The sequence below is a fragment of the Asaia bogorensis genome (assembly GCF_900465345.1).
GTDB classification, from domain to species: Bacteria; Pseudomonadota; Alphaproteobacteria; order Acetobacterales; family Acetobacteraceae; genus Asaia; species Asaia bogorensis_A.
This window is the reverse complement of record NZ_UEGO01000010.1, coordinates 229,623-287,293: the sequence shown is the minus strand read 5'-3', so window position 1 is coordinate 287,293 and position 57,671 is coordinate 229,623. Positions and strand designations below refer to the sequence as shown.

Below are 57,671 nucleotides of genomic sequence, written 5' to 3'. Positions count from 1 at the left end.
CCGGGGCACGGCGCCCCGTCCAGGGCGGCACGTGCTAGAAGCAGCACGACACCCTGTACGTCTTCAGGCACGGCCCGGGCTATATCGAGCGCCTGCTGCCAGGTCTCTTCCTGCGCCTGCTCGAAGCTCGCCCCTGAGCGCACACTCGCAAGCAGCAGGCGGAACGCGCCGAGATCCAGCACATTGCGGTTGAGCCGCTCAATGCGGGCGCGCAGCTGGAAATCCTGATAGAGCGTGGCCAGCGGGCGATAGGCCGAATCCGTCTCGGCAATCACCGCCTCGACCAGACGCCAGAGCAGTTCCGGCGCAGCATCGATTTCCGGCGCGACTTCCTCGACCGGCGCTGCGGCCGAATAGGCGTCAAGCTGCGCGAGCAGATCGGGCGCAGGCGTACGCCGCTCACGCGGGCGGGGCGTCGCTTCCACCACAGGTTCAAGAATGAGGCTGTAATTATCCTCGGCGGGACGTGCTTCGAACGGGGTCAGAACCGGCCCTGTCGCATGGCTGGCCGTCTCGACCGTGCCGATCGTGACCATGAGCGGCCTGCGGCTCAGCGCGGGGCCGAGCGCCATGAACTGCCCGCGCGCCAGATCACGAAACCCCTCTGCCGTGCGGCGCTCCATCCCCAGGAGATCGGCCGCGCGAAGCATGTCGATATCAAGGAAGGTGCGGCCCATCAGGAAATTGGAGGCCTCGGCCGCCACGTTCTTGGCGAGCTTCGCCAGACGCTGCGTCGCGATCACCCCGGCCAGACCACGCTTTCGGCCACGACACATGAGGTTGGTCATTGCCCCAAGGGACAGGCGCCGCGCCTCATCGGAGGTGTCACCACTCGCGACAGGGGCAAAAAGCTGCGCCTCATCCACGACCACCAGCACCGGATACCAGTGCGCGCGCGGTGCCTCGAACATGCCGTTGAGGAACGACCCTGCCGCCCGAAGCTGCATTTCTGCCTCGACCGATTCCAGATTGAGCACCACCGATGCCCTGTGGGCACGCGCGCGCTCACCGGCAGCGCGGAGTGTGGCCTCTGTCTGTTCCGACGCATCAATCACGAGGTGGCCGTATTTATCGGCCAGTGTCACGAAATCACCCTCGGGATCGACGATAACCTGCTGGACAAGCGTTGCCGTCTGTTCAAGCAGACGACGCAGCAGATGCGACTTTCCCGAACCCGAATTGCCCTGCACCAGCAGGCGGGTTGCAAGAAGTTCTGTCAGGTCCAGCTGGACATCCGCGCCGTCGCGGCCACGACCCATGGTAATCGATACGCTCATGGGGGTCTCCCTAGCGCAACTCGCCTCCAAAGTCAGCCATTCGCCGAGGCATGAAGGAGGGTTTTCAAGACCCCCGAGGCACCACGAATTCGCACTGACCCGGGTTCGGGACTCAACGATCAAAGAAAGAGGATCTGACTCACGCTCTGCCACATCGCGCCCGTCATGTGCCGGCCGGAAGCAAGACCTCCATCAGCTATACTGGTCCTTGCCTGAAGTCTGTACCGTTCACGCGTAATTGGGCTGACAACGATCCAGAGCCTGCACCGCGACCTCGCCGAATTCGAGATCGCTCAGATTGATCGAGGCGTGAAAGACCTTGCCGAAATTCTCATTGGTCCCCCAGGCGGAATGATGCGCACCGCTTCCACGAGAAGCGACCATTTCGACCTGATCCTCTTTGTCCTCCGGCCACCTTACGAAGACCATTGCCGATTTTGACATGGCAGTCAGGATATCCTTGAAACCAAATTCCTCCTGGATACGCAGCCAGAACTCATAAGACTTCTGGTTTGACTCGTCCTTTGCTGGGCGAGAGAGTTCACTCGGAATCGGCGTAGGCAAATGCGCTCCGAAATCCTCGCTGCTATACAGCGCCTTTTTGAGATTGGCCCCGATCCATTCCGTCGTGACCTGTTTGCGAGGAATGAAAATCGACCAGCCGGAGCGGGAGAAATGACCTCCTCCCCAGCGTTCCATGCAGATCACCGCAACATATTTTCTGGTGCGGATGACCTGGACACGACGGGTGGGGATCTGCCAGGAAGGAATGACGGTGCTCATGCGATGTCTGCAATCCTGAAATCGATGGTTTTACTGCCCGCAAAGTCAGCCGCAACGCGGATCTTCGCGCGTTTCACGCGTAATTCGGCTGGCAACGATCCAGAGCCTGCACCGCGACCTCGCCGAATTCGAGATCGCTCAAATTGATCGAGGCGTGAAAGACCTTGCCGAAATTCTCATTGGTACCCCAGGCGGAAAAGCCACCGCCGCGACCACGCGTTGCGAGGATCCGCACCTGATCACCCTGGTCTTCGGGCCAATCGATATAGATGCCAGCCGATTTGGACATGGTCGTTAGGTTATCCTTGAAGCCGAAGTCCTGCTGGATACGCAACCAGAACCCACGAGATTTAGCGTTTGATTCTGGCTTCATCGTGTCAAAGGGTTCGTCCGGAATAGGTCGAGGCAAGTGAGCACCGAAATCTTCGCTGCTATACAGCGCCTTCTTGAGATTGGCGCCGATCCATTCCGTCGTGACCTGTTTGCGAGGGATGAACGTCGACCAGCCAGAGCGGGAGAAATAACTTCCTCCCCAACGCTCTGTGCAGATCACGGCCACATATTTTCTGGTGCGGATGACCTCAGCTCGACGGGTAGGAATCTGCCAAGAGGGAATGACGGTGCTCATGCGATGTCAGCAATCCTGAAATCAATGGTTTTGGAGCTTGTTTGAGGGTCAGCCGCAACGCAGATCTTCGCGCGTTTCACGCGTAATTCGGCTGGCAACGATCCAGAGCCTGCACCGCGACCTCGCCGAATTCGAGATCGCTCAAATTGATCGAGGCGTGAAAGACCTTGCCGAAATTCTCATTGGTACCCCAGGCGGAAAAGCCACCGCCGCGACCACGCGTTGCGACGATCCGCACCCGATCACCCTGGTCTTCGGGCCAGTCCATATAGATGCCGGCGGATTTGGACATGGCGGTCAGAATATCCTTGAAGCCGAATTCCTGCTGGATGCGCAACCAGAATTTATGCGACTTCCAGTCTGATTCGTCATATGCGGGCTTTGAGATTTCACTGGGGATCGGCCGAGGCAAGTAAGCCCCGAAATCCTCGCTGCTATACAGGGCCTTTTTAAGGTTCTCTCCGATCCAATTCGTCGTGGCCTGTTTGCGGGGAATGAAGGTGGACCAGCCGGAGCGAGAGAAGTGACTCCCGCTCCAACGTTCCTCGCAAATCACGGCTACATATTTTCTGGTGCGGATGACCTGGGCACGACGGGTGGGGATCTGCCAGGAAGGAATAACGGTGCTCATGCGATATCTGCAATCCTGAAATCGATGGTTTTACTGCCCGCAAAGTCAGCCGCAACGCGGATCTTCGCGCGTTTCACGCGTAATTCGGCTGGCAACGATCCAGAGCCTGCACCGCGACCTCGCCGAATTCGAGATCGCTCAAATTGATCGAGGCATGAAAGACCTTGCCGAAATTCTCATTGGTGGCCCAGGCGGAATGGCCCGCGCCCCTACCGCGAGAAGAAAGCATTTCGACCTGATCCTCTTTGTCCTCAGGCCAGTCTACAAAAACCATTGCCGATTTTGACATGGCACTCAGAAGGTCCTTGAAGCCGAACTCCTGCTGGATACGTAGCCAGAACTCATTAAATTGGGCTCCCGATTCCGGCTCCATGGAATCAAAGGGTTCATCCGGGATAGGCCTAGGTAAGCGAGCCCCGAAATCTTCACTGCTATACAGCGCCTTCTTGAGATTGGCCCCGATCCATTCCATCGTGACCTGTTTGCGGGGAATGAAGGTGGACCAGCCAGAGCGTGAGAAGTAACTTCCCCCCCAGCGTTCCATGCAGATTACGGCTACATATTTTCTGGTGCGGATGAGCCGGGCACGACGGGTGGGGATCTGCCAAGAAGGAATGACGGTGCTCATGCGATGTCCTGCTTCGGTGATTCGATATCCGCAATTCCAAAATCGATGGTTTTACCGCCCGTCGAGTCAGCCTCCACCCACCCCCTGGCAATCTTGAGAGTCTTTGGCGCTTAGCGAAGTATCAGAGCGTTCAGGTTATCATCGGATAGCATCACGGAAATTGCACGTGGTGAACGGGTCACATTATGGAGCGAGTCAGAAGACAATTCGTCCCATGCGATTACCGCCATTCTCGGACCAGAATGTGCGCAGACTCTATGGTCCCGCCTCCAGCCACGACAGTACCCCATCGCCTGCCGCCCGACCGGTGGCGAAACAGGCCTGAAGCAGATAGCCGCCCGTTGGCGCTTCCCAGTCCAGCATCTCTCCCGCCACGAACACGCCGGGCCGCGCCTTGAGCATCAGCGCCTGATTCACGGCATCGCGCCGCACACCGCCCGATGTGGAAATGGCCCGGTCGAGGGCATCCGTGCCGCTCAGCCCCAACGGACAGGATTTGATGAGCGCGGCCAGCCCGTCAGCGGCCCCTTCCCCCTGATTTTCAACGCAGGACCCTGCGGGTTGCACCCGATTTTCGAGCGCCTCGCGCAGCAGCCACCGGGCGGGTGCGGAAAGGCCAAGGCGACGCAGCCTGTTCGCCTGGCTCTCCCGCGCACGGAATTTGTCCAGACGCTGGGTGAGTGCGTCACGGGTCAGGCCGGGGCGGAAATCGATCCTGATGTCGAGCGGCACCCTCTCCGCCAGCGCGTCGCGCCATGCTGCCGACACGCGATAGACTGGTGCCCCTTCGATGCCGCGCTGCGTGATGGTCACATCACCCCGTGCCTGCACGCCCGCCCCACTGATGACGACCGAATGGAGCACCTCACCGTGGAAGCGCTCGTGAAAGGCCGCAGGACAGCATGTCTGAAAGCCGCAATTGGCTGGCTGGAGCGGGGCAACGCTCTCGGGGGGCAGGTACTCAACCCATCCGCCATCACTCCCCAGACGAGACCATGATGCACCACCCAGGGCCAGAACAACAGCGTCCGGGGAGGCACTGGCCACGCCTTCAGGCGTGGAAAATTGCAACCGTCCCTGTGCGTCCCATCCGGTCCAGCGGTGGCGCAAAGCAAGCCGCACGTTTTGCGCTGCCAGACGCCCGAGCCACGCCCGCAAGAGCGGTGAGGCCTTCATGGCATGAGGAAAAACGCGACCGCTGCTGCCCGTAAAACAGCTCTGCCCCAGCCCGTCGGCCCAATCGCGCAGCGCCTGCGGAGGAAAGCGCTCGATGAACGGCGCGAGCCATGCCTCTGCTGCACCATAGCGCGTCCGGAACACGGAAAGATCTTCGGCATGGGTGAGGTTCAGCCCGCTGCGCCCGGCCATCAGGAATTTACGGGCCGGGCTTGGCATATGGTCATAGACCACCACATCGTGCCCGGCCGCCGAAATCCGCTCGGCGGCGGCAAGTCCGGCCGGGCCCGCGCCAATTACGGCAATCGTTTTCCTGTTCGTCATCGGGGCGGTGTAATCCTCCTCACCAAATAGTGCCATAGACAGTCCGTTTTATCGCTTGAGGGATATCAGGGAACCGCCACATCATCCGGCGCGCTGCACTACAGATTGCGTGGCCGAACGAGGCCATGCCCGGACTGTTCCGGCATTTTTCCATCCGGGGCAGGACGACCCCAACGCCATTGTTGTGATCGCGAAAGATCACACCCAGGATAGCTCATGATTGCTCTTTCCACAGCAACTCTCCCGGCCCTCCCCTCCAGTGTCGAGACCTTCTCCTATGATCGCGACGCCCTGACAGCCGGGATCGTGCATCTGAGCGTGGGCAATTTCCACCGCGCTCATCAGCTTTGGTACATGGACAAGCTTCTGCACGAACCGGGCAACAGCCATTGGGCCTTCTGCGGCGTCGGGCTGATTGATGACGCCACCGAACGCCTCAAGCTGGAGGCCTTTCCGGCGCAGAACGACCTGTACACACTGACGCGCTATGCCCCTGACGGAAAGACCCGCCATCAGGTGATCGGCAGCATGATCGCCTATCTTTTCGCCCCGGCCGACCCTGAGGCCGTTCTGGCCCGCATTGCTGCTCCTACGACGCGCATCGTCTCCATGACCATCACGGAAGGCGGCTATAATCAGGATCACGCCACAGGTGCCTACCGTCTGGAAGCCCCTCTGACCCAGCGTGAACTGGCCGATCCGGCCCGACCGGAATCGGCTTTTGGCTTTATTGTCGAAGGGCTGCGCCGTCGCCGTGAGGCGGGCATTGCGCCCTTCACCGTGCTATCCTGCGATAACCTGCGCGATAATGGCGTGGTGACGCGCCGTTCCGTTCTGGCCCATGCCGAGGCGCTCGACCCCGATCTGGCGGCCTGGATCGCCCAGGAGGTGTCATTTCCGAGTTCGATGGTCGATCGCATCACGCCAGCCGTGCTCAAGGAAGACGCCGAGCGGGTCAATGCGGAATGTGGGGTGATTGACCAGCTGCCCGTGATCTCGGAAGAATTCGCGCAATGGGTCATTGAGGATCATTTCGTCAACGGGCGCCCCGAACTCGAAAAGGTCGGCGCGCAGCTCGTCCCTGACGTGCATCCCTACGAGCTGGCCAAGGTGCGTATGCTCAATGCCTCCCACTCCATGCTGGCCTATCCCGGCCAGCTTGCCGGGCTCGACACCGTGCGCGATGCGATCACCGATCCGGGCATCCATGCTCTTGTCGATCGCTTCATGACGCTGGACGTCATCCCGCATCTTACCGCGCCTGCCGGTATGTCCCTGCCCGATTATCGTGACCTGATCGTGGCCCGTTTCAGCAATCCGGCCGTGGGCGACAGGCTGGCCCGCATCACGGGTGATGGCGGCAGCAAACTGCCCGTCTTTCTTGCGCCGACATGGAACGTGCTGATTGAAAAAGGGGCTGACATACAGCGCATCGCCTTCGTGCTGGCCTGCTTCATTCGCTACCTGCACGGCCGTACCGATGCCGGCGCTCGCTTTGAGCCGTTCGAACCCGCCATGAGCGACACCCAGCGCGAGCGGGCCCTGTCATGGGAGAGCGTTTTCAGCATGACGGTGTTCGAGAGCTTCACCCTGAGCGAAGCGCATCGCAGCCTGATACGTGAAATGGCAGAGAGAATGGAACAGAAAGGAACCCCCGCCGTTCTCGCTGAACTTCTCGCAGCGACGGGTTCCGGCGACTGACCTGACAGGCCCCGGAAGCACGTTGCCCCTGCCCGAAAAGGCCTGTTCATGGCTCAGCGCGCTTCCGGTTCTTTCCATCCTCTCTCAATCCAGCCTGCCATTGCGCCGCGCAAAGCAGCCCGGTTCCGGTTCGGGTCGGCCCTGCCACCTGTCCCCCACCTTGCGAAGATGCGTCTCGCCCTGGGCGGCTTATGCTTCGCCCTGGCGTTCGGGGGGGCCATTACAGGGGCAAAAGCGGCTCCGCTCGACTCATTGAGTGGCGCCACCAACTGGCTGAACTCTGCGCCGCTCACGGCGCAGGCGCTTAAGGGCAAGGTGGTTCTGGTCGATTTCTGGACCTATTCCTGCATCAACTGCCTGCGCGAAATGCCTTATGTCGAGGCCTGGGCCAATAAATACAAACCCTACGGGCTTGTCGTGATTGGCGTCCATGCGCCCGAATTTGCCTTCGAGAAAAACCTCGAAAACATCGAGAAAGCGGTCGCGCGCTTCCACATCACCTTCCCGGTAGCCGTCGATAACGACCGCGCCATCTGGAACGGCTTCAACAACGAATACTGGCCTGCCGCCTATTTCGTTGAAGGAGATGGCAAGATACAGGCCCATCATTTCGGAGAAGGTGATTACGACCGCTCCGAACATCAGATTCAGGCCATGCTGCGTGATAATGGCGCGAAGAACGTGCCAGATGACCTCGTTCATCCTGTGGGAACGGGCGAGCAATCCGAAGCCGATCTCTCTGCTATCGGCTCCCCCGAAACCTATATTGGCTATGAGCGCGCCAGTCATTTCATCTCGACCGGGGGCGCCGTTCAGGACTCACCCAATGACTATGTCATTGAAAACAGCCCCGCCCTCAACGAATGGGGCCTGAGCGGGAACTGGACGATCGGGCCTGAAGCCGCCCGCCTTAACAAGACGGGTGGTTCAATTACCTTTCGCTTCCATGCGCGCGACCTGCACCTTGTGCTTGGTCCAGCGAAAGACGACAAACCCGTCAGGTTTCGTGTCACCCTCGATGGCCAGCCCCCGGGTGCCATGCACGGAACAGATTGCGATGCCGACGGCATGGGAACGGTGAGCGGCCAGCGTCTCTATCAGCTCATTCGCCAGGGTGAGAACAACGTGGGCGACCATCTGTTTCGCATCGAGTTTCTGTCACCCGGTGTCGAGGCATTCTCCTTCACCTTCGGCTGACCTGCAAAAAACGCCCCGCGCTTCGGCCGGGGCGTTTTCGATGGTTCTGCCTTGAGCGAGCTCCACTCAGAAGCTGGTGGAGACCGTTCCTGTCATGGTGAAGCGCGCAGCCGTCATGAAGGAATTGCCATAGCCGGTATAGGGCGCGAGGCTGCCACTATAGACCGTGCTCGGATCCTTCGCGCTATAGATCGCACCCATAGCCCCCGTTCGCACAATCGAGCCCGTCACATTGGCGAAGTTCAGCTTGATGGTCGGCGACTGGACGATGCCGATTGGCTTGAAGCGATAGCCCAGTGAAATCGTGTTCGTAACGAAGCCGGGCATGCGTTGATCGCCTGCGACACTGACCGATTGCGGGCCCGTATAATGCAGGCTCGCATTGCCGAAAAACCCGGCATATTTGTAGGTCAGACCGAAATTCGCGAGCACACGCGGCGCCATGATGGCCTGCGTGCCCTTCGAGTTCAGCATGACATTTGTATAGGGGTCGAACACATTGCTGTCCTGAACAGCATGGAGATATTCGACCGAGGCATAGGGGCTGAATCCATGAATCGGGCGGCCCGAGATCATGAAATCGAAACCACGCATATGCTGGTTACCGATCGAGAACGGCTTGAACTGGTTCATGCCCAGATACTGATTCACGATACGGTTGGTGACGTTGTAGTTGAAGAATGACGCATCAACGATGATGTGCTGATCATGATAGCGATAACCCAGCTCTTCCTTGATGGAATACTGGTTCTTCGGGATCGGTACGCTGGTATAGAGCCATCCCAGATCCACGGCGCTCGGCTGACGGTAATCCCCTTCTGCATTCAGGTAGATCTGGCTATGCTCGTCGATGGTATAGCCGACAGAAAGCTGCGGCAAAGGGGCGGTCCGATTGTTGGACATGCGCCCGTACAGATCCTTGTTCCAGGTATTGGACATGACGAATTTGAATCCGGCCTGGATATCAAGCTTGTCATTCAGATATTTGGCATGATCCTCGACAAACAGGCTGTGGATTTCCGTCCCAGCATTTTGCTGATCGCCCGCGTCGATCCGATAGGCTGCCCAGTTGGGGCTGGGGGCAGCACCGTTATCCTGGGTGTAGCTGGTTGGGTAGGATTGCTGGGTGTAGTTGTTTTCGTACCAGTAGCCGACAGACACATGGTTGTGGCGATCCACATCGATACCAAGCTTTGCGGTCGCCCCACGGCGCTCAGTCGCTCCCTGCAGGAAGTAGCTGGTCACGTTGCGGGTGGTACCATCAGCCTGTGTTACCGTGCCACCTGGTGACGCATCCCAGCCCCGTCCAAGGTTATAATAAGGCTGAAGATCGAAGGCGATGCGGCGAGTCAGGACAATATGGATCGGAGCAGAAAGATAGACCTGATTCCAGTAATCGGTATTGTTTTTCCAGTAGTTGATATTGTTCGAATTTGCCGAGCGGCCGTAGCCTTCACCCGTATGCTTGTATTTATAGAATTCCTGCTGGGTCGGATAATTGTCGATCGTGAAGTCTTCCCAGTTCCACGAGACAAAGGCCTTGGCAAACGAGCCATTCTTCCACTGCTTGTTCAGGCCGAAATCAACATGACGACGGTCATTGATACCCGCCCCCATCCAGCTGCGTGTGTGGGTGTTTGAAAACGAGACATAGCCGCGCACGCCGCTATGGCCGATTTCGCCGGTTTCCAACCGGATGAATTCGCGCGACAGATTGTTCGTGCCATAGGAAAAATCGACCAGACCGCCAAACTTCCTGTCAGGCGTATGGGTGGTCTCGTTCATCGTTCCGCTGGCCGCCGACATGACGGGCAACGCGGTCTCGGAACTGCCGGGCGTCAGCGAGACGGATTCGACGTTCTCGGTATCCACATTCTCCGTGATGTATTTGGCGGCCGCAGCGGGCGCGCCATCGACCAGAAGCGCCATGTCGAGATCGGTCAGGCCGCGTGTCTGGATCTGACCGCCCTGCATACCGTAGGGGTCGGGCGTGCTGATGCTGACGCTGGGAAGGTTCTGGATCAGATCGAGCGCCGTGCTCGATGGGTTGCGCATGGAGATATATTCATGATCGACGGTCTGCACATTACGCGGCGCGTGCTCGATGCGCATCATGCCACCACCGCCATTGAGGGCCTGACGTGAAGTCGTGACCGATATCTGCTCCTCGCCCTTGGCCTCGACAGCCTTCTTGCGACCCGCGTGCTGCACAGGTGCCGTTGCTGTCTGGCCAGGCCGGGCCACCGTATGTTTCGGGCTACCATGACGCGCGGTCCCGGCTGAAGCCGGCGCACTGGAGGCCGCATGGGCGAAATTCTGCGACAGACAGGTGGCCGAGGCTAGACAGATTGCCAGCCCGATTTTCAGTTTCGCACGACCAAACACATACGCCATCGAGACCCTCTTCCCAATTTCCGAAAGTTTTCGAGTTTATTACTTGTGAGACATAAAGTTACATCTCACAAGTCCCGCTTGCAGTTTTATATCTTCGTGCACACAAGCAGGTATACAAGTCGAAATCAAGTCGTAATGTGTCGTATATGGAACGTTTCTGTTCGGGTCTGATGCATAGGGGCCACCCGGCCCTGCCTGGAAGCTTGATGAATTTATGCGTTCCAAGGCTTGGCTTGTCTGACCTGCGCCCACTCAGAACGCGCTGAGAAGGCCCTCCCTCCCGGAAGGCCGACGATCTCTCGCCTTCAATCGACCGTGCTGGCATGCGCAGGCCGAACAGACCAGAACGCAAACCGTTCTATGCCGGATAGCGCTCGCTCATGTGCAGCACCGATGAATCACTGGGGTGCGGTCCTGCTTCCCCCCTGCCCGGAATGAGGGTGGAAGCAGGAGAAGGCGAGATCGTTACAGATCGATATCAAGCCCGATATCGAGAGCCTTGACGCTATGGGTCAACCAGCCGAGGGAGAGCACATCCACCCCTGAAGCCGCGATGGCTGGCGCGGTATCAGGCGTGATGCCACCGGAGGCTTCTGTCAGGGCGCGGCCCTTCACCATCTCCACGGCGCGCCGAAGCATGTCGGGACCCATATTGTCGAGCAGATAGACATTTGCCCCGCCCGTCGAGAGGGCCGTTTCGAGCTGATCGAGCGTGTCGACTTCAAGCGCGATCGCCATCAGATGCCCTGCGCGCTGCCTTGCGGATTTGAGCGCCGAAGCCACCCCTCCACACAAGGCGATATGATTATCCTTGATCAGGATCGCATCATCGAGACGATAGCGATGATTACTCCCGCCTCCCGCCTTGACGGCATATTTCTGAATGGCTCTCAGGCCCGGCAGGGTTTTGCGCGTGCAGCATACGCGAGCTTTCGTACCGTGGATGGCGTCCACAACCTGACGCGTTGCGGTTGCGATGCCGCTCAGATGGGAGAGCAGATTGAGCGCTGTGCGCTCTCCCCCCAGGACGACCTCCGCAGGCCCCTCGATCTCAGCAAGGATGTCCCGCGGCGCGATGCGGCATCCATCCTCCTTGAGCGCTGTGAAATTCGCATTCGGGTCAAGCAGGGAAAATGCCAGCCTGACACCTGCCATTCCAGCCATAACGCCTTCATGACGGGCGCGGAATACCGCGCGCAGGCGTTGGCCGGGCCGGACAATGGCCTGTGACGTGGCGTCACCCCCGGTGCCAAAATCCTCGGCCAGACCGGCCCGTATGACAGGTTCCCACAACAGATCGGGCAAGGGAGGAATGAAAATTGTCATGCGTGCACAAAGCTCCTCTGCGCATGGATCATGGGATCCGAACCCACCGCGGCGATATCGCCCGACCCAAGGCCGATTTCGGCAAGGGTAAACTGGTAGCGGCCGGTCTGAGGCGCTTCGTCTCCATCGAGACGCCAGTGGCTTCCACGGCTCTCCTTGCGGCGTAAGGCAGCTTTGGCGATGGCAGCACCAACCAGAGCATGGTCATCGCGCGCGGCAAGCGGGGTGAGAAAGGCCGACAGACCCTCCAGCCCGTCATGATCCCGCAGGATCCCTGCCCCCTTATCCATGCGCGGCCCAAAACTCGCCGCACCAAAGCGCACAGGCTCTGTGGGATTCTGGCAGGAATGGCGCTCGCGCGTGGCATTGTTCACATCCCACGCCACGGCCCGCCCCATCACGAACGCCTCAAGCAGGGAGTTGCTGGCCAGTCTGTTCGCGCCGTGCAACCCGGTGCAGGCGACCTCGCCACAGGCCCATAGCCCCGCGAGGCTTGCCCGGCCATGCAGATCTGTCGCCACACCGCCCATGTGGTAATGAACCGCCGGCCTTACCGGAATGGGCTCACGGTCGGGGTCGATACCGTGCTGGGCACAGATGCGCGCAATACCCGGAAACTGGCGTGAAAAGACCTGCCGCAAACCCGTCGCCTGCCCGGCACCCTGCCGGTTGCCGCGCGCATGAGGCCCATTGTAGCGTGCATCGAGAAACACGCGATGCCCCAGTACCCGATGGCGCGCAATCGCGCGTGATACGCGATCACGGGACTGCAGCTCGTCCGTAAAGCGGTTGCCGGTTTCATCCACGAGCACCGCTCCCGCCCCCCGCACAGCTTCACTGATCAGGGGCGAACGTCCACCCCCTGTCTCGACATCGAGGGCAGTTGGATGAAACTGGACAAATTCCATATCGGCCAGCCGGGCGCCGGCTCGCGCGGCGGCTGCCAGACCCCGGCCCGTATTGCTGGCAGGGCTCGTTGCACCGACATAGAGCGCCCCTGCCCCGCCACAGGCCAGGATACAGTGGTTGGTTGGAATGAACTGACCCGTGTTGAGCCATACGCCACGCACACGTCCGTCGAGCACATGGAGGTGGTCCAGTGTCACCCCATCGAGCACCACAATGCGCTGGGAGGCTTTGACCCGCGCTATCAGCGCCTCCATAATTCCCGCACCACTGCCATCACCACTCACATGCGCAATGCGCGCGCGCGAATGGGCCGCCTCCAGATGCAGGTCCAGATCGCTGCCGCCGGTACGGGTGAACGCTACCCCCCAGTCGAGCAGGGTCGCTATGGCAGAAGGACCCGCCCCGATAATGGCCTCGACGGCACGGGGGTCACACAGCCCGTCACCGGCATCGAGCGTGTCGCGCATATGAAGCGCCACGTCATCATCATGACCGACAGCCGCTGCGAGGCCGCCCTGCGCCAGCATGCTGGCCGCTTCCGTCCCCAGAGGGGACGGGCTGAGCACCACACAGGGCCGATCGAGATGCAGGGCCGCCGAGAGCCCTGCAAGACCCGCACCCGCAATGACGGGCCAGCCTGCGAAACGGGTGAGTGTCATCATGGCTCAGGCCCTCAGACCGCAAGCATCCGCTCGACCGCGCGCCTGGCCTGCGGGAAGAGCGCATCGGGAATGGTCACTTCCTCCTGCATGGTCTCCAGCGCACGACGAATGGCGGGCAGCGTGATGCGTTTCATATGCGGACAAAGATTGCACGGGCGAACGAACTCGACCGCCGGGTTGAGTGCTGCGAGGTTGTCGCTCATGGAACATTCCGTCACCAGCAGCACCTTGGCGGGCTGCTTGACCGCCACAAACTCCATCATCCCCGCCGTCGAGCCTGCATAATCGGCTTCCGCTACAACTTCGGGCGGACACTCCGGATGGGCCAGCACCACGACACCGGGGTGCATACGCCGGTACTGCCTGATCTCGAGGGGCGTGAAACGCTCATGAACCTCGCAATGGCCAGGCCAGGTGAGCATCTCGATGCCGGTCTCGTTCTGGATGTTCTTCGCCAGAAACTCGTCAGGAATCATGATGACACGCGGCACACCAAGGCTCTCGACCACCTTCTTGGCATTGCCCGACGTGCAGCAGATATCGGTCTCTGCCTTAACGGCAACCGAACTGTTCACATAGGTCACGACCGGAACACCGGGATAAGCCGCCTTGAGCGCCCGGACATTGTCAGCCGTGATGGATTCCGCCAGCGAGCAACCCGCCATCGAGTCCGGTATGAGCACCGTCTTCTCCGGGTTCATCAGCTTGGCTGTTTCAGCCATGAAGTGAACGCCGGCCATCACGATCACCTGCTCCTCACAGCGCTGGGCTTCGCGGGCGAGCGCAAGACTGTCCCCGCGGATATCGGAGATGCAGTGGAAGATTTCCGGGGTCTGGTAATTATGCGCGAGAATGACTGCATTGCGTTCGCGCTTCAGCCGCAGGATCGCCCGGATATCATCCTCGAAATTACGCTCCCAGTCCTCCCGCGTCATCAGACGTGAAACGGGTTCGTACAGGGCATCGCCACGATCTCTGACGAGGGTCATCTGATCCATCGGATCCTCTCCGCTTAGTTATGCTCTATATGAGCATAATAGGGACAAAACTGTTGAGACCCATACATTGGGTGCCTCCCTGATGTTTTCAAAGCCACAAAGCCGTGATTGTCAAAAAAGCACGGATGGAGGCCATCGGAGATCACACTGACCGGGCAATCGGTAACTTGGAGCCCATAAGCTGTCGGGCACCGATCACCTCGCGCCTGAAGCGATAGAGCCGCGCGGGGCGTCCCTGGGGCTGGTTTTCCGCCTCGCCCGTTTCTTCCACAAGGTCCTGAGCCAGGATCAGCCGCCTGAAATTCTGCTTGTGCAGCGGCCTTCCCGCAATGGCCTCGACCGTGCGCTGCAACTGCCAGAGCGTGAAGGTCTCGGGCATGAGCTCAAACACCACGGGGCGATAGCGTATCTTGGCCCGCAGACGTGCCAGGGCAGTCGCGAGGATGCGCCGACGGTCTGACGGCATGGCACGGCCGGGTACCACCCAGGCGCCTGGCCTGCGCGATTCCGGCAGAAGATCGGCCTCCCACAGCAGCTCATAGCGGTGCAGAACCAGCTCATCATTCCAGGGCTGCCCTTCAAGCCCGAAGGTCTCGGCGCAGCGCCATTGCCGTGCCGGATCGCGCCCGGCCCAGTTTTGCAGCGCCCGACCGATTTCGCTCTCGATCAGTTCCGCTCCGCTGCCCCGCAAATTCTCCCACGGGAAATACTCGTACAGCCCGCGCCAGCCTTCCTGCGCATCCTCCAGACGGGTCAGCCCCATATAGGAGATACGTATAAGACGCGGCGCGTCTGCGCTTGCCTGCCCTGCATCCGCCGATCCCGCTTCACCGCCCGAAGCCTCAGCAAAGGTATAAAGCTGCTCGATATGGCCGAGGTGACATTGCGTCTGCTGCTCGACCCAGAGGCGCATACCACGCTGCAAGGAGCGATGCGCCGTTTCCAGCGGTCCGGAAGGCAGGTTGCGCCCCTGGTCGAGTGTCAGCACAAGAGGCTGCTCATCCTGCACCGCAAGGAGCACCGCCACCAGTTCGGTCTCGATATTACTCATGCATTCACGATCCGTCCGGTCGTCAGCAGAAGCAGGGCACGCAGGATTTCCGCCGGGCTGGGTGGGCAGCCACGCAGGGCCACATCGCATTGCCGCACACCGGCCAGACCCGCCTCCATGATACCGCCCAGCACGGCGTAATTCACCCCGAACGGCCCCATACCGAGCGCACAATCACCGATCGCCACAATGCCCTTTGGCCCCGGCATGGCCTCCCAGCGTGCCTGAAGCCCGGGCAGCATGGCGCGCGTCACAACGCCGGTGACGAACAAAAGCTCGGCATCATGGGGTGTGTCGACAAAACGGATATCGTGACGGATCAGATCATAAGCCGCGCCCTGGAGGGCCTGTGCCTCGATACGACAGCCATCGCAGCCACCGCCTGCCACGATATGGAGCGTGAGTGGACGCGGCGCGGGTGGCAGGGAATCACGGGGCCGCCATCTATTGGCGTCCAGCAGGGCGCGCAGAAAAATCATGGACAGTTCCGGTCATCTGGTTCGTTGTGAGTAAAACCATAAACCGGCTCAAGGAAAAACCCCGCATGGTTCTGGCCTTTGCGTCTCATATTCCACAAGACTGGCACGACGCCATTGCCAACGCACCCCATGTGCGTCGCTGGATTGAGGGCGTGGAGCGCGAATTCGAGGTTTCCTCCCTCATGATCCGTGATGCCGTGAAGTTCGGCAGCCGGATCGGCTTTGTCTTTGCCGAGGCGCAGGCCCGTCATGAGGGGGTTTCCGTACCCCGCTATGCCTTCCTGCGCGGGGACTCCGTCGGTATTCTTGTCGTGCTGCGTCATCCCGATCACCCGCCGAGAACCGTGCTTACCTGCGAGCCACGCCTCCCTATCGCCACCGCAGAGTCCCTCTCCCTGCCCGCCGGAATGGTCGATGACGGCACAGTACAGAGCACGGCGCTGCGCGAATTTGCCGAAGAGACGGGCATCACACTGGCGCTTGCGGAACAGGACCTGATCTCGCTCGGCACCGTCACGCTTTCACCCGGTGGTTGTGACGAACGTCTCACGCTTTATGCGCTGGAAATCGATCTGGAGCCGTCGGAGCTGGCCAGTCTCGACAATCGCGCAACGGGGCTGGAGAGCGAGCACGAGCATATCAGACTTCGCGTGTTGCCCCTTGCTGCCATACCGACCCTCCCGCAGCAGGACGCCAAGCTTCTGCTTGCCTTCCACCTGTATGGCGCCCGCCCTAACGGCTGACGCACCGACACGCGGGGCGTGCTCAGGCAAAATCCAGGCCGGACAATAGCGACGCGCAAAACAACGCGTCAGCGCCTCTTTTTGCTCATGACGATATCCTGAACTTCGGGTAAGCCGGATCCATGACCCAGACCGAAGCCCTTCCCCCTGATGCTGAAGCCCTGCTTGCCCTCGCCGCTCGCCTGGCCGATGAGGCCGCCACACTTATCAACGAAATTCGCGACCGGGGCTTCGAGACAATCATCAAGGCGGACCAATCGCCGGTAACTGAGGCCGATCAGGCGGCAGAGCGCCATATTCTGGCAGGGCTGCGTGCCGCTCGCCCTGATATACCGGCTGTGGGTGAGGAGGAGATTGCCAATGGCGCCTTTGCGGAGCCGGGCGAGATCTACTGGCTTGTCGACCCACTTGATGGAACGCGCGAATTCGCCGCAGGACGTGACGACTTCACGGTCAATATCGGGCTGATCTATCGCAACCGGGCTGTTCTCGGGGCGATGGCCCTTCCCGCTTATGGGCAACTCTATACCGGTCTTGTGGGGCAAGGTGCATGGCGTCGTGACAGCAAGGGGATGACCTCCATTGCTGCGGTCGTGCCGCCCGAGAACGGGCTGCGTATCCTGGCTTCGCGTCACTACGCCGATGACCCGCGCCTCAAGGAATGGCTTGCCGGACGAAAAATCGGAACGCTAGGCAATATCGGCTCGGCCGCCAAATTCGCGCGTGTCGCAGAGGGTGAAGCCGATTTCTATCCCCGCCTTGGCCCGACCATGGAATGGGACACCGCCGCCCCGCAGGCAATTGTCGAAGCCGCAGGCGGCCATGTGCTCGATGAAAAAGGCGCGCCCCTGCGCTACGGCAAGCCGGGCTGGTTCAATCCGCCCTTTCTCTGCACCGGACGCCACGCCACACAAGGGCAGGACGCATGACAGAAATTCTCAAGGCCGATCCTGACGCCATCCAGCGCGCCGCGACACTTTTGCTTGAGGGCAAGCTCGTGGCTTTCGGGACCGAGACGGTTTACGGCCTGGGCGCGCTGGCCACGTCCAACGCTGCCGTTGCTCATATCTTTGCCGCCAAGAACCGGCCGCGGTTCAACCCGCTCATCAGTCATTTCGCCAGCGCGGAAGCGGCATTCGAGCATGTCGAGGCCAATGACATGGCCCGCCGTCTGGCCGAGATCTTCTGGCCGGGCCCCCTCACCATGATCCTGCCGCGCAAGAGCGGCTCAACCATCTGCGATCTGGCGACGGCCGGTCTGCCAACCATCGCGGTGCGCGTTCCGCGCGGCAAGACCGCTCTGGCACTGCTTCAGGCTGTCGGCCAGCCGGTGGCAGCCCCTTCGGCCAACCCGTCGGGGCGTGTCAGCCCTTCCGATGCCTTTCATGTGCTGCGCAACATGCATGGTCGTATCGACGCCATTCTCGATTCCGGCCCCTGCTCGGTCGGGCTCGAAAGCACCGTCATCGACCTCTCTCGCGAGGTGCCTTTCCTGCTGCGTCCGGGCGGCATCACGCTGGAACAGCTCGAAGCCGTATGCGGCACGATCCGCAATCCGGACGATTACGCTACCAAGCTTCCCTCCTCCCCCGGCATGCTTGCCTCGCATTATGCGCCCGGCCTTCCGGTCCGTCTGAGCGCCGAAAGCGTGGATGAGCATGAGGCGCTTCTCGCCTTCGGCCCGGCCCTGAGCGGCGCGGGGCTGGTTTACAACCTCAGCGAGCGCAGCGACCTTGAGGAGGCTGCTTCGCGCCTCTTTGCCGGGTTGCGCTTTCTGGATGGCGAGGGACAAAGGCGTGGCCTCAAGACCATCGCCGCCATGCCTGTGCCCCGCCAGGGCCTTGGCCTCGCCATCATGGACCGGTTGCGCCGCGCTGCCAGCCCACGGCCGACAGCGTCGGGTGATGACGATGATGATCTGGAGAGCATGATCGGCTGATGTCCGGCTCGTTCGACCCCAAGGAACTCAAGGTTCTCTCGGATATCCTCGCTCTGGTTCTTGAAGAACAGGAAGGGCAGTCCATCGCCGCGCTCAATGCGCTGCGCTCGCGTGCGCGCAAGAGTGGCACGACAGGCGGTGCCCTCAAGAACCTCTTTGTCGCCATTGCGCCCAACCCGCCACCACGCGCCAAGCCCAGGCCACGAACCACCAAGGCAGAGAGCGGCCCTGACGTACTGGCGGCCAGACAGCAGATTGTGACACTCACCAACAATCTGCGTCAGATGGACCTTGAGTTGCGCAATTCACGTGCCCGTCTCGAATCCGTGCGGTCAGAGCTGTATCAGACCCAGCAATCTCGCGCTGAAATCCAGTCCAAGCTATTGGCACGCGATGCGCGCAAGCCTTTCTCCAGTACCCTGATCTGGTGCGGCTTTGCGGTCGGCATTCTTATCGGCATTGCCGGAACGCAGTTCATCCATTCCATAGTCGATGTCCCACGTGTCGATCGCTCGGTCTTCCTGCGCTAGGCTCTACAAGCGGCAGGATCGAAAGCGAAACAGCCCAGCGCTGCGAGATGTCTCAGGCCATTGCGCGTATAGACGCAACGCCCCTCACCAGATTTATGCACGATAAGGCGCGTCGGCCTCAGCCTTCAGCGGGGCACATGCGAGAGGGAACATTTCTCCACTCGCGTCTTGTGCTCGAAATGCCCCTCCTGATCGGCATCCTTGTGAATTCTTGCCGGCGTTCCACATTCCGGGCAGGCATAGATATAGCCCTTTTTCCCGGTCCTCTCTCGATAAGCGATGGTATCCGCAGCGCTTATCGGCTTCCCGTCTAGCTTGGCCATTTTTATTATTCGGATCTCCAGACTTATGAATGGAGAAACTCTACCTTATACTGAGGCATCTTTTCATAGCGAGTGAGATCAACATTTTTTTGTCGTGATTTACCTGAACAGTTCATCCGCTCAGTTTTCGCCGACTGCATACTGATCGCAACGCATCCAAGCATCACTCTCGATTGCGGCAAAATCCCAGGATCCAGTACATCAAATGCGGTGCGTCAGTGACTTAACCGCACTGTGCGGACGTGAATTCGCTCAGTCCTGCCCCCTAATCCTGCACACCGCCCATGATGGGGGTCAGATGGGCGCGGCTCTTGCTCGTGCGGCGTGCCGGAGGGCGTGGCTGGCAGGAGACGAAATAGAGCCCGATCACGAAAATTAGGTTGGTAATGTTGATGAACAGATCGACCAGCATGATCAGGCCGCTGCCCGACACGCCATTCCACAGGGATACCCCCAGCCAGACGATACCGAGCGGCCTCATGCCCAGCAGGAAGCTGCGCAGCGGGTTGGCCTGACCAGCACGTACCAGCGGGCGCATGCGCTGGATCGCCATGTAGAAGCAGACGAACAGCACCCAGTTGAGGATGTTGAACATCGACCCGCTGAGTGATGTGGCACCCGTGAAGATCAGAATGGCAATGGCTGCCAGAAAGAACAGGATCGCACCAAGCTGAAGGCTCATCCCCAGTTCGGCAGCAGAAAGCCGTTCGGGCAACCTGTCGGATACAGGCTGGAAGATCTTATCGAGCAGCCAGAGATCGGCCTGATTGACGCGTTCGACAAAGGACATGACGCTGACTTACCGCGCCGCTCCGGCGGACGCATCTGTTTTCTTCGCCTCACCGTGCAAGGTTACGACTACAGGGTGAAGTGCGCCCTCTCACGCTGCAAACAGCGCTCCGTGTCGCAGCCTGAAACAACCCCAACCGTAAAGCAGACCCGGGCAGACACAGGCTCACTCTGGCGCGCGTCATGATCACAATCGAGTAGAATACGCTCATTCGTCCGGTACAGATCATCAGCCATATGGCAAGTTCAGGGCGTGGTTCGCCTGGACATAAGTGGCCGGGAGATGAGCCTCTGCCCGAAAGCCAAAAGGCCCAACTCCTGCTCGATGTTCAGCCCGTGCACAGGAGGCGTGATTTCCAACAAACCGGCTCAACCGACTCCATTTATCGGTTTTCTAACGGAACAATATGGAACAAGATCGCAGTCAATCGACGCTATACAGGGTGGCCGGATCGTCATGTTTCCAGTTGTGATAGAGAGTCTTTCCAAAAGCTACGGCGCAAGGCGCGTGCTGGATCAGGTCTCTCTCAATCTGGAACAAGGCAGTATTACGGCTCTGCTTGGCCCCAACGGCGCAGGCAAGACCACCCTGATTGGCTGCCTGCTTGGCTTGCTGCAACCGGATTCCGGATCGATCAGGGTCTGGGGCCATTCAGCGGATGCGCTTACCCCATCACTCCGTGAGCGGATTGGCTTCGTTCCGCAGACAATGACCGGCCTCACTTGGTTTCGCGTTCAGGAATTGCTCGACTATCTGGCGGCCTTCCATAACAGCCAACCACGAGCAGACGCAGGCAGTACAACGCAGCCATGCGAGGATAAAAGCTGGTCGCAATGGGCCAGTCTTGATCCGAAATCGCGTATCTCGGCTCTCTCAGGGGGCGAAAGACAGCGTCTGGCCATCGTGCTGGCCTTGCGCTTTTCACCCGATCTTATTGTGCTGGATGAACCCGTTGCCAGCCTCGATCCCCTCGCCCGCCACGATTTCATCGCCCTGCTGGCAGAAACCGTGAAGCAGCGCGGCGCAACAGTGCTGCTCTCTTCGCATATCATCTCCGATCTGGAGCGGATCTGCGATCGCTTTGTGACGCTCAACAAGGGCCAGATCATCAGTACGGTCGATTCCTGCCAATTCAACAGCCATATCCGCCATCTCGCCCAATGGCCCGACGCGCATCACGGACTTCGCGTTCTTGTCGATCTTCCTGACGGAAGTGTCTGGGTTGAAGGCTGGACACCCGCCCATGAAGCTCTTGGCCTGCCAACGCTACCCGGCGATCTGGAAGCCTTCTTTCTGGCAATGACGCGATGAGGGATACCCTGCGCGCCATGAGGCTCTACGCCTCACCGATTTTCCTGCGCGAAAATCCCATGGTTCTGCTCGGACTGCTTTATGCCGTCATATGCTATAGTATAGCGGTCTGGCTCCGTCTGGCGCCACCGCATGTCGATGGCCTGCCGGTGCTGGTCAACCTTGTCATGTCCGCATGGTGGGTCTTGCTGCTGAGTGCGTTCAGTTCCGTCAACACCCATTACTGGCGCCAGATACGCTCACCCGTCACGTTCATGCTGCCTCGCCTGCAACACGGTGAGTATTGCGCCGTCCACGCAATTATCGCCATCGCCTTCACCGTTCTCTGCGCCCCGCCCCTTTTGATGGGGGCCCAACTCCTCAACACGCTTTCCGTCGAGGCATTGGCTCTGGCCCTGTGGTCGGGCGCGGATCAGACAGGCCCCAAAGCGATGCGGCGCGCCACGCGCATCATGCGGCGTATTGTCTCGCGTATCGGGTTCATTCTGCTGCTGGTCCCAAAAATCCAGCTTCTGATCTTTACTGCCCCCTGGCCCGTAGCGCTCGGGTTGCTCCTGGCTGGTCTGGGCATTGCCCTGTACGAATACCGGTTTCGCGATTACCGCCTGGACCCACTGCCGGAAACCGGCTTGGTCGGTAGGGATCATTTCCCAAGGCTGCTGCAGCCTGTCATTTCCTGCCTCATGTGGCGGCCAGGCTTTCTGCCACATATCCCGCTGCAGGACCAGTTCCTGACAACACGACCTGTGATCGTCGCCCTCGTCCAGATTGGCGGCACCCTGATTTTCGCTGCGCTGAGCGCCATTATGCTTTTGGTCATGGACGGTCATCTTCCGACAATTGATGCGTTCCGCCACAGCCTACCCGGCTATGCCCGACAGGCCACGCTCCTCGTGGCCCTTGGTCTTTGCCAGAAATTCCAGAAGCGCACGGACTGGCCCTTTCTCGTTGCGCTTTGCCCCTTTGGCGACAAGGCAGCCTTTACCCGCAAGCTGCTTCAGCTTCACCTCATGACGGCCGTCTTTGCCGGAGGCGTGTCCGGCCTGTGGCTTGGGCTGGTGAGCTGGTATGGCAAAAACCTTCCCCTCTTCCATTCCCTGATATGGGGGCTTGCCGCGGGTATTCTTCTGGTTGGGACCGTATGCGTGCCATGTCTTGGCCTGCTCTCCGCCCGCCTTAACCGGCCTGCCGTCAATATGGTTCTCACGATCAGCGGCGTTGTCATCGTGCTTCAGGCCTGCACAGCTTTAATGATCGAGAGTGCTTTCTGGTGGCGTGGGTTGCTGCCCCTGGGCGCCATCGTTGTCGTGGCCCTGCTCTACATCATAACGCCGCATGCGCTGGCTCGGCAGGACTGGCCACTGGAACCGCCGCGCTGACCAGGCGGCCCGCCAGACGCCCATCACTGGGCGGCACCACACAGGCACACGGCATGGACAGATCATGCCAAGCTGTTACGCTGCGTCCGTTACATAGTGTCATTCCATGTCGATCCGCCTGACTGAACGAGACCCCAAGGGAGTTATGAATGTCCGTGCTGCCCCCATTGCGTAAGGCGCTACTGGCGTCCAGCCTGCTTGTTGCCCCGACGCTGTCTGTCGCGGTTTCAGCACCCTCGATGGCTGCCGAAGCGACGGTCCAGCAGGGCGCTGCTACCGGCGCCTCCCCGAGCGGGACATCTGCGAGCCGCACCGAGGGGACACCAACCTCGCATGGCGCGACGGCAATGGATAGCGCAGTGCGTGAGACCCTCTCCAACGGTCTGCGGGTTGTCATCGTGCCCGACCGTCTGGCCCCTGTCGTTCAGACACAGGTGATCTACCTCGCGGGCTCCGCTTCTGCCCCGGCAGGCTTTCCCGGTACCGCTCATGCGCTCGAGCACATGATGTTCAACGGGTCGAAAGGGCTGAGCCGTGACCAGCTTTCGACGGTCAGCGCCCGTATCGGCAATGTGAGCAACGCCTTCACCACCGAGGATACAACCCAGTATTATTTTCAGGCCCCGTCTCATTATCTGGATGTGCTGCTCAGGATCGAAGCCGATCGTATGCGCAACGTCCTGCTGAGCGACGCTGACTGGTCGCATGAGCGCGGTGCCATCGAGCAGGAAGTCGCGCGTGATGTGTCGATGCCGTTCGAGCGCTTTACCATCCAGCAAAACCTCGCCCTTTTCGCAGGCACACCCTACGAGCATGACGCCCTTGGCACACGCGAGTCTTTCGACAAGACCGATGCCAAACTGCTGCGCGGCTTCTATGACAGCTGGTACCAGCCGAATAACGCCATCCTGCTGATCGTGGGGGATGTCGATCCCAAGACCACGCTCGAGAAGGTAAAAGCACAGTTCGGTGCCATTCCAGCGGGCAAGCTGCCAGCACGCCCGGTCATCACCCCGGCCCCGGTCAAGCCCCGCACTATCACGCTCGATAGCGATTATGCCACGGGCATATTGAGCATCGGTTTTCGTATGCCCGGTGCCGGCAGCCCCGATGCGGCAACGGCACAGATCCTGGCCGATGTGCTTGGCAGCCAGCGTGGGGCGCTTTTTGCGCTTGTGCCACAGGGCAAGGCGCTGGCTACCGAGTTTTCCTATAATGCCCGCAAGCAGGCAGGGGTTGGCAATGCGCTTGCCGCTTTCCCCAAGGGGCAGAACCCCGAGGCCCTTCTGGGCGAAATACGCTCGATCCTCTCAACCCTGCGCAGCAAGGGTGTGCCTGCCGAACTCGTCGAGGCCGCCAAGCGCAAGGAAATCGCAGCGCTCGAATACAACGCCAACAGCGTAACCGATCTGACCCAGAGCTGGGCCAGTGCCCTCGCCTATAATGGCCTGGAATCCCCTGCCGAGCTGGTCAAAGCCTATAACGCCGTCACACCCCAGATGGTGAATGCGCTTGCGGCAACCATCCTCGACCCAGACCATGCGGTGACCGGTATCCTGACGCCGTCTGGAGGGAAATCGCCCAATATCAGCAGCAACAAGGGACCCGAATCCCTCCTGCCGCCGCCGGGCAAGAACATTGCCCTGCCCGACTGGGCCGCGACAGCACTGGCCGATCTGCCAGCCCCCAAGCCGCTTGCCCAGCCGACACGATACACGCTCAGCAATGGCATCACCCTGCTGGTCCAGCCCGAGCATGTCAGCCATACCATCGTGCTCTATGGCAGCATCCGCCATAACAACGACCTGCAACAGCCCAAGGGCAAGGACGGTGTGGCCGGTCTGACGGGCGATCTGTTCCTTTATGGCAGCAAGACCCATGATCGCCTTGCCATGGCAGCAGCGCTGGATGATCTAGCCTCCGATGCCGATGGGGGCACCTCCTTCTCTCTCAGCACGCTCACACCCAATTTCGAGAAGACGCTGTCCCTTCTTGCCGAGATGGAGCTCCATCCGGCTTTCCCGGCGCAGGCCTTTGCCATTCTCAAGCAGCAGGCGGTGGCGTCGCAGGCCGGGGTGATGCAGTCGCCCGGCTATCGCTTCCAGCGCGCCCTGACCAGAGCCCTTGCACCGGCAAACGATCCATCACTGCGTGAAACCACCCCACAGACGCTGTCCTCCATCACGCTTGCCGACGTCCAGAATTTCTACAAGGCAGCCTATCGTCCCGATCTGACGAGTATCTTCGTCATCGGTGACATCACCCCCGAAAAGGCGCGCGATGCGGTCGAGAAGGCCTTTGCAGGATGGAAGGCAACCGGCCCGAAACCTGCCGTCGACCTGCCGGACCGCCCGCTGAACAAGCCGTCTCAGGCTGTCATTGACGATCCGGGCCGTGTTCAGGATTCTGTCTATCTCGCCCAGACCGTTCCCGGCGGCATCCATAACCCGGACCGCTATGCGCTTGAGGTCGGCAACGAGATTCTCGGCTCCGGCTTCTCCTCACGTCTCATGCAGGATCTGCGCGTGCGCACCGGTATGGTCTATACAACCGGGAGCGATTTCGGCTGGTCGGTCAATCGCGGCGCTTTCGTGATCACCTACGGTTCCGATCCCGACAAGACCCTCAGGGCACGCGATGCTGCCCTGCGTAACGTCCGCGATATGCAGACCCATCCCGTAAACGATGATGAGTTGCTGAACGCCAAGGCCTCGATCCTGCGGGCCATTCCGATGGAACGGGCCAGCTTCGGGGGCATTGCCGGGCAGTATCTCTCACTGATCGGTCTCGATCTGTCGCTGGACGAGCCCGATAAGCGCGCTCAGGCCGTTTATGACATGAAGTCCGCTCAGGTTCAGGATGCCTTCCATCACTGGGCGAGACCGCAGGATATGGTGCAGATAATCCGCGGCCCCGCACCGCTCAAGAGCACGGGGAAATAACATCCTGTGTCCCTTGCCCTCTTCCCCTGCTCATCACCGGTGGGAGAGGACCATCACGTTCGCTCTACCTGTGTACGGCGGGGCGGAAGACAAAAAAACCTGCCCGGATCGGGCAGGTTCAGGAACTCTCCATTAAAGGTGCTGTCAAAAGCCTTCGGGCGCCTCATCTGACGCTTCGGCAATTGCTTCGGCTTCTTCCTGAAGATAGGTCTCCAGATCACCATTGGCCGCGTCGTTCAGATCACGCGGGCTGATGCCGCTTTTTTCCGCAGCGGCGAGACAGGCCGCGACAGCCTGCGAGGGCTCACCCCAGCTCTGGTGGTGGGCTTCGATCCAGCTATCGAGCCATTCATCGATATCTTCGCCCGTCATGCTCAGCGTGTCCCGAAAAGACGATCGCCTGCATCACCGAGCCCCGGGCGGATATACCCTTTTTCATCCAGCCCACGATCGACGGCACATGTCACGATACGCACATCGGGGTGGCGTTCATTCAGGCAGATCACCCCCTCGGGTGCAGCCAGAAGGCAGACGAAGATGATCTTGCGCACGCCGCTCGCCTTGATGCGATCAATGGCCGCTGCGGCGCTATGGCCCGTCGCCAGCATCGGATCGACCACGATACATTCGCGGTCGGCCACGTCCTCGGGCAGCTTCATGTAATATTCAACGGCTTCGAGCGTGTCGTGGTCGCGATAAAGCCCGACATGGCCAACGCGGGCTGCCGGGATCAGGTCCAGCATCCCGTCAAGGATGCCATTGCCTGCACGCAGGATGGACACGAAGCAAAGCTTCTTGCCGGAAAGCTGACGGCCTTCCATGCGCTCCAGGGGCGTCTCGATCTCGACCGGTTCGGTGCTGAGGTCGCGCGTCGCCTCGTAGCACATCAGAAGGCTGAGCTCGCGCGTCAGCCGCCTGAAGCCTGCAGTCGAGGTCGACGCCTGACGCAGGCGCGTCAGCTTGTGTTGAACGAGCGGGTGGTCAAGCACGACCAGGGAGGAAGGAAGGGCAGTCATGAGGCGTTCCTTAGCGTGAATTCGTTGCGCTGTCAGCTTGGTTCAAAGCGCAACGCCACACCATTCATGCAAAAACGCAGCCCTGTCGGCTTTGGCCCGTCTGGAAACACGTGGCCAAGATGCCCCTTGCACTTGGCGCAATGTACCTCGATGCGTGTCATGCCATGGGTCTTGTCGACCGTCGTTTCAGTCATGCCATCGCGGGGTTTGAAAAAGGACGGCCACCCGCTGCCGCTCTCATATTTGGTATCTGAATCGAACAGCGCCTCGCCGCAGCCTGCACAGTAATAGACACCCTCACGCTTCTCATCATTCAGCGGGCTTGAGCCGGGGCGTTCAGTGCCATGCTCACGCAAGACGCGATGTTGTTCGGCGGTCAGGGGCAGGCCACAGCTGGGCATTGCGCTGCTTTCTCGGGTGTCGTCGGTCATGGGGACGCTTCCTTTGCAAATCATCGGCCATGCGGGAGAAATCCCGCTCGGGCCCACAGGATATGGCGTCTCAACGCGCCGCTTCCAGGGTGTTTCATCCAACCGCACTGCCAGTTGCCTCAGACCGCCCTCCCGGCTTGAGGCTGCAGGGCGAGTGCGCTGAAGGATACGCGGTATCATCCGCCTGCGGGCCATAATGCCGCCTTATAACTATCCCCACACGGAACACTTTCCGGACCACAGCCGAAGGTCTTCGCAAAGTTATCCATGCCTGCCCTCGCTCCATTGGCTTAAGAGCGGGGGACGCAAGCCGTGATCGCGCAAACGCGTCTTGGCGGGCGCTGCGTGCAGGGTTTTTATGGTGCCATCAGCAAGGAGCAGGCATCATGAGCCGCAACAATCCGCACTCTCTCACAGGCAACGCCGAGGAAACAGGGGCCGCCCCGCTCGATGCCTATGACGTGCTCTACACGCTGGAAACCGATCCGCCCCAGATCACGGCGCTTCTCACGGAGACGGGTGTTGTCGTCTCACGGTGCGATGCGCGATGGGGTACGCCCGACGGCATCTGGCTCGACCGGACACATATCTACTGGACCAATATGGGCGCCGATTACAATGTCGCCGATGGCACCATAGAACGCGCCCGTCATGATGGCAGCGCTCATGAAGTCCTGGTTGGACACGGGCTTGTCGTCACCCCCAAACAGCTTGCGGCGGACCCGCAGGCGGGCTGGCTTTACTGGTGCGATCGCGAGGGCATGCGCATCATGCGCAGCCGTTTCGATGGCGCCGATTTGCAGGTTCTGCTCCAGAACGGCACCTACCCCAGAGACACACGCGATATCACACGCCATTGCGTGGGCATTACGCTCGACCCTGAGCGCCAACACCTCTACTGGACCCAGAAGGGGCCACCCAAGGGAGGCAAGGGCCGCATATTCCGCATGGCGCTCGCCCTGCCCGAAGGGGCCGATCCTGCTTCACGTGACGATGTGACCCTTCTGGCCGATCACCTGCCTGAACCTATCGACCTGCATTTCTGCCCGGCTTCGAACTGTCTCTACTGGACGGATCGTGGCGCGCCGCCAGACGGGAACAGTCTCAACGTGGCCGAGGTGACTGCCGATGGCCTGTGCAATCACAGGGTCATTTTCCGTGGGCTGGATGAAGGGATTGGACTGGCCATCGACCCACAGGAGAAAACAGCTTTTGTCAGTGATCTGGGCGGGAACATACGTCGTATTGACATCGCGAGCGGTGAGGCAGTGATCCTGCGCCATCAGTCCTCCACAACCGGTGTCTTTCTGGTTCCCCGGCGCTGACGGGGCGCGCCTCATGACGAGCCACCCTGGCCTGATGCTTCAGCATGCGAATACCGACAGGGTGGCCACCATTCGCTACTCACAGCATTCTTAGCCAGAAAATGGCGTGAACCCGCCGGGGGAGAGTTCGCAGAGCACACAAAATGCGGCATCATGGGCGCAAAATTGCAGGAGACTACTCATGTCCGCATCCCCTTCCAGCGTGCCGCGCCCGGTCATGCTCGTCATTCTCGACGGTTTTGGCGATAGCGCCACCCGCGAGGACAATGCCGTAGCTCTGGCCAATACGCCGAATTTCGACCGTCTCTGGGCAGGCTCCCCTCATGCCTATCTGAAGGCGTGCGGCGAGGATGTCGGCCTGCCGGAAGGGCAGATGGGCAATTCGGAAGTCGGTCACCTCAATATCGGTGCTGGTCGCGTCGTCATGCAGAACCTGCCACGCATCAGCCGCGCCGCGCGCGATGGGTCGCTGGCCAGCAACCCGGCCCTGTGTGCCTTGATCGACGCGCTCAAGGTTAGCAAAGGCACCTGCCATCTGATGGGGCTGGTTTCCACGGGCGGCGTCCATGCCCATATGGACCACGTCATTGCGCTCGCCCAGATCGTGGCACAGGCCGGTATTCCCGTGGCCGTGCATGTGTTCTCCGATGGGCGCGACACTGCACCCGATTCCGGCGACGGATTCATCCGCACTCTCGCTGCCGCCCTCCCGGCTGGCGCAAGCATCGCCACGGTCAGCGGCCGTTATTACGCCATGGACCGCGACAATCGCTGGGAACGCGTCAGCCGCGTCTATGATGCGATCGTCTCCGCAACCGGCAATCACGCAGATGACGCATTAAGCGTTCTGCCCGCCAGCCAGGCCCAGGGCGTGACAGACGAGTTCGTCGAGCCGACCGTGATCGGGTCCTACGCTGGCATGAAGGATGGCGATGGCATCCTGTCCGCAAATTTCCGTGCCGACCGCATCCGCGAATTGCTCGATGCGATGGTTTTCCCCGATTTCGATGGCTTTGCGCGCACGAAAACCATCAAATTTGCCGCTGTATGCGGCATGACCGCCTATAGCTCGGCTCTGGCACCGTTCATGAGCGTCATGTTCCCCAAGGAATCGATGGAGCACCTGCTGGGCGATGTCGTTTCACAGGCTGGACGCACACAGCTGCGCATGGCCGAGACCGAGAAATATCCGCACGTCACCTACTTCCTCAATGGCGGTCGCGAGGCTGTTCTGCCCGGTGAAGAGCGTATTCTGGTCCCCTCACCCAAAGTGGCCACCTATGACCTGCAACCGGAAATGTCTGCCCCGGAACTGACTGACAAGGCCGTGGCTGCCATCGAAAGCGGCAAATTCGACCTTATCGTTCTGAACTTCGCCAATCCCGACATGGTGGGCCATACCGGCGTGCTGGCAGCCGCCATCAAGGCGTGCGAAACCGTGGATACCGGGCTCGGCCGTATTGTCGATGCCATCGACAAGATGGGCGGCGCGCTGATCGTCACAGCCGATCACGGCAATTGCGAGACCATGCGCGACCCGGTTACCGGTGGCGCTCATACGGCCCACACCCTCAACCGGGTGCCGGTACTGCTGCACGGTGCGAAGGGTGTCACCGCCATCCATGACGGACGTCTGGCTGATCTGGCTCCCACGCTGCTCACCCTGATGAACCTGACCAAGCCTGCCGAGATGACCGGCAAGTGCCTGATCAACGGCTGAATCTACCATGCCGGTCGCGAGCCTCTTCCTGACCGGCTGTTCAGCCCTCGGTAAAATGCACTTCACAGGCGGGCGGGTTCATCCTGCCCGTCTGAAAGACCGTCGGGGAGAAAAACCCCGCGAGACATCAGGTCAGAGCGGGGGCTTGTCTCAGGATGCCTCCCACTCGCTTTCTGTTCCGATTTCCTCCGACTGGCGATGCACCATCGCCCTCTTCGCGCCTCTGCACCCCTTAGGGCGAGATACATCACGAGATGATTCCTCTTTTCCTGCCGATACCCACCATGCCGCCGCGCCTGAAGCTGCGCCATTCGGCGCAACACGTTTCACAAGGGCGTTTTGCCTTGTCAGCGTGACGCTGGGCTTTGGGCTCGCGCTGGCCGCGTTATCGCCAGCAACGGGGGCGACACCCCATACGAAACAGGGCAATGCCAACCAGAAGGCTCTCGACAAGGCCATTGCAGACAAGAAGGCCCTTATGGCCCGCCAGGCCAATGAGGCGGCCCTTATCGAGACCCGCCGCAAGGATCAGGCGCGTGCCGCTCAGGAGGCGACGTTGCAGGCCCAGAAGGCCCGACGTTTCTCTGCCCTGACCAACCAGGCCGAGAACGAACTGGACGCAACGCAAAAGCAGATCGACGCCCTGACAGCCGATATCGCCTCACTCACGGCAAGACAGAACGAGCAGCGTCTGGCGCTTGCCCGACGCCGCGCCGCCCTCCAGACCATTCTGCCTGTCGCCCTGCGCCTTGCCCGCTATCCCGGCACGTCTGTCGTTGCCCTCTCGGGGCAGGCCGATGATGCGGTTCAGGGCCTGAGCGTGATTGCGGGGCTGACACGACTGACCACCCGGCAGGCGGAGGATTTGCGCAGCCAGAAAACACTTCTTGACCAGACAGCTCACGAACTTGCAGACCGCAACACAGCGCTCGGAAATGCGAGCCGCAAACTGGCCGCTCTACGCGATCTCAACGCCAGCCGGATGGAAACCGCCACCCACCAGCAGGCAGAGGCCGAGGCACGAGCCCGTCAGGCTCATGATGAAATCGCCGCCGCAACAGCAAAGGCCGCGACGCTCGAGGATGCGCTGACAGCTATCGACAAGGCGCAGGCCAGCATCAAGGCACGAATGGAAGCCGAGGCCAGAGAACTGGAAAGGCAGAACCAGCAGGCAAAGGCGCGTGCGCTCAGCACACAGGCCCGCGCCCTGAGCAGTTCGGGCAATGGCGTAACACGGGGCGGCGGACATGGCCCCGTAGCCGGTCGTGTGCTGACTGCGTGGCACCAGACCACCGAGAGCGGCCCGGCGAGCGGCATCACCTATCAGGCAAGCGCCGGAAGTTCTGTCAGCGCGCCCTGTGCCGGGCAGATCGACTTTGCCGGCCCGTTCCGGTCATTCGGCAACATGATCATTCTCGATTGCGGGCATCATTACCGCTTCGTGCTCTCAGGATTGGGAGGGCTTTCCGTCTCGACGGGGCAGACTATCAGCCGCCATGCTGCGCTCGGCACGATGGGCGGTGGCGGCGGGGCACTCTTCGTGCAGTTGCGCTCAGGAAGTAAAATCATCGATCCCGGCCCCTATCTCTGAAGGGCAACCTTACAGGACGCCAGAACCCCTCTTGGCGATTCTGCATTGTTTCGACAGACTGCGCTAATATCGTTATAGATTTCGGTTCTCAATGCGGTGGAGACCCTGGTGTTCAGGCTCCGCTGAAAGACAGACGCTAACAGGATCGGCACCGGGCCTCAGGCTCCGCACCGGATTCAAGGGATGAATTGCATGAAGCTCCGCACTGGTCTGCTGCTCGGAACGGCATTCCTGGCCGGAATCACCGCCGGTCCGGCGTTGGAAGCCGCCATGGCCCCGAGCCTTGGGCAGATGATCAGCAGCAAGGCCTTCGCCAAGGAAGTCGCGGCCGACCCCGACAACCACAGCGAAACCCTGCGTCTGCTCACCTTGTTCGGAACCGTGCTCGACCTTGTTCGGGCCGAATATGTCGAGCCTGTCAGCGACAAGGACCTGATCAACAACGCCCTCGATGGCATGGTGGGCGGTCTCGATCCCCACAGCTCCTACATGAACGAGAAGCAGTTCAAGGAGATGCAGATCCAGATCAGCGGGAAGTTCGGCGGTCTGGGCGTGCAGGTCCAGCAGCAGAACGGCCATATCCGCGTGGTCTCGCCCATCGATGGCACCCCTGCCTCGCGTGCAGGGCTCAAGCCGGGCGATTACATTACCGAAGTCGACGGCAAGTCGCTTGAGGGTCTGACGCTCGACCAGGCCGTGACCAAGATGCGCGGCGATCCGGGCACCAAGATCACCCTGACCATCATTCGCGCGAAAGAGCCCAAACCGCTCAAGGTCACCATGACCCGCGAGGTCGTGCATGTGCAGGTCGTCCGCTCGTCGCTTTATGGCAATATCGGCTATATCCGCATTTCCGAATTCGACGACGATACCGAGACCGCACTGCATGAGGCCTATGACAAGTTGAAGGCAAAGTCGGGCAACAAGCTGCAGGGTCTTGTGCTCGATCTGCGTCTGAACCCCGGCGGCAAGCTCGATCAGGCCATTGCTGTCAGCGATGATTTCATCCCCGAAGGCGAGATCGTCTCGATCCGTGGGCGTCACGCCGAAAACAACCGTCGCTGGGATGCCAAAGGCACCGATATCACGGGCAAGCTGCCGATTGTCGTGCTGATCGATGGCGGATCGGCCTCGGCCTCCGAAATCGTGGCCGGTGCGCTTCAGGACCATCGCCGCGCCGTTCTGGTGGGCGAGAAATCCTTCGGCAAGGGCTCCGTGCAGTCGCTCATCCCCGTGCCGGGCCATGGTGCCGTGCGTCTGACAACGGCGCGTTACTACACGCCATCGGGCCGCTCCATTCAGGCTTTGGGCATCGCGCCCGATATCGTGGTCAAGGAAAGCAAGGACGACGATGGCTACGGCTATCGTGAAGCCGATCTGGCCCATATCATCACCAATACGGGCGGTAACAAGAACAAGGCCCCGACACGGACCGACCTGCCCTCCATCTCGGCCAGCATCCCCCACGCGCCTGCGGATAACTGGCCCCGTTTCGACCCGGCCAAGCCGGCGACGGACTTCCAACTGCAACAGGGGCTGCGTGTAGTCCGCGCCATGGCATCCCTGCCTGATGAAGCCCTTCCTCTGGGGCAACCGGCCGCTGACAAGGCTGCTGCAAAAACCGCCGATGCGAAGCCCCCGGAAAAGGCGACTGACGACAAGGCCGCCGGGGAAAAAGCGGCGGGCAAGGATCAGAAGCCCCCTGCTCCGGCTTCTTCTTCCACGCAGCACTAATCTTTCTTGGCACCGGCCCCTTTCGAGGGGCCGGTTTCATATCTTCCGCTTGACGCTTCAACTCCATCCGAGCCCTACGCCATGATCGATCCGGCCACGCTTCCCTATCGCCCCAATGTGGGCATCATGCTGTTCAACCGCGAGGGTGCCCTCTTCCTCGCCAGACGGACCGATCTGCGTGATGTCTGGCAATGCCCTCAGGGCGGGATTGACGAGAACGAATCTCCGGAAGAAGCGGCCCATCGTGAGTTGCGTGAGGAGACCGGGCTTCGTCACGCCACCCTTCTGGGCAGCTATCCCGGCTGGCTGCCCTATGATTTGCCCCCCCATCTGATCGGCAAGGCGCTTGGGGGACGATATCGCGGTCAGACGCAACGCTGGTTTGCCATGCGCATGGCCGAACCCGACAGCGCCATCAATCTGGCAGGAGATGGCACGGAACCTGCCGAATTCGACCGGTGGGAATGGGTCCGGCCTCAGGACGTGACAACCTATAATCTGGGCTTCAAGCGCCCGCTTTACGAGCAGATCCTGCCCGCCCTAGCGGCTTTGGCCCCTCCAGCGGTCTAGAAACTTCAACAGAGCCCAGCGCAGACAATAAAGAGCCTGAGCGCCTGAGGCAGTCATCGGGGGAAACAGCGCCCCCGGCTCACACCCGCCCCCTCAGAGTAGACAAGTGCCTCAGGGTGCGTCGATGATCTCGAGCGTTGCGGCTTCCAGCACGACCTCCGGTGCGGCCTCAACCAGATCGAGCGACTGGTTGCGCACAAGGCGGGCATAGAGCCCCCCCTGCGCCTGCAACTCGGCATGGGTACCCATTTCGACGGCCGCGCCTTCGCTCATGACAATAATCAGGTCAGCACTCTTAACCGTCGACAGACGATGCGCCACAATGATGGTGGTACGATCACGGCGCAGATCGGCCAATGTTGCCTGAACCTTGGCCTCGCTCTCTGAATCCAGTGCGCTTGTGGCCTCATCCAGCAGCAGCAGACGCGGATCACGCAGCAGCGCGCGCGCCAGCGCGACGCGCTGCCTTTGCCCACCCGAAAGACGCTGACCACCCGGGCCAACCCGTGTATCGAGCCCCTGTGGCAAGGTGTCGGCAAAATCGACTGCCGCCGCAAGGGCAGCCGCCTCGACTTCTGCACGGCTGGCCGTGGGGCGACCGATGCGAATGTTCTCAAGCACGGACATGTCGAAAAGCGTGGTGTCCTGGCTGACATAGGCAATGGCGTCGCGCAACTCGGACAGCTTCAGATCACGCAGATCCACCCCGTCGAGCAAAATCTGCCCCGCGCTGACATCGTGAAGTCTCGGAATGAGCGACAATGCCGTAGATTTACCGGCCCCGGACGGACCGACCAGCGCCACGGTCCAGCCCGGTCGCACATCAAAGCTCAGGCCACGCAAACCCGTGCGGCCATCGGGATAGACGAACCCGGCCTGATCGAACACAAGGCGTCCATGCCCCGGCGGCAGGAGACGCGCATCCGTACGTTCGGCCACGGCTGGCGGTTCGTCGATGACCGAAAAAACACGCTCCAGCCCACCAAGACCTTCCTGCAGGGCCGCATTGAGCGACCCAAGGGCGCGCAAGGGGCGCGAAGCCGCAAAAAGAGCGGCGATGAAGGCCGTGAAATCGCCCAGCGTCGCGCCACCCATCGCGGCACGCCAGCCGGCGAAACCGAGCACCGCAGCAATAGCCGTGCCACCCAGCACCTCAAGCACAGGATCGACACGCGCCCGCCCGCGTGAAATCCGCCAGAAAGCGTTGTGCAGCAGATCCAGCGATCCATCCACACGTCGTGCTTCGCTATCCTCCATACGATACACGCGCACCTGACGGGCCAGCGCAAAGCTCTCATTGAGCAATGTCGCCGTCTCACCGATCTGCTCCTGCATACCTCCCGAAGCACGACGGACACGCTTGCCAAGTTTCTGTATCGGCACCGCGGCGACCGGATAGAGCACGAGCGCGATCAGGCTCAGCTCCCAGTCGGTATAGATCATGGAGGCGACGAGACCGACCACGGTCACGACATCTCCGAGCGCATTGACGGCGCGGATCATGGCTTCACGGATCGAGACCGCATCGGTGGTAAAGCGCGCAGCCCACTGCGCGGGTGCTTCCTTTTCGATACGGGCGATATCGGCTGTGAGAGCATGGGCGAACATGCGTGACTGCAAGCCGCGTATGACCACGAGAACGAGCCCCTGTACGGACAGGGTCTGGCCATATTGCGTGGCGGCCTTGAGCCCTGTCACCAGCACCACCAGAGCAGGCACCTGATAGAGAATACGCGGGTCATGCACCGCAAACATATCCACCGCGCGCTTGATAACGAGCGGATACAGGGCCGTCAGCCCGGCGGTCAGAACCGTAAGCACCACGACGGCGGCCAGACGCCCGACATGGTGACGGACTTCCTCACGCCAGATGCGAAAAATCATCTGGCGTCCCTGCACCCCCTGCGGGTCGATGCGTCGCAAAGGGGTCTGGGCTGCAGGCTGCGCTGTTTTCATTCCTGCGGTTTACCCCCCTGCGCCTTGTGACGAAAGAGGCAGGCGCGTTTTCAGTTCGGCAAGACAGGCCATCCGGTCGGGCAGACAGCCCTGGCTGCGCCACCAGGCAGCCAGATGGGCGAGAGCCTCCCCTATGGCCGGCCCCGGTCGCACACCAGCGGCCATCACATCGCGCCCGGCCAGCGGAAAAACCGGACGCTCAAGCTGTGCGAGCCTGTCTCTCAATGTGTTCCACGCTTCGGACGAGACATCGGCTATCCTCTCGGCCTGTGCAAACCAGCTGCGGTCGGTCAATGTCTGTCGGTCATGACAGGACAGCAGCATGCGAAGCTCGTGGTCACCCAGTGAGGGCGCGAGGATCAACGGGTGCTGCGTTTCATACCCTTGCGCGTCGAAACCATGCAGCAGGGTGGACGGGCTCATACGGGCAAGGCGCTGCGCCTGTTTGCCAGACAGCCGAAGCCGCTCGGCAAGATCCGGCGTATCAGCCAGCAACCCAAGACGCAGGATGTCATCGGGCGGCACATCGGCATCGAGTGCTCGGGCCAGACGCGGCAAGTCTGCCGAAGGCAGGAGGCGAGGCAGGATACCGGCATCGGCCATCAGATGCAGGCTGCGCATGAGATTGGGCCCTGTGAGAATACGCAGTATCTCGCTGGCCACACGCTCGGCGGAGAGCCCATCGATCAGGGCGGCATGGCTGGTGATTGCCCGTATCGCTTCCGCATCGGGTCGATCCTGCGGGCCGGTGCCCCCGAAACGCGCCTGAAAACGGAAAAACCGCAGGATACGCAGCGCATCTTCCTCAATGCGGCGGGCGGCATCGCCCACAAAGCGCACATGACGCGCTGCAAGATCCTCAAGCCCCCCGAAATAATCATGAATCTCGCCATGACGGTCACAGAAGAGCGCATTGATCGTGAAATCGCGTCGCGCTGCGTCCTCCTGCCAGTCTGTCGTCCAGGCAACCTCGGCATGACGTCCGTTCGTTTGCACGTCACGCCGTAAAGTCGTGATTTCATAGGGCACATGATCGATCAGCGCTGTAACGGTGCCATGAGCCAGCCCGGTCGGTATCGTCTTGATCCCCGCCGCTTCAAACAGGGCCTGAACCGTCTCGGGGGGCTCCGGGGTTGCCAGATCGAGGTCATGCACCGCGTCACGCCCGATGAGCAGATCGCGCACCGATCCACCAACGAGACGCGCCTGCGGCAAGATATGCCAGAGGCGATCAAGGCCCGAACGATCAGGCAGTTTGTCGAGAAGGCTCAAATGAGACACGGCTGTTGATCAGATTCCGGAACAGAATAAAAAACGGCTGTCGTGCCCGCTGCCCCACGCCAAGCCCGATCAGGGCATGGGGGCCAGCGGGAAGAAGCGATTATGGCTCCATACGCCCATGCAGGGGCGACAGCCAACATGGCCGGGCACAGCAAGTGCCACGAGTTCATAATAGACCGGGCGCGACAGCCGGGCGAGCACGGGCTGGTCGCCCTCGCCGCGACGGACCTGCACATAGGGTATGGCCGCGCAATCTTCTGATGGCGGATGGTCCCAATCGACAATCAGGGGATGGGCGGGCCCAACGCAAAGCAGCTCATCCATATTGGTGCGCAGACACAGATTTTGCTGACGGCCGCAGCCACCACGAAAATCGAGTTCCCTCACGATAAACGGCGCGTCTTCCACCTGTATGACACCGGACTCAGTCGGCGTCCTGAGCCAGAACTGCCCCTGGGCGTCACGTGTCAGCATGGAGCCAAACAGACACAGCATTTCCTTGCGGCGTATGGGCGAGCCCCGATACAGCCACGTCCCATCGCGTCGGATGACAAAAGGCAGGGCACGGGGTGCCTGCTCGCCCCCTGTCCTTTCCAGCGGGGCAAGCCCGATATCGGACGCGCCCGGATCTGCGCTCCCTTGCGCTCGCATCGCGCCGGCATGATCCATGCCGGAAGGAACAGAACCAGCGGATGACCGGCCCTCGCAACCTGCACGGGTCGGGAACCCGGCTTCATGAGTCGCAGAACGCTCTGCGCCGTCTGTCGCCTGTTTAACCACGCCGTCCTTCAAGGTTCTCTCCGCTCACGGTCCAAAAAATCTGGTCTCCTGCTGCAAGTTGGGTCGTCTTATGGCTTGATGAAACCCCCGGAACTGTCAGATTGGCAAATATGAGCCAGAACGATCTCTCTTCCTTCCCCGCCGGATACCGCCCGGATGAAAACCCGGCCGATCTCGCTTACGTCGAGCAACTGACCGCCCAGCTGGGTGCCGTCAGGCAGGCCATAGGCCAGGTTGTTCTGGGTCAGCGCGATGTTATCGACCGTCTGCTGGTCACGATCCTCTCCGGGGGTCACGCGCTTTTGATCGGCGCACCGGGCCTCGGCAAGACGCTTCTTGTCAGTACCGCAGCCCGCGTTCTGGGCCTCGATACACGCCGCGTGCAGTTCACGCCGGATCTGATGCCATCGGACATCACGGGCAGTGACATCCTCGACGAAGACGAAAACGGCCGTCGTTTCTTCCGCTTCGTCCGCGGGCCGATCTTCACGCAGCTTCTCCTGGCCGATGAAATCAACCGTGCCAGCCCGCGGACGCAATCCGCCCTGCTTCAGGCCATGCAGGAATATGAAGTGGCCCAGGCAGGCACAAATCACCCTCTGCCTCGCCCTTTCCACGTTCTCGCAACACAGAACCCCATCGAGCAGGAAGGCACCTACCCCCTGCCTGAAGCCCAGCTCGACCGCTTCATGCTGCGTATTGCGCTCACCTTCCCCGAGCGCGATGCCGAGCGCGACATGCTGCTTCAGACGACTGGTGCCGTAACAGCGAGCGCCCCGACACTTCTCACCCCGGCCGATCTGATCGAGGCGCAATCCCTGGTGCGGCGTCTGCCCGTAGGGGAAAAAGTCCTTGAAGCCATCCTGACCCTCGTGCGTGGTCTGCGCCCCGAGACGGCCTACAAGCCCGAAATTGGCACGTCGCTGCTCTACGGGCCGGGCCCGCGCGCAGCGCAGGCGCTCATGCTGACCTGCCGTGCCCAGGCGCTTCTCGATGGGCGTCTGGCACCCAGCCTCGATGATGTGGCGGAACTGGCAGAGCCGGTTCTTGCCCATCGTATGGCGCTGAGCTTCCCCGCGCGCGCCGCGGGACAGAAGGTGGAAGCGCTGATTGCCTCTGCTGTCGAGGCGCTTCTCTGATCGTGAGCGGTTTTTTCGGCAAATGGCGGCGTAGCGAGGCAAAGCCATCTCCCGCTGCGCAGGCCGGGTCATACCCGGAGGCGGAAGCCCTCCTCCCGTCCCTGGTCATCGAGGCAGAGCGCATCGGGCGGCAGTTGCGTGCCGGCGTGCATCATCAGCACCGCGCTGGCGCAGGTGAGGATTTCTGGCAATACCGCCCCGCCCATGACCATGAACCGGCGCATCGTATCGACTGGCGTCAGTCCGCCCGCAGCGACCAGCTCTGGGTCCGTGAGCGTGAGGCCGAAGGGGCACAGATCCTCTCCCTCTGGTGCGACCCCTCGCCCTCGATGAACTGGCGCTCACGCCCCGAATTGCCGCTCAAGACCACGCAGGCCCAGCTTGCCACTCTGGCGCTGGCCTCCGCCGCGCTGCATGGTGGCGAGCGCGTGACGCTGCTCAATGGGCCAGAGCAGGGACGCTCCGTCAGTGGGCCTCACTCCCTCTCCCGCCTCGGGCAGAATCTGGCGTTTGCCGCCTCGACGCCCCTGCCCCAGCTCGACACGCTGCGCGCCTACGGACAGCTCGTTCTGGTCAGTGATTTTCTGATGCCCCCCGAAACCTTGGACCGGATCCTGCGCGATATCGCAGCCCGACCAGCCCGTACGGAGCTTCTCTGCATCCTCGACCCCGCCGAGCGTAGCCTGCCTTATGCGGGACGGATCAGCTTTGACAGCCTTGAGGATGAGGGAAAGCTTGTCCTGCCAGCAGTCGAAACTCTGGCGGAGCCCTATGAACGTGCCATGCAGACCCATCTCGATCAGCTGGCGACCCTGGCAGAGGCGCATCGCGCCGGCTTTACCCTTCATCATACGGACCAGCCGCTCATGCCCGCCCTTCTGGCCCTGCATGCGAGGTTGAGCGGGGGCCATACGGGCGGGGGAAGCCTGCGTCCATGATCTTTCTGACCCCCCTTGCCCTGGCGGGGCTGATCGCTCTGCCCCTGCTTTACTGGTTGGTGAAGGCGACCCCACCGCCGCCGAAGGATCTGGCTTATCCCTCGCTCCAGATCCTGCGCCGCCTGCAAGCCAGAAACACCGATACGGCGCGCTCACCGCTCTGGCTGCTCCTGCTGCGTCTGCTCGCTGTTGCGCTGCTTATCCTCGGTCTGGCGCAGCCCGTCTGGCTTGGGCGCGAAATCAGCGCGGGCGGCGGGCATGATCTGGTTCTGGTGCTCGATAATGGCTGGGCCGCCGTGCCGCACTGGCAGGAGCGCGTCCGCGCAGCGCGCAGTCTGGCCGAGCGCAGCTTTCGCGCAGGACACGCCGTCACGCTGGTTCTGACTGCCCCTGACCCCGATGGGACGTCCCCTGCTCCCTTCACCACACACGATCGCCCGCGTTTCGAAGAGCGTCTTCTTGCCCTTGCCCCCCATTCATGGCCCACGGATCGCGTCCATACGGCCAGCCAGATCGATACCCTGAGCCACAGCGCCGCGCTGACACAGTCCGATCTCGTCTTCATCTCGGATGGCGTAGCGACAGGCAGCGATACGAGCCTTGCTAAGGCGCTCGCCAGCTTCAACGGCACGGTGAGTGACATGCGCTGGCCTGGCTGCGACACGATGATGCTGAGCGTTCATCGCGCTGCCGATAATAATTTCACCGCGACCACAAGCGGGTTGCCCTGCCCCGCCACAGCATCGGGCGGACTGCAAATCAGGGCACGGTCGGAGAATGGTGGCACGCTCGGTATTTTTCCGCTGCCCACCGGTCAGACCACACCGCTGGACTTGCCGCTGCCCCCGCTTTTGCGTAATCGCGCCGCCCGCTTCGTGCTCGAACGCGATGCCACCCCTCTTCCCGGTCCCGCCGCCATTGCCCTGCTCGATGCTGGTGAGCACCGGCATCCGGTCGGTCTGCTCACTCCTGGCACGCAGGATACCCCGCTGACGGGACAGGGTTTCTTTCTGTCTCAGGCCATCAGTCAGGTAGGTGAATTGCACCGTGGCGCTGCTGATGACCTGCTACGAGGGAAGCTCTCGGTACTGATCGCGACAGATGGCACTCTTGCCGATGAGCAGACACGCCAGCATGTGGCGGAATGGGTGCGTCACGGTGGGGTGCTGATCCGTTTCGCCGGGCCCGTTCTGGCGGCCGATACGCAGGCCAGTGCACATGACATGGCGCGTACCCTGCTGCCGGTGGCGCTCATGAGCGGCATGCGCCAGCTTGGTGGCCCGATGTCATGGGGCAAGCCACAGGTCCTTGCCGCCTTTGCCGAACATTCCCCCTTCGAGGGTTTGCCCCTGCCGCATGAGGTGACAGTGACGCGACAGGTTCTGGCTGAGCCCACCGCCGATCTCGGTGCGCATGTCTGGGCCCGACTGAGTGACGGCACGCCTCTGGTGACGGCCAGTCCGTTCGGACAGGGAGAACTGGTCCTTTTCCATGTTACCGGCACCGCAGACTGGTCGAGCCTGCCGCTTTCCGGTCTGTTTCCTGCCATGCTCGAACGTCTGGTGGAGCGCTCGCTCGGCCAGCAGAACGAGATCGCCCTGCGCCAGCTTGTTCCGTTCACCATGCTCGATGCCAATGGCCAGCTTGTTCCCCCCCCCGAAGCTGCCCGCCCTCTCGATGTGGGCACGCTCGCCACGACGCGTCCCGACGCCCAGCACCCGCCGGGTTATTATGGTCCGCATCTGTCGCGCCGGGCCTTCAATCTGGGCGATCATCTGCCCCCGATCGCTGCAGCGCCTCTGATGGGGCGCAGCCTCACCCCCGACCATGTTTCGCCCGACCGGCCTCTTGCGCCGTGGCTTCTGGGCATGGCTCTGGTGATGCTGTTGGCCGACTGCCTTGTGGCATTGTGGCTGCGTGGGCTGTTGGGTGGCCGCCAGGGCCAGGGTCAGGGTCAGGGTCAGGGCCAGGGCCAGGGCCAGGGCCATGCCGGAAGCAGAAACCGCACTGGCGCGAAAGGCGCAGGACTTACCCTGTCAGCCCTGATCCTGCTCGGCGCTGTGTCTGCCTGTCCGGCGACCGCGCAGGAAGATGACGAGAGCCCGAAACATGCCGGGGTGACCCACGGTGTCGTTCCCGGTGCCGCGCTTGAAACACGGCTTGGCTATGTACTGACGGGTCATGACGATATCGACGAGGCCTCCCGTGAGGGTCTGCAAGGCCTGTCCAACTACGCGTCCGATCGCTCCTCCGCCGTGATGGGCCATCCGGACGGGCTGGTCCCCGGCAAGGATGATCTTGCCTATTATCCCCTGATCTACTGGCCCATCACCGACGATGTGCAGGAAGATTCCAGACGCTCGGCGGCCCTCAACAGCTTCATGGCGCATGGCGGTATTCTCATGCTCGACACACAGGGCACGGGCTCCGATCTTTCCACGCAGGATGAAGGGCAGATGCGCTCGGCCCTGCGGCGCGCCACGGCAGGTCTTGTGGTACCCCCACTGTCAAAGCTCGATGATCATCACGTTCTTGCCCACAGCTTTTACCTGCTGCACGATTTCCCCGGCCGTGTTCAGGGCCTGCCTGTTTGGGTGGCCCGCAGCGGCGATGACAGCAATGACGATGTCAGCCCCATCATTATCGGTGCCGGTGACTGGGCTCATGCCTGGGCGATGGATGCCCAGGGCAACACCCCCTACGCCGTGATCCCCGGTGGTGACGAGCAGCGTACACAGGCCTATCGCTTTGGCGTCAATCTGCTGCTCTATGCCCTGACCGGCAATTACAAGGCCGACCAGATGCGCGTGCCCGAACTCCTGAAGAGGATGGAGCAATGATCCATCTCACCTTCATGCCGCTCCTGCCTTTCTGGCTGCTGACAGGCTCTGCCGCGCTGGTTGTGGTGGTCGGCGCCTATGCGCTTTTTCGTGGCGCACCGGGCAGTGTGCCACGCCTGCTTGCGCTTCTCCTTGTGCTGTTCTGGCTCAGCGGCCCACGGCTGAGCCGGCCATTTTTCGAGGCAGCCCCGCAGGATGTGCTGCTGGTGGTGGATCATTCGCCGTCCATGGCCCTTCGTGGCCGCATTGACAGCGCGGACAAGGCCGCCCGCACACTGCAACAGGCAGCCCACGACATTCCCGGCCTGACGTTGCATGTTGTCGATGTTGCGGGCGGTTCAGGCCATGGCACACGCCTGTTCGATGCCATCGCCCAGGCCGATCTGCCGCCGGGACGGTTCAGCGGTGCCATCATGGTCACTGATGGCATGGTGCATGACATCCCGTCAGCACTGCCTCCGCTTTTCACGCGCGATGGCAAGACCCTCCCGCTCCATGTCCTGCTCACGGGCAAGGGCGAGGAAACGGATCGGCGCCTGCGCGTATTGCAGTCCCCCCCCTATGCCCTTGTCGGCAAGGAAGCACAGCTGCGCGTCGTTGTGGATGACCTCGGTGTCACGGGCAGGCAGCCTGTCACCCTCACCGTGAATCAGGGCGATGAGCCGCCCCGCCACATCGACGCCCTGTCAGGCGAGCCCATCGATATCGCCGTGGCCGTGCGGCACCCCGGCGAGACACTGGTCACCCTCGATGCCTCGCCACTGGCCGGGGAGGTCAGTACACGCAACAACAGCACCATCGTGCGCATCAATGGCGTGCGCGACAGGCTGAAGGTGCTTCTGGTCTCGGGGACACCCAATCAGGGTGAGCGCGTCTGGCGCAGGCTGCTGAAGGCCGATCCCTCGGTCGATCTGGTGCATTTCACCATTCTGCGTCCGCCCGACAAGGATGACGGCACCCCGCTTTCCGATCTCGCCCTGATTCCGTTTCCGATCAAGGAGCTGTTTCAGGACCGCATCAAGCAGTTCGACCTGATCATTCTGGACGGGTTCCACAATGCCGGGATCCTGCCACAGGATTATCTCGCCAATATTGCGGATTACGTGCGCGAAGGGGGGGGATTACTGCTGACTGCCGGACCGGAATTCACCGAGGACGGCACACTTCAGGACACGCCTCTTGCCGATATCCTGCCTGCCCATGTGCCTGGCGATGGTGTGATCAGGGAGCGTTTCGTTCCGCAGCTTACGCCATCGGGCAAGCGTCATCCGGTGACGGCAGGGCTGCCGACCAATTGGGGACCCTGGTATCGGGCGCTGGCCTCCGACCGCATCAAGGGCACCCCCCTGCTGACCGGGCCGGAGCAGCAGCCACTTCTGGTGCTCGATACGGTACAGAAAGGGCGCGTTGCGCTGCTGCTTTCCGATCAGCTCTGGCTCTGGTCACGCGGTGAGGGCGGCGGCGGCCCGCAGGCCGAATTGCTCAAGCGTCTGTCGCACTGGCTCATGAAGGAGCCGGACCTGGAAGAGAACCAGTTGCGTGCGACAATTAGCGAGGACAGCCTGCACGTCGAGCGTCACAGTGACAGCGAGCGTCTGTCGGGACCTGCCATGATCACGGCACCCGATGGGCGCACCTCCCCCCTGATGCTCAAGCCGTCGGGCAATGGCGTATTCGAGGCCCGTTATCCCGTCACGGGTCGGGATGGGCTCTGGACCATCCGGCAGGATGGTCTCACCGCCTTTGCGGCGCAGGCCAGCCGCAACCCGATCGAGGATGCCGATCTGCGCGCCACTGCCCTGCGCCTCTCGCCTCTGGCGAAACAGTCACATGGCGCTGTCCTCTGGCTTGGCCCTGATACCGCCACCCCTGCGATCAGGCAAATTGCCGATGCTGGCCGCGGTACAGCCATGTCTGGCGCGGGGTGGATCGGTTTTCCACGTCAGATGGTGCCTGTTGCCTCGTCGAGCCGCCTGACAGAGATTGTCCCGTCCTGGCTCGCGCTGTGCGGGGTTCTGGCGCTTCTCTTCCTGGGCTGGTGGCGCGAAGGGCGGCTTCGCCGCTGATAGGGAGTCGCCAGCTTGTTAACGATCATTTATAGTCAACCCATGCGCCACTCGAGACTTCACATGAATGTCCCACGATTCTTTCCCCTGATGCTGACGGCTGCCCTTGCGGCAACGCCAGTCCTCTTCGTTCCCTGGCATGCTGCGCATGCGCAGTCTGCAGATGATGCGGAAGCGGAACAGGAGGCCGAAGAGGCGCAGAAGAAGGCTGAAGCCCGTCGGGCCGCCAAGGCGGCAGCGCCGCCTTCCGCCCTGCCTGGCGCTGACTCTCAGGAATCCGATGCGGGCCACGCCAATGTGGACCTGAACCCGACCGACGCCCTGTTCGATGCCATCAACCGTGGCTCGCTCAATGCGGCGAAGGAGGCTCTCAACCGCGGTGCGGACATGAATGCCAAGAACGTCCTTTTCCAGACACCGCTGGACATGGCGATCGACCTCAACCGCAAGGATATCATGTTCCTGCTGCTGTCGATGCGGACCTATGGCGATGACAGCCGATTCGCTGCAGAAACGACCCACTCGCAGATCGAAACCGATGCCAAGGGGAACGGGCACCTGACCATCAAGGGCAAGGGTCGCAAGGGGACTTCGGCCGTGGCCGCATCCACCAAGCCGCGTTTCGATGTTTCCGGAGGCCAGGCCCAGCCGGATATCGGGTTCCTCGGCTTCGGCGGTCGCTGATCGCTTCCTGCCCCCGCCTCGACGAGCCTCTGCACCAGACGATCCTCTGGTCGGGCGCACGAACTGCAAAAAGCGTATCGGTCTCCCGATACGCTTTTTTTGCGACCGCCCTCATGTCAGCAGAGAGACGAAGCCGGATGTCTCATCCGGCTCCCACCCTCACTCGCGCCTGAGCATCAATCGATCGCCGCTTCATGACGCAAGGGACGGACCCATTCATCGAGCGCCAGGCTTTGTCCGGTAATAGGCGTCACCGCGTCACGACGCAGATCGAAACGATAGCGCCCCGCCTTGCGCACCCAGTTTTCTCCCTCGACCCGCGCCAGCAAACGCGGCTCCAGCGGCACCTGCACTTCCTCCGTCTCGCCCGGCGCGAGCATGATCTTGGCAAATCCCACAAGGCGGGGCTGGAACGAGAAATCACCTTCGAGGGTGGCATAGATCTGCACGACTTCTGCCCCGGAAACCGGCCCGGTATTGGTGACGGGCAACCGCGCCACGAGTGCCTGCGGGTCGATCGTCACATCACCATGGTCGAAATGCGTATAGCTCAGGCCGAACCCAAACGGATATGCGACGGACTTCCCGGTCCGTGAGAACCAGCGATATCCTGTATCGGCACCCTCAATCGCGTAGTCGCGATGCACAACGGGTTTGTCGACGGGCTCGCCGGGATTGGAGATGACCGTCTGCGGATCGATCTGTCCGGGGCGTGGCAGATCGCTCTCACTCAGGGGAATGGTGAAGGGCAGACGTCCTGAAGGATTGACGCGCCCGAACAGGATGGACGCCATTGCCTCTCCCCCGCCAGACCCAGCGTAGAATGCATGCAGGATAGCAGGCACCTTGTCACGCCAGGGCATGAGAACCGGGCCGCCGGTTTCAAGCACCACGACCGTGTTGGCATTGGCCGCCGCCACACGCTCGATCAGGCGTTCCTGCTCACCGGGCAACGAAAGCCCCTGCACATCCTGCCCTTCGGTGCGCCACAGCTCCGCGAAAATGACCACGATATCCGCTGCCGCTGCCAGACCGGCAGCACGGTCGATATCCTGACCGTCATCATAACCCAGATGCGCCTGCGGCGCTGCAGCGGCGATGGCCCGCATGGGAGAGGAAGGATGATAGACTTTTTCCAGCGGTACACCGGCAAAAGTCGCGCCCTCCATCTTCAGGCTGCCCTTGGGCGTGACCGAGGACGAACCACCTCCTGAAAGAACACCCTGATCAGCGCGGGCACCGATCAGCAGAATATTCTGAGCCGCCGCCTTGAGCGGCAATAGGGTGTTTTCATTACGCAGCAGGACAATACCGCCCTCGGCGGCACGCTGAGCGATCCGCTTATGCGCCTCAAAATCAATGCTCCCACCCGGCTCGGCAGGATCGTCAATGGCTCCCACGGCGAAGAGACTGCGCAGCTGTCTCTGAATCGACTGATCAAGACGCGCCCGCGGCACCTCACCAGCGGCTATTGCCTCGTCCAGCAGCGCACCAAAGTACGGCTTGGGGTCGATATTGGCGCCGGACTGCACATCGAGCCCTGCCGTAATGGCCTTGACCGTTGTGTGGGTGGCTCCCCAGTCCGACATGACCCAGCCACGATAGCCCCAGTCCCGACGGAGCACCTCGCTGAGCAAAAAGGTATTTTCTGACGCCCAATGGCCGTTGACGAGATTATAGCCAGGCATGACGGCACCCGGGCTGCCGATCTCGATGGCAATCTCGAACGCCAGAAGGTCGCTCTCCCGCAGGGCTGCCTCATCGATATCCGAGCTGATCATCACCCGACCGGTTTCCTCGGGGTTGATCGCATAATGCTTGATGGTCGAGACCACCTTCTGTGACTGGATTCCCTCAATGGACGCACCAGCGATCTGACCGGTCAGCAGGGGATCTTGAGATATATATTCGAAAATGCGCCCTCCGCGTGGTTCGCGCACAAGATTGGCACCCCCACCGAGCACGACATTGAACCCCTTCGCGCGTCCTTCGCACCCAACCACGCGGCCCGTCTCGCGGGCAAGCTCAGGGTCAAAAGAGGCACCGAGCATAAGGGACGATGGCAGCGCCGTGGCGTTGTCATTGGGGCGGACATTATTGAGATTGCCTATGCCCAGGCTTGCATCGCTCTGCTGCTGAGCCGGAATACCCAGATCTGGCATCGCCGGAAAATAGCCGGCAGAACCGATAGCGCCGTCGGGTATGCTCTCATCGCCAATCGGGATTGCCATCGGGCCGGCCATCCATGACATCTTCTGCGCATGGCTCATGGCTTCGGTGGCCGCACGGGCGCGCGTATCGGGGTCCAGCGTCGGGTCGAGCCACAATGGCCTACTCTCTCTCGACCGTTTGCCCGTGTCAGTGCCCGGAATGTTTGCGCGGGATGTCGTCGTATCCATGATCGATATCAGCCTCATCATCTTCAGCGGATACTCGCAGGACGGAAAACGCGCACACCCTCCCTGATAGATCGGCATTGCGCTCCAAAGACGCTTGCCCGCGAGCCTGATCTATAAACGCGTCAGCATGTTACAGATGCAAAGTCACAGTAACGCGACATAATTTGTCAATAAAATCAACGAATACACAAGCGCTGGCTTGCACCGGCCTGATGCCGGTTCTGTCTGCACAATCAGGGTGCGACACCTTCCCAAGCCCTTTGACGTGCCGCAATGCCATCAGCACAAGCGGCGTGCCGGGCAGCGTGAACTTGCCCGACTTTACAAATCAGACCCCATGGACGCCGAGCCGTCCAGCAGGACGGGCGGACCTAGCCGACGTTACGCAGGGGCGTCTGCGCCATTTCGGTGCGCAGGATATCAATCTGAAGCACCTCGCCCTGACGTTCAAAATACCAGAACGTCCAGCCGTTGCAGGATGGGGCGTTGGTCAGCAAGGCGCCCATCTTGTGAATGGAGCCGCGATGCGAGCCGGAAACGAGGCTACCATCGGGCATGACAATCGCGCTGATACGACGCTGGCGGTCGAAGAGTTCGGTCCCGGCGGGCAAGGCTCCCTGCTCGACAAAACTGCCAAACGGCACGCGCGGCATCTCGCGCTTGGCCGGGGTGATCGCCAGTTGCTCGTCGGAAAGACGCACCTCGGCTTCGACACGGGCGCGTGCCGCCTCGATATAGTCGGGGTGCCGCTCGATACCGATAAACCGGCGCCCGAGGCGCTTTGCCATCGCCGCTGTCGTTCCGCTACCCGAGAACGGATCAAGAACAATATCATCCACGATGGTGGACGCAATCAGGACGCGATGAAGCAGGCTTTCCGGCTTCTGGGTCGGATGCAGCTTCAGCCCGTGCGCGTTGCGCAGGCGCTCATTGCCGGTGCAGAGCGGCAGATACCAGTCGCTGCGCATCTGCATGTCATCATTCAGCGCCTTCATTGCCTGATAATTGAAGCGATATTTGCTTTCAGGCCCGCGCGCGGCCCAGATCAGGGTCTCGTGGGCATTGGTGAAACGACGCCCCCTGAAATTGGGCATAGGATTGGCCTTGCGCCAGACGATGTCGTTCAGGATCCAGAACCCCAGATCCTGCATGATCGCGCCCAGCCGGAACACGTTGTGATAGGACCCGATTACCCAGATCGTCCCATCCTTGGTCAGCAGGCGACGGGCTTCGGTCAGCCATTCACGCGTGAAATTATCGTAGGTCGCGTAATCGGCAAATTTGTCCCAAGCATCGTCCACACCATCGACCACGCTTTCATCCGGGCGGCGCAGTTCGCCGCGCAACTGCAGGTTATACGGCGGATCGGCAAAGATGCAGTCAATGCTGGCATCAGGCAGGCCACGCATCGTGTCGATGCACTCGCCACACAGGATCTGATCGAGAGGAAAATCCTGCATTAGATGGCTCCGGCCGAATGGGTGGCACCCGCAATATGGGCACGTATAGGGGCAAAATCGCGTCGGTGATGCGGCGTGACACCGGCTTCGCGCAGACCGGCCATATGGACAGCCGTGCCATAGCCCGCATTTTTCTCCCAGCCATAAGCGTTATGGCGTTCCGAGAGGCGAGCCATGAGGCGATCCCGCTTGACCTTGGCGATGATCGATGCCCCGGCAATGGAAAGGCTCTTGCGGTCGCCGCCAATGACAGCGATGGCAGGGCAGCCCAGCTCAGGCAGGCGATTGCCATCCACAAGGGCGAGGTCTGGAACGGCACCGAGATGCGTCAGGGCGCGCTGCATGGCAAGGTGGCAGGCTTTGCCGATATTGATCTGCTCGATTTCAGCCACCGATGCCGCGCCAAGCCCGATCCGGACTGAAGGCTGATCGATCAGCGCCGCATAAGCTGCTTCGCGACGACGGGCGCTCAGCTTCTTTGAATCATCGATCAGCATAGAGAGCGCCGCATCGGGCGGCTCGAGAAACATGAGTGCTGCCGCGATGACAGGTCCAGCAAGCGGGCCACGGCCCACCTCGTCCAGGCCAGCGACCCTCTTCTCCGGTGCCCCATTGGCAAGTTCGAGAGTGTAGTCCGGCATGGTGCAGTTACATGATCCCTGGCAGCGTGAAACAAGACAGACTGCCCGAGTCGCACAGTCCTGCGAATCGCTTTTGAATCACCCGAATCGCGCTGTAAACCCCTGTAATGCGTGAGCGAATCATTTTTGCCCGCAAAATGACAAAAGGGAGACCACATCGCTGCGATCTCCCTTCCCCCATCAGGCCGAACCCTGAAGCCTTACTTCTTCTTGGAGCGTCCGAAGAAAATCGCGCCCAGAATGGTGCCGACCAGAATGGCGACGCTGAGTGAGATAAGCGGGCGGTCCTGCACGAAGGCAGTCGCCTTTTCCAGAGTGGTCTCGGCATCGTCGTAAAGATCTGCGAATTCCTGCTGGGCCATGCCGGAAAGCTGATCGATCTTGCCTTCAGCCTGAAGCTTGGCATCGCCTGTCAGACCGCCGGCAGCGTCCTTCAGACGGCCCTTGGCTTCATCAAGCAGACCTTCGCCCTTTTTTTCTACTGCATCGGCCATTGTCATAATCCTTTCACTTAACGGTGCTCTAAACATCCGTGACGTTAGGACGAACGGCGCATGAGCAAAACGGTTTCCTCGACATCTTCGCCAAATTCCGTCTTCCCGAGCGACCGCATGTAACGTGGGATATTGTGAATTGTTTCGTGTTTGAACTAGAATTTAGCTGACGTCATGTTACGGCGGCCTCAAATAACGTATGTCTCAAACACCAGTAGGCGCATGTGTCCGCCTTTGGTTTGGGTGATGGAAGACGAGAAGAGATGACTGATCAGACGGGCCCTGACCGGACCCAGCCTGCGCGCCATGCTGCGCCCCACCCTTCCGCCTCGCCCGCGCCGGCAAGACCCCGGCGCAAGCGGCGCCTGCTTTTCATTATCGGCGGTCTGATTGTCCTGCTTCTTGCCGTCGCCTTCCTGCGCCCTCATTCACGCACGCATCATGCCGGTCGCGGTGGCCATCGCACCGGTGCCACCGCGCAGGGCAGCAGCGAGGCAACACCTGTCGCCGTGGCTGTGGTCAAGACGGGTGACATGCCCGAGGTCCTGACGGAGCTCGGTACCGTCGTGCCGATCACCAACGTGACCGTGCAGGCCCGCGTAAGCGGCTACATCATGAATGTGGCCTTCAAGGAAGGGCAACACGTCAAGGCTGGTGACGAGCTGGTGCTGATCGATCCGCGCCCCTATCAGGTAGCGCTGGAACAGCAGCTTGGCACATTGAAGCAGGATCAGGCCCAGCTGGCCGATGCCCGCATCAATGCCGGGCGTTACGACAAGCTGATCAAGCAGAACTCGATTGCCGCCATGACGGCCATCGATGCGCAGTACAAGGTCCAGCAGCTTGAGGGCACCGTCAAGCTCGACCAGGCCAATGTCGATAATGCCCGCCTGAACCTCTATTACTGTCACATCATTGCGCCTGTTGATGGTCGTGTTGGCATCCGCGCTGTCGATATGGGCAATTACTTCACGGCGGGACAGTCAGGCGGTCTGACCATCCTCACGCAGATGCAGCCGATCTCCGTGATCTTCACCCTGCCGCAGGATCAGTTGCCGCAGGTCATGGACAGGCTGCGCGCTGTGGGCCAGCTTCCTGTCGATGCGTGGGATAGCGCGAACCTGAACAAGATCGCCTCCGGCACCGTCAAGGCGCTGGACAGCCAGATCGATACGGCCACAGGCACGGTGCGTATGCGCGCCATCTTCAGCAATGAAGACGAGCACCTGTTTCCGAACCAGTTCGTCAATGCCCGTCTGCTGGTTGACACGCTGCATAACGTCATCCTGCTCTCGTCCAACGCGCTCCAGACTGGCCCGGACGGCCAGTTCGTCTATGTTGTGAAAGACGACAACACGGTTGAGGTCCGCAACGTCACGACCGGCATTGCCAGCAATGACGTGACGGTCATCAAGACCGGGCTCAAGCTGGGCGAGCGCGTGGTGACCGATGGCACCAATCATCTGCGCCCCGGCGCCAAGGTGAGCATCCCTGCTGACAATGCCAATGCGTCGGATAACGGGAACAAGGGCGACACCAGCGCCACTCCCCCTCCTGCCGCCAAGCCCGCGCAGTAAGCCCGCCCATGAATCCTTCTCGTCTCTTCATCGATCGCCCGGTCGCCACATCGCTCCTGATGCTGGCGATCATGCTGACCGGCCTGCTCGGCTATCACTTCCTGCCGATCTCGGCCCTGCCCCAGGTGGAATATCCGACCATCACGGTCTCGACCTTCTATCCGGGCGCGGGTCCGGATGTGATGGCGACATCGGTCACGGCCCCGCTCGAAACGCAGCTCGGACAGATGCCCGGCCTCGACCAGATGACCTCGCAGTCATCGGGCGGCGCTTCGGTCATTACGCTGCGCTTCGGGCTCGACATGTCGATGGATATTGCCGAGCAGGAAGTGCAGGCGGCCATCAACCAGTCCAACTCGCTTCTGCCGACCGACCTTCCGGCCCCGCCGATCTATGCCAAGGTCAACCCGGCTGACACCCCCGTCCTCACGCTGGGCATCACCTCGCGCACCATGCCCCTGACCGAGGTGCAGGATTATGTGAACACGCGACTTCAGCAGCGTGTCAGCCAGATTTCGGGTGTGGGTCTTGTCACGCTCTCGGGTGGTAATCGCAAGGCCATACGTGTTCGGATCAACATCCCCAAGCTGACCTCCTATGGCATCGCCATCGACACGGTGCGCACCACCATCGGCACGGTCAACATCAACTCACCAACCGGTACGTTTGACGGGCCGCACCGCTCGACCACGCTGCGCATCGACGGACAGATTTCCTCTGTCGACCAGTTGATGAACCAGATCATCGCCTATCAGGATAACGGCCCGATCCGCCTGCGCGATGTGGGCACCGTGGTGCAGGGGCCCGAAAACGACCAGCTTGCCGCCTGGTCAGACAAGACACCGGCGCTGATCCTGAACGTACAGCGCCAGCCCGGTGCCAATGTGATTTCAGTGGTCGACAACGTGCTGGCGGTCCTCCCGCAGCTGCGCAAGACCCTGCCGCCCGGTATCGAGATCACACCGCTCACCGACCGCACCACCACCATTCGCGCCTCGGTGGCAGATGTGGAATTCGAGCTCGGCATGGCCATGCTGCTCGTGGTGGCCGTGATCTTCGTGTTTCTGTTCAACGTGCCCGCCACCATCATTCCAAGCCTGAGCGTACCGCTCTCGCTTATCGGCACGCTGGCGGTAATGTATCTGCTCGATTTCTCGCTCGATAATCTCTCACTTATGGCTCTGACCATTGCGACGGGCTTCGTGGTGGATGACGCCATCGTGGTGATCGAGAACATCGCGCGCTACATCGAGATGGGTGAGGACCGCTATACCGCAGCCGTCAAGGGCTCGCAGGAGATCGGGTTTACCATCATCTCGCTGACGGTCTCGCTGATTGCGGTGCTAATCCCGCTGCTTTTCATGAGCGATGTGGTCGGTCGCCTGTTCCATGAGTTTGCCATGACGCTGGCGATCACCATCGTGATCTCGGCCATCGTTTCCATCACGCTCGTGCCCATGATGTGCGCCCGTTTGCTGAGCGAGCGCGCCCATGACGAGCATGCCACCACCCGCTTCCAGCGCGTCGCCGCACGGGTTGGCAATGCCATCGAGCGCCTGATCGCCACCTATGCGCGCTGGCTCGATTTCGTGCTGCGTCACCAGACAGCGACCCTGCTCGTGGCGCTGGGCACCTTCGTGCTGACCGTGTTTCTTGCCGTGATTATCCCCAAAGGGTTCTTCCCCCGTCAGGACACAGGCGTGGTGCAGGGTATTACCCAGATGGCGCAGGCCATCTCATTCGACAGCATGAAGAAGCATCAGGAGGCGGTTATCGCCGCCGTGCTTGAAGATCCTGACGTTGCCAGCGTGTCGAGCTTCGTCGGTATCGACGGGCAGAACATGACGCTCAATGTCGGGCGTATGCTGATCAACCTCAAGCCGCTGGACCAGCGCAGCAGCGGGCTTTCTGCCATCCTCAAGCGTCTGGCCGAGCGGGGAAGCTCGACACCCGGTGCGCGGCTGTTCCTCCAGCCCGTGCAGGATCTGTCTCTGGATTCCACGGTGTCCGCCACGCAGTATCAGTTTCTGCTCGAGAACCCGGATTACGATACCTTCAAGACTTGGGTGCCCAAGCTGCTTACGGCCTTGCAGCAGGAACCCGCTCTGGCCGATGTCACCTCCGACCTGCAGGCCGAGGGGCTGGTTGCGCATGTCGACCTCGATCGTACCAATGGCGCGCGCTATTCCATCACGCCGCAGACCATCGATAACCTTCTTTATGACAGCTATGGCCAGCGCCAGATCTCGACCATCTATACCCAGTCCAACCAGTATCGCGTGATCCTCGAAACAGAGCCGCGTTTTCAGCATGACCTGGCCAGCCTCGGCCAGCTTTACCTGCCTGGCATCTCCAGCGAGGCTGGCCAGAGCTCGTCCGGCCCGACCCGTCTGCCCACCTCAGGTCTGGTGCCGCTGCATCAGGTAACCACCATCACAAAGGGCCTCGCCCCGCTGCTGATCACCCATTTCGGACAGTTCCCGGCAACCACAGTGTCTTTCAACGTGGCCGAGGGCTATTCGCTGGGTGCAGCAACGAATGCCATCGACCACGCAGCGTCGAGCATCGGTCTGCCTCCGGCTTTCCAGACGGCGTTCCAGGGCACGGCGGCGGCGTTCCGCTCCTCGCTGAGCAATGAGCTTTATCTGGTGATTGCGGCGCTTGTAGCGGTCTATATCGTGCTGGGCGTGCTCTATGAGAGCTTCATCCATCCGATCACCATCCTCTCCACCCTGCCCTCTGCCGCCATCGGCGCGCTGCTGGCGCTCTCGCTTTGCGGCATGGATCTGGATGTTATGGGGATCATCGGCATCGTGCTGCTGATCGGCATCGTGAAGAAAAACGCCATCATGATGATCGACTTCGCGCTCGAGGCCGAGCGACTGGATGGGCTGGCGCCTTTCGACGCCATCCGTCGTGCAGCGCTGCTGCGCTTTCGCCCGATCCTGATGACCACGCTGGCCGCCTTCTTCGGTGCCCTGCCACTGATGCTCGGCCATGGCGTAGGGTCCGAGCTGCGTCGCCCGCTCGGTGTGTCGATTGTGGGCGGGTTGCTGCTGTCGCAGCTTCTTACCCTCTTCACCACACCGGTCATCTATCTGATGATGGATCGCATCGCCGCCGCAACGCGTCGTCGTTTCGGGCTCCGCTCCATGTCTGAGCGCCTTGCGGAACAGGGTGGCGAGTGAATATCACCCGCCCCTTCATTCTGCGGCCCGTTGCGACCTCGCTCCTGACGGCCGCCATGCTCATTGCCGGAATGCTGGCCTACACCATGCTTCCCGTGGCCGATCTGCCCAATGTGGACATGCCGGTCATCATGGTGCAGGCGCAGCAATCGGGTGGCTCGCCTACCGAGATTGCGAGCACGATCGCAGCGCCGCTCGAGCGTCATCTGGGTGCAATCGCAGGGCTGAGCGAGATGACCTCGCAATCCATGGTCAATCAGGCCCGGATCATCCTGCAGTTCGATCTGTCACGCGACATCAACGGCGCCGCGCGCGATGTCGAAGCGGCCTTGCAGGCCGCCCGTGCCGACCTGCCCACCACGCTGCGCACCAACCCCAGCTATCAGAAGGCCAATCCGAACGGCGCGCCCATCCTCGTGATGGCGCTCACCTCCCCCACCAAGACCCCGGCCATGCTGTACGATCAGGCCACGAACGTTCTGCAGCAGCAGCTCAGTCAGGTTCAGGGTGTCGGCGAGGTGGAAGTCGGTGGCGGTGCCCTCCCTGCCGTGCGTGTCGAGGTCAATCCGCTCCTGCTCTACAAATTCGGAATCAGCTTCGAGGATGTGCGTGCATCGCTGGCCTCGGCCAATGCCCATACGCCCAAAGGCTTCATCGATCAGGGCGGCTATCGCTTTACGCTGGACACCAACGACCAGGCTGAGAAGGCCCAAGCCTATCGCGACCTGATCATCGCCTATCGCAATGCCCGCCCAGTTCGCCTGTCGAGTGTGGCCGAGGTCAATGACAGCGTGGAAAACCTGCGTACGCTCGGCGTCTATAACGGACAGCGTGCCGTGGTGGGGCTGGTCTTTGCGCAGGCAGGGGCGAACGTGGTCAAGACCACCGACGAGATCAAGGCGCGCCTGCCTCTCATCCGGGCGGCCCTACCCCCCGATATCGACCTGCATATTGCCGTTGATCGCTCCAAAACCATTCGCGCCGCGCTGGATGACACCAAGCTGACGCTCATCCTTGCCGTCGTGCTGGTGGTGCTGGTCGTGCTGGTGTTCCTGCAATCGGCCCCGGCCATTCTGGTCCCGGCGATTGTAGTGCCCACCTCCATCATCGCGACCTTCGCTGTCATGAAACTGCTGGGCTACCAGCTCGACAACATGTCACTCATGGCGCTCACCATCTCCACCGGCTTTGTGGTTGATGATGCCATCGTGGTGCTCGAGAACATCACGCGTTATCTGGAGCAGGGTCTCTCGCCACTCAAGGCGGCGCTGATCGGCGCGGGTGAAGTGGCCTTTACGGTCGTCTCCATCACCCTCTCGCTTATTGCGGTGTTTGTGCCGATCATCCTTCTGGGTGGGATTGCCGGGCGACTGTTCCACGAATTCGCCATGACCATCTCGATCACCCTTGTGATCTCGATGATCCTGTCGCTGTCACTCACCCCCATGATCTGCGCCCTGCTGCTGCGCCCTGCAAAAGAAGGGCATCAACGCGCACGCATCGCCATCTTCCTCGATAGGCAGATCACCCGTGTTACCGATGGCTATGTCGCCTCGCTCGACTGGTCCCTGCGCCATCGCTGGCTGATGCTTCTGACCCTGCCAGCCACCCTGTTCATCGCAGGTGCGCTTTTCGTGAAGATGCCCAAGGGCTTCTTCCCGGATGAAGATACCGGCATGATGATGGGCCATATCATCGGCGATCAATCATCGTCATTCAG

At 61.2% G+C, this 57,671-nt stretch carries 46 protein-coding genes (2 of these 46 cut by a window edge); 22 read left to right on the top strand and 24 right to left on the bottom strand.

Translation table 11 applies throughout. The annotated features are described in order from the left end of the window. From ED655_RS04985 to ED655_RS04960, 6 genes are all read right to left on the bottom strand, one after another. A protein-coding gene (locus ED655_RS04985) for a helicase HerA domain-containing protein (protein ID WP_122049204.1) crosses the window boundary here: on the bottom strand, positions 1-1,277 show its 5' portion. 154 nt of this gene lie to the left of the window's left edge; the window shows 1,277 of its 1,431 coding nt (coding positions 1-1,277); it begins with the start codon at positions 1,275-1,277; its stop codon lies off the left edge, out of view. A gap of 228 nt (positions 1,278-1,505) precedes the next feature. Beyond that, positions 1,506-2,060, bottom strand: coding sequence for a hypothetical protein (locus tag ED655_RS04980; RefSeq protein WP_122049203.1), 555 nt, complete (start codon positions 2,058-2,060; stop codon positions 1,506-1,508). A gap of 73 nt (positions 2,061-2,133) precedes the next feature. Then, positions 2,134-2,688 carry a hypothetical protein gene (locus ED655_RS04975; protein WP_122049202.1) on the bottom strand — a complete coding sequence of 185 codons (555 nt, stop codon included), beginning with the start codon at positions 2,686-2,688 and terminating at the stop codon, positions 2,134-2,136. A gap of 76 nt (positions 2,689-2,764) precedes the next feature. Then, positions 2,765-3,319, bottom strand: coding sequence for a hypothetical protein (locus ED655_RS04970; RefSeq protein WP_122049201.1), 555 nt, complete (start codon positions 3,317-3,319; stop codon positions 2,765-2,767). Between the two features lie 73 nt (positions 3,320-3,392). Further along, positions 3,393-3,947: a hypothetical protein gene (locus ED655_RS04965; RefSeq protein WP_122049200.1), complete on the bottom strand. Its 555-nt coding sequence runs from the start codon at positions 3,945-3,947 to the stop codon at positions 3,393-3,395. Between the two features lie 255 nt (positions 3,948-4,202). Continuing rightward, on the bottom strand, positions 4,203-5,447 hold the full coding sequence (locus ED655_RS04960; protein WP_122049248.1) for a TIGR03862 family flavoprotein: 1,245 nt from the start codon (positions 5,445-5,447) through the stop codon (positions 4,203-4,205). Between the two features lie 216 nt (positions 5,448-5,663). Between ED655_RS04960 and ED655_RS04955 the strand changes: the two genes are divergently transcribed. Beyond that, complete coding sequence (locus ED655_RS04955) at positions 5,664-7,148, top strand: mannitol dehydrogenase family protein (RefSeq protein WP_122049199.1); 1,485 nt, start codon at positions 5,664-5,666, stop codon at positions 7,146-7,148. Between the two features lie 48 nt (positions 7,149-7,196). Beyond that, complete coding sequence (locus ED655_RS04950; RefSeq protein ID WP_122049198.1) at positions 7,197-8,345, top strand: redoxin family protein; 1,149 nt, start codon at positions 7,197-7,199, stop codon at positions 8,343-8,345. A 66-nt stretch (positions 8,346-8,411) separates the two neighbouring features. On the opposite strand, the gene ED655_RS04945 is transcribed toward ED655_RS04950, so the two are convergent. The 6 genes from ED655_RS04945 to ED655_RS04920 all read right to left on the bottom strand — a co-directional run bounded on the left by ED655_RS04945 (position 8,412) and on the right by ED655_RS04920 (position 16,164). After that, positions 8,412-10,739, bottom strand: a complete 2,328-nt coding sequence (locus ED655_RS04945) for a TonB-dependent receptor (RefSeq protein ID WP_122049197.1) — start codon at positions 10,737-10,739, stop codon at positions 8,412-8,414. Between the two features lie 465 nt (positions 10,740-11,204). Then, positions 11,205-12,065 carry a carboxylating nicotinate-nucleotide diphosphorylase gene (gene nadC, locus ED655_RS04940; RefSeq protein WP_122049196.1) on the bottom strand — a complete coding sequence of 287 codons (861 nt, stop codon included), beginning with the start codon at positions 12,063-12,065 and terminating at the stop codon, positions 11,205-11,207. After that, on the bottom strand, positions 12,062-13,636 hold the full coding sequence (locus ED655_RS04935; RefSeq protein WP_122049195.1) for an L-aspartate oxidase: 1,575 nt from the start codon (positions 13,634-13,636) through the stop codon (positions 12,062-12,064). The genes nadC and ED655_RS04935 overlap by 4 nt, the downstream gene beginning before the upstream one ends. Positions 13,637-13,647: 11 nt before the next feature. After that, positions 13,648-14,625 carry a quinolinate synthase NadA gene (gene nadA, locus ED655_RS04930; protein ID WP_408735644.1) on the bottom strand — a complete coding sequence of 326 codons (978 nt, stop codon included), beginning with the start codon at positions 14,623-14,625 and terminating at the stop codon, positions 13,648-13,650. A gap of 151 nt (positions 14,626-14,776) precedes the next feature. Beyond that, positions 14,777-15,685, bottom strand: coding sequence for an NUDIX hydrolase (locus ED655_RS04925; RefSeq protein WP_031240959.1), 909 nt, complete (start codon positions 15,683-15,685; stop codon positions 14,777-14,779). Continuing rightward, positions 15,682-16,164 carry an NADH-quinone oxidoreductase subunit B family protein gene (locus ED655_RS04920; protein WP_122049193.1) on the bottom strand — a complete coding sequence of 161 codons (483 nt, stop codon included), beginning with the start codon at positions 16,162-16,164 and terminating at the stop codon, positions 15,682-15,684. Before ED655_RS04920 ends, ED655_RS04925 begins: the two co-directional genes overlap by 4 nt. Positions 16,165-16,229: 65 nt before the next feature. Between ED655_RS04920 and ED655_RS04915 the strand changes: the two genes are divergently transcribed. From ED655_RS04915 to ED655_RS04900, 4 genes are all read left to right on the top strand, one after another. After that, positions 16,230-16,907: an NUDIX domain-containing protein gene (locus ED655_RS04915; protein ID WP_122049192.1), complete on the top strand. Its 678-nt coding sequence runs from the start codon at positions 16,230-16,232 to the stop codon at positions 16,905-16,907. Between the two features lie 122 nt (positions 16,908-17,029). Further along, complete coding sequence (locus ED655_RS04910; protein WP_122049191.1) at positions 17,030-17,836, top strand: 3'(2'),5'-bisphosphate nucleotidase CysQ family protein; 807 nt, start codon at positions 17,030-17,032, stop codon at positions 17,834-17,836. Continuing rightward, positions 17,833-18,846, top strand: a complete 1,014-nt coding sequence (locus ED655_RS04905; RefSeq protein WP_122038827.1) for an L-threonylcarbamoyladenylate synthase — start codon at positions 17,833-17,835, stop codon at positions 18,844-18,846. Before ED655_RS04910 ends, ED655_RS04905 begins: the two co-directional genes overlap by 4 nt. Then, entirely contained in the window at positions 18,846-19,376 is a 531-nt protein-coding gene (locus ED655_RS04900; RefSeq protein WP_122049190.1) for a hypothetical protein, read from the top strand. Before ED655_RS04905 ends, ED655_RS04900 begins: the two co-directional genes overlap by 1 nt. Before the next feature lie 125 nt (positions 19,377-19,501). On the opposite strand, the gene ED655_RS16185 is transcribed toward ED655_RS04900, so the two are convergent. Together ED655_RS16185 and ED655_RS04895 are read right to left on the bottom strand one after the other, a co-directional pair. Further along, complete coding sequence (locus ED655_RS16185; protein WP_475647872.1) at positions 19,502-19,699, bottom strand: DUF7830 domain-containing protein; 198 nt, start codon at positions 19,697-19,699, stop codon at positions 19,502-19,504. 265 nt (positions 19,700-19,964) lie between these two features. Further along, positions 19,965-20,489 (bottom strand): hypothetical protein, encoded by a 525-nt coding sequence (locus ED655_RS04895; RefSeq protein WP_062164143.1) that lies wholly within the window; start codon positions 20,487-20,489, stop codon positions 19,965-19,967. 456 nt (positions 20,490-20,945) lie between these two features. Here ED655_RS04895 and ED655_RS04890 point away from each other — a divergent pair, with 456 nt between their 5' ends. The 3 genes from ED655_RS04890 (at position 20,946) to ED655_RS04880 (ending at position 26,121) form a co-directional block, all read left to right on the top strand. Beyond that, positions 20,946-21,800 carry an ABC transporter ATP-binding protein gene (locus ED655_RS04890; protein WP_122049189.1) on the top strand — a complete coding sequence of 285 codons (855 nt, stop codon included), beginning with the start codon at positions 20,946-20,948 and terminating at the stop codon, positions 21,798-21,800. Beyond that, on the top strand, positions 21,797-23,179 hold the full coding sequence (locus ED655_RS04885) for a hypothetical protein (protein WP_122049188.1): 1,383 nt from the start codon (positions 21,797-21,799) through the stop codon (positions 23,177-23,179). Before ED655_RS04890 ends, ED655_RS04885 begins: the two co-directional genes overlap by 4 nt. Before the next feature lie 149 nt (positions 23,180-23,328). Further along, positions 23,329-26,121 carry a M16 family metallopeptidase gene (locus ED655_RS04880; RefSeq protein ID WP_122049187.1) on the top strand — a complete coding sequence of 931 codons (2,793 nt, stop codon included), beginning with the start codon at positions 23,329-23,331 and terminating at the stop codon, positions 26,119-26,121. A 144-nt stretch (positions 26,122-26,265) separates the two neighbouring features. Here the strand turns inward: ED655_RS04880 and ED655_RS04875 are convergent, their stop codons facing one another. From ED655_RS04875 to msrB, 3 genes are read right to left on the bottom strand one after another with little or no spacing between them, the layout of a single operon-like run. Further along, complete coding sequence (locus ED655_RS04875; protein WP_122049186.1) at positions 26,266-26,493, bottom strand: hypothetical protein; 228 nt, start codon at positions 26,491-26,493, stop codon at positions 26,266-26,268. 2 nt (positions 26,494-26,495) lie between these two features. Beyond that, on the bottom strand, positions 26,496-27,137 hold the full coding sequence (gene upp / locus ED655_RS04870) for a uracil phosphoribosyltransferase (RefSeq protein ID WP_023978953.1): 642 nt from the start codon (positions 27,135-27,137) through the stop codon (positions 26,496-26,498). A gap of 32 nt (positions 27,138-27,169) precedes the next feature. After that, positions 27,170-27,568 (bottom strand): peptide-methionine (R)-S-oxide reductase MsrB, encoded by a 399-nt coding sequence (msrB, locus tag ED655_RS04865; RefSeq protein ID WP_122049185.1) that lies wholly within the window; start codon positions 27,566-27,568, stop codon positions 27,170-27,172. Positions 27,569-27,954: 386 nt separating this feature from the next. On the opposite strand from msrB, the gene ED655_RS04860 reads away from it, so the two are divergent. From ED655_RS04860 to ED655_RS04840, 5 genes are all read left to right on the top strand, one after another. Further along, positions 27,955-28,893 carry a YncE family protein gene (locus tag ED655_RS04860; RefSeq protein ID WP_122049184.1) on the top strand — a complete coding sequence of 313 codons (939 nt, stop codon included), beginning with the start codon at positions 27,955-27,957 and terminating at the stop codon, positions 28,891-28,893. 181 nt (positions 28,894-29,074) lie between these two features. Then, on the top strand, positions 29,075-30,613 hold the full coding sequence (gene gpmI / locus ED655_RS04855) for a 2,3-bisphosphoglycerate-independent phosphoglycerate mutase (protein ID WP_122049183.1): 1,539 nt from the start codon (positions 29,075-29,077) through the stop codon (positions 30,611-30,613). Positions 30,614-30,620: 7 nt separating this feature from the next. Then, positions 30,621-32,204 (top strand): murein hydrolase activator EnvC family protein, encoded by a 1,584-nt coding sequence (locus tag ED655_RS04850; protein WP_122049182.1) that lies wholly within the window; start codon positions 30,621-30,623, stop codon positions 32,202-32,204. Positions 32,205-32,396: 192 nt separating this feature from the next. Next, positions 32,397-33,938, top strand: coding sequence for a S41 family peptidase (locus tag ED655_RS04845; RefSeq protein ID WP_023978958.1), 1,542 nt, complete (start codon positions 32,397-32,399; stop codon positions 33,936-33,938). A gap of 81 nt (positions 33,939-34,019) precedes the next feature. Next, positions 34,020-34,508 (top strand): RNA pyrophosphohydrolase, encoded by a 489-nt coding sequence (locus tag ED655_RS04840; RefSeq protein ID WP_122049181.1) that lies wholly within the window; start codon positions 34,020-34,022, stop codon positions 34,506-34,508. Between the two features lie 111 nt (positions 34,509-34,619). Here the strand turns inward: ED655_RS04840 and ED655_RS04835 are convergent, their stop codons facing one another. The 3 genes from ED655_RS04835 to ED655_RS04825 all read right to left on the bottom strand — a co-directional run bounded on the left by ED655_RS04835 (position 34,620) and on the right by ED655_RS04825 (position 38,396). Then, positions 34,620-36,392, bottom strand: coding sequence for an ABC transporter ATP-binding protein (locus ED655_RS04835; protein ID WP_231944689.1), 1,773 nt, complete (start codon positions 36,390-36,392; stop codon positions 34,620-34,622). A gap of 81 nt (positions 36,393-36,473) precedes the next feature. Continuing rightward, complete coding sequence (locus ED655_RS04830; RefSeq protein WP_122049180.1) at positions 36,474-37,745, bottom strand: CCA tRNA nucleotidyltransferase; 1,272 nt, start codon at positions 37,743-37,745, stop codon at positions 36,474-36,476. A gap of 69 nt (positions 37,746-37,814) precedes the next feature. After that, on the bottom strand, positions 37,815-38,396 hold the full coding sequence (locus ED655_RS04825) for a DUF1285 domain-containing protein (protein ID WP_122049247.1): 582 nt from the start codon (positions 38,394-38,396) through the stop codon (positions 37,815-37,817). A gap of 239 nt (positions 38,397-38,635) precedes the next feature. On the opposite strand from ED655_RS04825, the gene ED655_RS04820 reads away from it, so the two are divergent. The 5 genes from ED655_RS04820 to ED655_RS04800 all read left to right on the top strand — a co-directional run bounded on the left by ED655_RS04820 (position 38,636) and on the right by ED655_RS04800 (position 46,192). Continuing rightward, positions 38,636-39,664 carry an AAA family ATPase gene (locus tag ED655_RS04820; protein ID WP_122038841.1) on the top strand — a complete coding sequence of 343 codons (1,029 nt, stop codon included), beginning with the start codon at positions 38,636-38,638 and terminating at the stop codon, positions 39,662-39,664. A gap of 2 nt (positions 39,665-39,666) precedes the next feature. Beyond that, the gene (locus ED655_RS04815; RefSeq protein ID WP_122049179.1) at positions 39,667-40,602 is read left to right on the top strand and encodes a DUF58 domain-containing protein; all 936 of its coding nucleotides are present in this window, start codon (positions 39,667-39,669) and stop codon (positions 40,600-40,602) included. Next, positions 40,599-43,442, top strand: coding sequence for a DUF4159 domain-containing protein (locus ED655_RS04810; protein WP_122049178.1), 2,844 nt, complete (start codon positions 40,599-40,601; stop codon positions 43,440-43,442). Before ED655_RS04815 ends, ED655_RS04810 begins: the two co-directional genes overlap by 4 nt. Further along, the gene (locus ED655_RS04805; RefSeq protein ID WP_122049177.1) at positions 43,439-45,508 is read left to right on the top strand and encodes a glutamine amidotransferase; all 2,070 of its coding nucleotides are present in this window, start codon (positions 43,439-43,441) and stop codon (positions 45,506-45,508) included. Before ED655_RS04810 ends, ED655_RS04805 begins: the two co-directional genes overlap by 4 nt. Positions 45,509-45,598: 90 nt before the next feature. Beyond that, the gene (locus tag ED655_RS04800) at positions 45,599-46,192 is read left to right on the top strand and encodes an ankyrin repeat domain-containing protein (RefSeq protein ID WP_369794245.1); all 594 of its coding nucleotides are present in this window, start codon (positions 45,599-45,601) and stop codon (positions 46,190-46,192) included. Positions 46,193-46,368: 176 nt separating this feature from the next. Here ED655_RS04800 and ED655_RS04795 read toward each other — a convergent pair whose 3' ends face one another. From ED655_RS04795 to ED655_RS04780, 4 genes are all read right to left on the bottom strand, one after another. Continuing rightward, positions 46,369-48,591, bottom strand: coding sequence for a beta-glucosidase (locus tag ED655_RS04795; protein ID WP_205835985.1), 2,223 nt, complete (start codon positions 48,589-48,591; stop codon positions 46,369-46,371). Between the two features lie 371 nt (positions 48,592-48,962). Next, on the bottom strand, positions 48,963-50,051 hold the full coding sequence (locus ED655_RS04790; RefSeq protein ID WP_122049176.1) for a site-specific DNA-methyltransferase: 1,089 nt from the start codon (positions 50,049-50,051) through the stop codon (positions 48,963-48,965). Further along, positions 50,051-50,692: a ribonuclease HII gene (locus ED655_RS04785; protein ID WP_122049175.1), complete on the bottom strand. Its 642-nt coding sequence runs from the start codon at positions 50,690-50,692 to the stop codon at positions 50,051-50,053. Before ED655_RS04785 ends, ED655_RS04790 begins: the two co-directional genes overlap by 1 nt. Before the next feature lie 200 nt (positions 50,693-50,892). Next, complete coding sequence (locus ED655_RS04780; protein WP_062164129.1) at positions 50,893-51,186, bottom strand: CsbD family protein; 294 nt, start codon at positions 51,184-51,186, stop codon at positions 50,893-50,895. 263 nt (positions 51,187-51,449) lie between these two features. Between ED655_RS04780 and ED655_RS04775 the strand changes: the two genes are divergently transcribed. The 3 genes in view from ED655_RS04775 to ED655_RS04765 are tightly spaced (at most 8 nt apart) and all read left to right on the top strand, a layout consistent with a single transcriptional unit that may run on beyond the window. Further along, entirely contained in the window at positions 51,450-52,763 is a 1,314-nt protein-coding gene (locus tag ED655_RS04775) for an efflux RND transporter periplasmic adaptor subunit (protein ID WP_122049174.1), read from the top strand. 8 nt (positions 52,764-52,771) lie between these two features. After that, the gene (locus ED655_RS04770; RefSeq protein ID WP_023978973.1) at positions 52,772-55,951 is read left to right on the top strand and encodes an efflux RND transporter permease subunit; all 3,180 of its coding nucleotides are present in this window, start codon (positions 52,772-52,774) and stop codon (positions 55,949-55,951) included. Continuing rightward, positions 55,948-57,671, top strand: the 5' portion of a protein-coding gene (locus tag ED655_RS04765; protein ID WP_122049173.1) for an efflux RND transporter permease subunit. 1,555 nt of this gene lie beyond the right edge of the window; the window shows 1,724 of its 3,279 coding nt (coding positions 1-1,724); its start codon is at positions 55,948-55,950; its stop codon lies off the right edge, out of view. Before ED655_RS04770 ends, ED655_RS04765 begins: the two co-directional genes overlap by 4 nt.

Coding starts and splice junctions, on each gene's coding strand:
- ED655_RS04835 (WP_231944689.1), bottom strand. CDS start 36,392: ATGATTTTTCGCATCTGGCGTGAGGAAGTCCGTCACCATGTCGGGCGT.
- ED655_RS04885 (WP_122049188.1), top strand. CDS start 21,797: ATGAGGGATACCCTGCGCGCCATGAGGCTCTACGCCTCACCGATTTTC.
- ED655_RS04910 (WP_122049191.1), top strand. CDS start 17,030: ATGACCCAGACCGAAGCCCTTCCCCCTGATGCTGAAGCCCTGCTTGCC.
- ED655_RS04850 (WP_122049182.1), top strand. CDS start 30,621: ATGCCGGTCGCGAGCCTCTTCCTGACCGGCTGTTCAGCCCTCGGTAAA.
- ED655_RS04925 (WP_031240959.1), bottom strand. CDS start 15,685: ATGAGTAATATCGAGACCGAACTGGTGGCGGTGCTCCTTGCGGTGCAG.
- msrB (WP_122049185.1), bottom strand. CDS start 27,568: ATGACCGACGACACCCGAGAAAGCAGCGCAATGCCCAGCTGTGGCCTG.
- ED655_RS04890 (WP_122049189.1), top strand. CDS start 20,946: ATGTTTCCAGTTGTGATAGAGAGTCTTTCCAAAAGCTACGGCGCAAGG.
- ED655_RS04905 (WP_122038827.1), top strand. CDS start 17,833: ATGACAGAAATTCTCAAGGCCGATCCTGACGCCATCCAGCGCGCCGCG.
- ED655_RS04920 (WP_122049193.1), bottom strand. CDS start 16,164: ATGATTTTTCTGCGCGCCCTGCTGGACGCCAATAGATGGCGGCCCCGT.
- ED655_RS04975 (WP_122049202.1), bottom strand. CDS start 2,688: ATGAGCACCGTCATTCCCTCTTGGCAGATTCCTACCCGTCGAGCTGAG.
- ED655_RS04795 (WP_205835985.1), bottom strand. CDS start 48,591: ATGGATACGACGACATCCCGCGCAAACATTCCGGGCACTGACACGGGC.
- ED655_RS04915 (WP_122049192.1), top strand. CDS start 16,230: ATGGTTCTGGCCTTTGCGTCTCATATTCCACAAGACTGGCACGACGCC.
- nadC (WP_122049196.1), bottom strand. CDS start 12,065: ATGACAATTTTCATTCCTCCCTTGCCCGATCTGTTGTGGGAACCTGTC.
- ED655_RS04955 (WP_122049199.1), top strand. CDS start 5,664: ATGATTGCTCTTTCCACAGCAACTCTCCCGGCCCTCCCCTCCAGTGTC.
- ED655_RS04950 (WP_122049198.1), top strand. CDS start 7,197: ATGGCTCAGCGCGCTTCCGGTTCTTTCCATCCTCTCTCAATCCAGCCT.
- ED655_RS16185 (WP_475647872.1), bottom strand. CDS start 19,699: ATGGCCAAGCTAGACGGGAAGCCGATAAGCGCTGCGGATACCATCGCT.
- ED655_RS04900 (WP_122049190.1), top strand. CDS start 18,846: ATGTCCGGCTCGTTCGACCCCAAGGAACTCAAGGTTCTCTCGGATATC.
- ED655_RS04770 (WP_023978973.1), top strand. CDS start 52,772: ATGAATCCTTCTCGTCTCTTCATCGATCGCCCGGTCGCCACATCGCTC.
- ED655_RS04970 (WP_122049201.1), bottom strand. CDS start 3,319: ATGAGCACCGTTATTCCTTCCTGGCAGATCCCCACCCGTCGTGCCCAG.
- ED655_RS04805 (WP_122049177.1), top strand. CDS start 43,439: ATGATCCATCTCACCTTCATGCCGCTCCTGCCTTTCTGGCTGCTGACA.
- gpmI (WP_122049183.1), top strand. CDS start 29,075: ATGTCCGCATCCCCTTCCAGCGTGCCGCGCCCGGTCATGCTCGTCATT.
- ED655_RS04980 (WP_122049203.1), bottom strand. CDS start 2,060: ATGAGCACCGTCATTCCTTCCTGGCAGATCCCCACCCGTCGTGTCCAG.
- ED655_RS04945 (WP_122049197.1), bottom strand. CDS start 10,739: ATGGCGTATGTGTTTGGTCGTGCGAAACTGAAAATCGGGCTGGCAATC.
- ED655_RS04775 (WP_122049174.1), top strand. CDS start 51,450: ATGACTGATCAGACGGGCCCTGACCGGACCCAGCCTGCGCGCCATGCT.
- upp (WP_023978953.1), bottom strand. CDS start 27,137: ATGACTGCCCTTCCTTCCTCCCTGGTCGTGCTTGACCACCCGCTCGTT.
- ED655_RS04785 (WP_122049175.1), bottom strand. CDS start 50,692: ATGCCGGACTACACTCTCGAACTTGCCAATGGGGCACCGGAGAAGAGG.
- ED655_RS04860 (WP_122049184.1), top strand. CDS start 27,955: ATGAGCCGCAACAATCCGCACTCTCTCACAGGCAACGCCGAGGAAACA.
- ED655_RS04820 (WP_122038841.1), top strand. CDS start 38,636: ATGAGCCAGAACGATCTCTCTTCCTTCCCCGCCGGATACCGCCCGGAT.
- ED655_RS04810 (WP_122049178.1), top strand. CDS start 40,599: ATGATCTTTCTGACCCCCCTTGCCCTGGCGGGGCTGATCGCTCTGCCC.
- ED655_RS04880 (WP_122049187.1), top strand. CDS start 23,329: ATGTCCGTGCTGCCCCCATTGCGTAAGGCGCTACTGGCGTCCAGCCTG.
- ED655_RS04895 (WP_062164143.1), bottom strand. CDS start 20,489: ATGTCCTTTGTCGAACGCGTCAATCAGGCCGATCTCTGGCTGCTCGAT.
- ED655_RS04965 (WP_122049200.1), bottom strand. CDS start 3,947: ATGAGCACCGTCATTCCTTCTTGGCAGATCCCCACCCGTCGTGCCCGG.
- ED655_RS04790 (WP_122049176.1), bottom strand. CDS start 50,051: ATGCAGGATTTTCCTCTCGATCAGATCCTGTGTGGCGAGTGCATCGAC.
- ED655_RS04780 (WP_062164129.1), bottom strand. CDS start 51,186: ATGGCCGATGCAGTAGAAAAAAAGGGCGAAGGTCTGCTTGATGAAGCC.
- ED655_RS04875 (WP_122049186.1), bottom strand. CDS start 26,493: ATGACGGGCGAAGATATCGATGAATGGCTCGATAGCTGGATCGAAGCC.
- ED655_RS04825 (WP_122049247.1), bottom strand. CDS start 38,396: ATGCGAGCGCAAGGGAGCGCAGATCCGGGCGCGTCCGATATCGGGCTT.
- ED655_RS04960 (WP_122049248.1), bottom strand. CDS start 5,447: ATGACGAACAGGAAAACGATTGCCGTAATTGGCGCGGGCCCGGCCGGA.
- ED655_RS04935 (WP_122049195.1), bottom strand. CDS start 13,636: ATGATGACACTCACCCGTTTCGCAGGCTGGCCCGTCATTGCGGGTGCG.
- nadA (WP_408735644.1), bottom strand. CDS start 14,625: ATGACCCTCGTCAGAGATCGTGGCGATGCCCTGTACGAACCCGTTTCA.
- ED655_RS04800 (WP_369794245.1), top strand. CDS start 45,599: ATGCTGACGGCTGCCCTTGCGGCAACGCCAGTCCTCTTCGTTCCCTGG.
- ED655_RS04845 (WP_023978958.1), top strand. CDS start 32,397: ATGAAGCTCCGCACTGGTCTGCTGCTCGGAACGGCATTCCTGGCCGGA.
- ED655_RS04840 (WP_122049181.1), top strand. CDS start 34,020: ATGATCGATCCGGCCACGCTTCCCTATCGCCCCAATGTGGGCATCATG.